The following is a 57671-nucleotide window of genomic DNA, read 5'->3' as shown; positions in this document are numbered from 1 at the left end:
TAATGTTTGTAGTAATAGGAGCCGCCGCAACGTTAGATGCGGTAATAAAATTCTCGGATGCTATGATTTTGGCATTGGTGTTCCCTAACATGATAGGTCTGCTCATACTTTTTCCTAAAGTAAAAAAGAGTTTTGAGCGATATTTAACGGCAATTAAAAAAGTATATTAATTACCGTACCTTTTGAAAAAATTAAAATCCCACTTTAAGTTCACTAAACAAGAACGTAGTGGGATTTTCTTTTTGCTGTTGTTCCTTGTGTTGGTTGAAATCTTTTTTTATGTAAACCACAATTATATTAGGGATGGTTATCCCTTAAAAAGCAATTTTACCGAGCAGCAGCGCATAGATTCGCTTAAACAGGTATTGGCGGAAAAGAAAGACAAAATTATCTATAAGTTCAATCCAAATTTTATTTCGGACTATAAAGGATATAGTTTGGGCATGTCCGTTGAGGAAATAGATAGGTTACATGAATTTAGGAACACGGGTAAATTTGTGAATTCTGCAGAAGAGTTCCAAAAAGTCACGTTAATATCAGATTCACTCTTAAAAGCTATTTCGCCAAATTTTAATTTTCCAGAATGGGTGGCCAAGTCTAAGATCGGTGCTGTTGAAAGTAATCAATTTGGTAACGAACATAAAAACTATTCAAAATCAATTCCTGTTCTAGATATTAATGAAGTTACGGCAGAACAATTGCAAACAATAAACGGAGTTGGGGAAAAATTGTCTACTAGAATTATAAAATTCAGGGATAGACTGGGAGGTTTTTTAGTTGATGAACAATTGTTTGATGTATATGGACTTGAAGATGAGGTTGTGGAGAAAACGCTTAAGCGGTTCAAGGTCCTATCCAAGCCAAAAGTTGAAAAAATTAATGTAAATACGGCCACGGTTGAAGAACTATCAAAATTGATATATATTCAAAAAGTGGTGGCCCAGCGTATTGTAAATTATCGTAATCTCAACGGAAGTATTAATTCTTTGAACGAATTGTTAAAAATTGAAGGATTTCCATCGGAACGAATTGAGAGAATTGGTTTATATTTGTCGCTCTAAAAAAAACGCTATGCAAAGTATGTACTTCACGGAAGAGCATCAACTTTTTCGGGAAAGCTTAAAAGAATTTTTACAGAAAGAAGTTGTTCCGCATATAGATAAATGGGAGGCCAATGGAACTATTGAAAGGTTCATTTGGAAGAAATTTGGTGATATGGGATATTTTGGACTTGCCACACCGGAGGAAGATGGTGGTCTGGGTCTTGATTTGTTCTATACCGTAATTTTATTGGAAGAATTGCAAAAGGTGAATTCCGGAGGTTTTGCTGCGGCAATTTGGGCCCATGCATATTTGGCAATGACCCATTTAAACAAGGAAGGCGATTCTTTTGTTAAGGAAAAGTATCTACGACCTAGTGTGGATGGTGATAAGGTTGGGTGTCTTTGTGTTTCTGAGCCTTTTGGTGGAAGTGATGTTGCAGGAATGCGTACCACGGCAGTTCGTAAAGGGGACCATTATATATTAAATGGTTCAAAAACCTTTATAACCAATGGCGTGTATGCGGATTATATGATCGTTGCCGCCAAGACGGCACCTGAGTTGGGTAATAAGGGCATAAGTATTTTTGTGGTAGACCGGCAGAGTAAAGGGGTAACGGCCAACAAGTTGAATAAATTGGGTTGGAGAGCATCGGATACGGCAGAACTGGCGTTCGATAATGTCATGATACCTGTGGAGAATCTTATGGGTGAAGAAAATATGGGCTTTTCCTATATCATGGAGCATTTTTCCCTTGAGCGGTTGATCATGGGCGTCAATGCACATGCCAGATCGGAATATTTTTTGGAATATGCACTACAATATATGTCGGAGCGAGAGGCTTTTGGCAAGACGATCGACCAATTTCAAGCATTAAGGCACAGGGTTGCGGATATGTATGCGGATATAGATATGTGCAAGGAGTATAATTATTCTGTAGCTTATCGCTTGGACAAAGGACAGTATGTGGTAAAGGAAGCCACCATTTCAAAATTAAAATCAACGAAGGTAGCAGATGAGGTGGCGTATGAATGTTTGCAGTTTTTGGGTGGATATGGGTATATAGAGGATTATCCTATGGCCAGAAACTTTAGGGATAGCAGGTTGGGTCCAATTGGAGGTGGAACCTCTGAAATACTTAGGGAGATAATTGCCAAGATGGTTATTGATAAAAAGGAGTACAGACCTGCTACTGTTCAGCAATAGATAAATAATTTTTAAAAATTTGATAATAGGTTGCTAAAATGAATTTAGTTCTTATATTTGCACCCTTAATCATAAAGAGAGGAGGTTTAGCCCATGTTAATAATACCAGTAAAAGAAGGAGAAAACATAGATAGAGCTTTAAAGCGCTTTAAGCGAAAGTTCGATAAAACAGGTACAATGAGACAGTTACGTAAGCGTCAACAGTTCAATAAGCCATCTGTAGTTCGTAGAGCTCAAATCCAAAAAGCAGAATATATTCAAGGTCTTAGAGATCAAGAAGAAATCTAAACTTTGTTTTTATAATATAGAAAATCCCGCTTTATGCGGGATTTTTTTTGCGCAAATCTTAACTAACTTAATTCTTTTGATACCTTTAAGTAATGTTTATAGCTGAATTTACTTCATATCTATTATTGGAAAAGAATTATTCCGATCATACCGTAAAGGCTTATGAAAGTGATATAATGTCGTTCTGTGAGTTTGTTACGGCGGCGTTTGGGGTTGAGGACATAGATCATATTGAATATGCTCTTGTGCGAAGTTGGATAGTTAGGTTATCTGAGCTAAAGATCAACAATAGGTCCATTAACAGAAAAATTTCATCGCTAAGGGCGTATTATAAATTTTTGCAAAAAACAGAGGTCATTAATATTAGTCCTTTAATAAAGCATAGGGCATTGAAAACATCCAAGAAAATAGAGGTGCCGTTTTCTGAACTGGAGATGAGGGATGTACTTACCGCCATTGAATTTACTGATACTTTTGAAGGGTGTAGAGATCAATTGTTAATACATATTCTGTATACGACCGGTATGCGTAGGGCGGAACTTATTGGGTTAAAAGTATCGGATATTGATTTTGATGCCAAAACCATTAAGGTATTGGGAAAAAGAAACAAGGAAAGATTGATCCCAATGCTGCAGGAAACTGAGGAAATGATTATAGGCTATTTAAATAAGCGCCTAGGGCTTGAACAGATAAATGATTCCAATTTTATCTTTCTGACGGCATCTGGCAATAAATTATATGAAACACTTGTTTATAGAGTAATAAACAAGTATTTTAGAATGGTGTCAAGCAAGGTGAAGACCAGCCCGCATATTTTAAGGCACACCTTTGCCACCCATCTTTTGAATAAAGGTGCGGATTTAAATTCGGTCAAAGAATTGTTGGGGCACACTAGCTTGGCGTCTACCCAGGTATACACACATAATAGTATTGCAGAATTAAAAAAAGTTCATGCAAAAGCGCACCCAAGGGGTAACAAGTAATAATCGTCTAATCAGGCCAACATTTTTCTTGGCCATAAATTTTCTGAGTATGAAAGTAAATACACAATCGGTAAATTTTAATGCAGATCGTAAGTTGATAGATTTTTTGCAGAACAGGCTTAACAAGGTAGAAACCTTTTATTCAAAGGTCATTAGTTCGGACGTCTACATGAAGGTAGAAAATACGAGTTCTAAAATAAATAAGATAGTCGAGATAAAAATAAACGTACCTAAGGATAAATTCGTTGTAAAAAAGCAATGTAAATCATTTGAGGAGGCTGTAGACTCTGCGTGTAATTCGTTGGAAAGAAGGCTAATAAAACAAAAGGAAAAATTAAGAGTGCAGGCATGATAAAAATTTTTTAAAATTTGTTTTGAATAAACAAAAAATACTATACATTTGCAGTCCGTTAGAAATAGCGGGCTTTTTTATGGCGATAAAAGTCGTAAATAAGCCGATGTAGCTCAGCTGGCTAGAGCAGCTGATTTGTAATCAGCAGGTCGTGGGTTCGAGTCCCTCCATCGGCTCTGAAGTTCTTTAAAATATTAGTTTGAGGGGAGATACTCAAGCGGCCAACGAGGGCAGACTGTAAATCTGCTGACTACGTCTTCGCAGGTTCGAATCCTGCTCTCCCCACAAAACTATTTTTAAAGTAATTTTATTGAAATATTGTAATGTTATAAGCGGGAGTAGCTCAGTTGGTAGAGCGTCAGCCTTCCAAGCTGAATGTCGCCGGTTCGAACCCGGTCTCCCGCTCAATAATTAGACAGAAATGTCGTCCCTGCGAAGGCAGGAGTCTGTTTTGTAAATAGATTCGACACTTTACGCCGGTGTAGCTCAGGGGTAGAGCGTTTCCTTGGTAAGGAAGAGGTCACGAGTTCAATTCTCGTCATTGGCTCAATTAAGGTATAAATTTGTACACTAATATAAACTAAGATTAAAATTCATTAAACATGGCAAAGGAAACTTTCGATCGTTCCAAACCGCACTTAAATATAGGTACTATTGGACACGTGGATCACGGTAAAACTACATTAACTGCTGCTATTACTACTGTATTGGCAAACGCAGGTCTTTCTGAACTGAGAAGTTTCGATTCTATCGATAACGCTCCTGAAGAAAAAGAAAGAGGTATTACTATTAACACTTCACACGTAGAGTATTCTACAGCTAACCGTCACTACGCTCACGTTGACTGTCCTGGTCACGCGGATTACGTAAAGAACATGGTTACCGGTGCTGCTCAAATGGATGGTGCTATTTTAGTTGTTGCCGCTACAGATGGTCCAATGCCACAAACTCGTGAGCACATCCTTTTAGGTCGCCAGGTTGGTATTCCTAGAATCGTTGTTTTCATGAACAAAGTGGATATGGTCGATGATGAGGAGTTGATCGAGCTTGTTGAAATGGAAGTAAGGGAATTGCTTTCTTTCTATGAGTATGATGGTGATAATGGACCTGTAATCGCTGGATCTGCATTAGGTGCATTGAACGGTGAGCAAAAATGGGTTGATACGGTAATGGAATTGATGGATGCTGTTGATAGCTGGATCGAGCTTCCTGCTAGGGATGTTGATAAGGATTTCTTAATGCCTGTTGAAGATGTATTTACGATTACTGGTCGTGGTACTGTTGCAACTGGTCGTATAGAAACTGGTATTGCAAACACTGGTGATCCAGTTGAGATCATTGGTATGGGTGCGGAGAAATTGAACTCTACTATTACTGGGGTTGAGATGTTCCGTAAAATATTGGATAGAGGTGAAGCTGGTGATAACGTAGGTATCTTGTTGAGAGGTATTGAAAAATCTCAAATTAGCCGTGGTATGGTAATCTGTAAGCCAGGTTCTGTTAAGCCACATGCTAAGTTTGAAGCTGAGGTCTATGTATTGAAAAAAGAAGAAGGTGGTCGTCATACGCCATTCCATAATAACTACCGTCCACAGTTTTATGTAAGGACAACAGACGTTACTGGTAACATTGCACTTCCTGCAGGAGTAGAAATGGTAATGCCTGGTGATAACCTTACTATTACTGTTGAGTTGATTCAGCCAATCGCATTGAGCGTAGGTCTACGTTTCGCTATCCGTGAAGGTGGTAGAACTGTAGGTGCTGGTCAGGTAACTAAGATTATAGATTAATTCAATCTAAAGAGTATTGTATATAAGGGTGTCCTGCTCATGCGGGACACCTTTACATGCAAATAAAAGAATAGGTGAGTTATTTGATTCACCATTTTTTACGGGTGTAGCTCAGTTGGTAGAGCACTGGTCTCCAAAACCAGGTGTCGGGAGTTCGAGTCTCTCCTCCCGTGCGCAAGAGTATAGAGGTTGAAATCTCATTAGTTGAAATTGTAAAACAGAATTAGATGTTCACATATATAAAAGAATCCGTTGAAGAGTTAAGGAATAATGTTACTCTTCCCTCACGTGCAGAATCATCAAATTTAATGGTTGTTGTAGCGGTGTTTTCTATCCTATTTGCTTTGGCTACTTGGGGTGTAGATACGGTCTTCAGTAAGGTGATCAAGTTATATTTCAACACTGTTTTAAACTAAGAGGACCTATGTCAGAAGTATTGGAAAAGAAATGGTACGTTGTAAGGGCGGTCAGTGGTCAAGAGAATAAAATCAAAGGCTATATTGAAAGCGAAGTTGAACGTCACGGTTTTTCTGATTATTTAGAGGATGTACTTGTTCCTACAGAGAAAGTAGTTCAAATCAGGAACGGTAAAAAAATTAATAAGGAACGTGTTTATTTCCCTGGTTATATTATGATTAAAGCCAATTTGGGAGGAGAAATGGTTCATATTATTCGTTCTATCACTAATGTTATTGGATTTTTAGGGGAAACAAAAGGCGGAGATCCTGTTCCTTTAAGAAAGAATGAAGTTAATAGAATGCTTGGTAAGGTAGATGAGCTGGCGGTTAATACCGATAGTGTTGCCATACCATTTGTATTTGGGGAGACCGTAAAGGTAATAGATGGTCCGTTCAATGGATTCAACGGTACGGTCGAAAAGATAAACGAAGAAAAACGCAAGCTTGAGGTAATGGTTAAGATTTTCGGAAGAAAAACACCATTAGAGTTAAGTTATATGCAAGTTGAAAAAGTATAATATTAAGTGTTACATACATAATTAAAGTTGTGTTGCTTCCGTAAACACACTTTCAATTTAATTTTAAACAATGGCAAAAGAAGTAGGTAAAGTAGTTAAACTACAAGTTAGGGGAGGTGCAGCGAATCCATCGCCACCGGTTGGACCCGCCTTAGGTGCTGCCGGTGTTAACATTATGGAATTCTGTAAGCAGTTCAACGCTCGTACGCAGGATAAACCAGGTAAGGTATTACCAGTTGTTATCACCGTTTACAAGGATAAGTCTTTCGACTTTGTTGTAAAAACACCACCAGCGGCAGTTCAGCTATTGGAAGCGGCTAAGATTAAAAAAGGATCTGGCGAACCTAACAGAGTAAAATTAGGGAGTGTAACTTGGGACCAAATCAAGGCAATAGCCGATGATAAAATGGTTGACCTTAACGCATTTACCGTGGAATCGGCTATGAGTATGATAGCTGGTACTGCTAGGTCTATGGGTATGAAGGTATCAGGTAAAAAACCTTTTTAAAATCTTAAAAGCAATTAAATGGCAAAGTTAACTAAGAAGCAAAAAGAAGCGCACTCTAAGATAGAAAAGGATAAATTATATTCTTTGGTAGAGGCTTCTGCTTTAATTAAAGAGATAACCAATACAAAATTTGATGCCTCAGTTGATTTGGCGGTTCGTTTGGGTGTTGATCCAAGGAAAGCTAATCAGATGGTACGTGGTGTGGTAACATTGCCACATGGAACCGGGAAGGACGTTAAGGTTTTGGCTTTGGTAACGCCGGACAAGGAAGCTGAAGCTCAAGAAGCAGGCGCTGATTATGTTGGGTTAGATGAGTATTTGGAAAAAATAAAAGGCGGTTGGACAGATGTCGATGTTATCATCACAATGCCAAGCGTTATGGGTAAATTAGGTCCTTTAGGTCGTGTTTTAGGACCAAGAGGTTTAATGCCGAATCCAAAGACGGGTACCGTAACAATGGATGTGGCCAAGGCTGTATCTGAAGTAAAAGCGGGTAAAATCGATTTTAAGGTCGATAAAACAGGTATTGTACATGCTGCGATAGGTAAAGCGTCTTTCTCAGCGGATAAATTGGTGGATAATGCAAAAGAGTTGTTGGATACATTGAATAAGATGAAACCAACTGCTGCAAAGGGTGTATATATGAAAACTGTTTTCATGTCAAGTACAATGAGCCCAAGTTTGCAATTAGACCCAAAGTCAGTATAACGAACTGCTAGTTAAAAATTAATAGTATGACAAGAGAAGAAAAAGCAACGGTTATAGAAGATTTGACTGCGCAGTTGGCTAATAGTTCCAGTATTTATTTAGCAGATATATCCGGTTTAAATGCCGGTGTAACTTCAGATTTAAGAAGAGCTGCTTTTAAGGCGAACATTAAACTGGCAGTTGTTAAAAATACCTTGCTTGCAAAAGCAATGGAAGCTTCAGACAAAGAATTTGGCGAATTGCCGGAAGTATTAAAGGGAAATACCTCTTTGATGTTTTCTGATGTAGCCAATGCTCCAGCTAAATTGATAAAGAACTTCAGAAAAAAATCTGAAAAGCCTTTATTAAAAGGAGCTTTTGTTGAAGAAGCAATATATATAGGTGATGAAAACTTAGATGCTTTGGTTAGCATTAAGTCTAAGGAAGAAATGATTGGTGAAATAATCGGATTGTTACAATCTCCGGCCAAGAATGTTATTTCTGGACTTAAATCTGGCGGTGGTAAACTTGCCGGTATTCTTAAGACATTATCTGAAAAATAAGTACGCACTATAAACTAAGTATATTTTAAAATTTTATTAAACGATAGAAAATGGCAGATTTAAAAGATTTCGCAGAACAATTGGTTAACCTTACGGTAAAAGAAGTAAACGAGTTAGCTGATATATTAAAAGAAGAATACGGTATTGAGCCTGCAGCTGCAGCTGTAGCGGTTGCCGCTGGTGGTGGTGCTGCTGAAGGTAGTGATGCTGGTGAAGCTCAAACAGAATTCGATGTTATCTTGAAAGCACCAGGTGCTTCTAAGTTAGCAGTAGTTAAATTGGTTAAGGAATTGACTGGTTTAGGTTTGAAAGATGCTAAGGATATTGTTGACAGCGCACCAAAAGCTGTTAAGGAAGCTGTTTCTAAAGATGAAGCAGAAGGTATCAAAAAATCATTGGAAGAAGCTGGAGCAGAAGTTGAGCTTAAATAATAGCAACAACCATATTACTTTTGGTTTAGGTCTTTTCGCTTTTTGCGGTTAGACCTAAGCCATTTTATAGATTTAGGTATATTAAGAAGTATACTACCCCTTTAGTACTCACGATCAAAACACTGTCCGTAGATGTTCACAAATCAGACTGAAAGAATAAGCTTTGCTTCCGCAAGAAATACACCGGATTATCCGGATTTCTTGGATATTCAGATTAAATCTTTTCAAGACTTTTTTCAACTTGAGACTAAATCAGATGAAAGAGGTAATGAAGGTTTATACAATACCTTCATGGAGAATTTTCCAATAACTGATACTAGAAATCAGTTTGTATTGGAGTTTTTAGATTATTTTATTGATCCACCCCGATATTCTATTCAAGAATGTATTGAGAGAGGTCTTACATATAGCGTTCCCTTAAAGGCACGTTTAAAATTGTATTGTACCGATCCGGAACATGAAGACTTTGAGACTATCGTACAAGATGTGTATTTGGGTACTATACCTTATATGACACCAAGTGGAACTTTTGTTATCAATGGCGCAGAGAGAGTTGTGGTTTCTCAGTTACATAGATCACCAGGGGTTTTCTTTGGCCAGTCTTTTCATGCAAATGGAACTAAATTATATTCTGCCAGGGTAATTCCTTTTAAAGGGTCATGGATAGAATTTGCTACCGATATCAATGGCGTAATGTATGCTTATATCGATAGAAAGAAAAAATTACCGGTTACTACCTTGTTCAGGGCTATTGGTTTTGAACGTGATAAGGATATTTTAGAAATTTTTGACCTTTCAGAAGAAGTAAAGGTCTCTAATGCCGGGCTTAAAAAAGTATTGGGACGTAAATTGGCGGCTAGGGTATTGAATACCTGGCATGAAGATTTTGTTGATGAGGATACAGGTGAAGTTGTCTCAATAGAACGTAATGAAATAGTATTGGACCGTGATACTATTTTGGAAAAAGAGCATATTGCAGAAATAATCGATGCAGATGTTAAGACTATTTTGTTACATAAGGAGAATAATGCGCAATCTGATTACGCCATTATCCATAATACGTTACAAAAGGATCCAACAAATTCTGAAAAGGAAGCTGTTGAGCACATCTATCGTCAATTACGTAATGCAGAACCGCCAGATGAGGAAACTGCACGTGGTATAATTGATAAATTGTTCTTTTCTGACCAACGCTATAACCTAGGTGAGGTTGGTCGTTACAGAATGAACAAGAAGTTACAGTTGGATATTGGAATGGACAAGCAGGTCTTGACAAAGGAAGATATCATAACAATCATTAAATATTTAATTGAGTTAATTAACTCAAAAGCAGAGATCGATGATATTGACCACCTTTCTAACCGTCGTGTAAGAACTGTAGGGGAGCAATTGTCATCTCAGTTCGGTGTTGGTCTTGCCCGTATGGCCAGAACAATACGTGAGCGTATGAACGTTCGTGATAATGAAGTGTTTACACCTATAGATTTGATTAATGCCAAGACACTGTCTTCGGTTATCAATTCATTCTTTGGTACTAACCAGTTATCGCAGTTTATGGATCAAACAAATCCACTTGCTGAGATTACGCACAAGAGAAGATTATCGGCTTTAGGTCCAGGCGGTCTTTCAAGAGAACGTGCAGGATTTGAGGTTCGTGATGTTCACTATACACACTATGGTCGTCTTTGTCCTATAGAAACTCCAGAAGGTCCAAACATTGGACTTATATCTTCACTTTCTGTTTTTGCGAAAGTGAATCCTATGGGCTTCTTGGAAACGCCTTATAGAAAGGTGACGGACGCTGTGGTGGATTATAAAAACTTTGCATATTTAAGTGCAGAGGAAGAAGAAGGAATGAAAATTGCTCAGGCAAACATTCCTATGGATGATGACGGTAAGATAAGTGTGGATAAGGTGATTGCAAGGGAAGAAGGAGATTTCCCTGTAGTAGATCCATCTGATATTCAATATACGGATGTTGCACCAAACCAAATTGCTTCTATTTCTGCTTCATTGATTCCATTTTTGGAACATGATGATGCGAACAGGGCATTGATGGGCTCTAACATGATGCGCCAGGCGGTACCATTGTTGAAGCCACAGTCTCCAATTGTGGGAACAGGTCTTGAAAGACAGGTAGCGTCAGATTCTAGGGTGTTGATCAATGCGGAAGGCGATGGTGTTATTGAATATGTTGATTCTCAGAAAATTACCATCAAATACGATAGGACTGATAACGAAAGATTAATAAGTTTCGACGAAGACGAGAAAACCTATTTCTTGGTGAAGTTTAGAAAAACCAACCAAGGAACCAATATTAACCTAAAGCCAATTGTTCAAAAAGGGGATAGGGTTAAAAAAGGACAGGTATTATGTGAGGGTTATGCAACCGAAAAAGGTGAGTTGGCCTTGGGAAGAAACTTGACCGTGGCATTTATGCCTTGGAAAGGATATAACTTTGAGGATGCGATCGTTATTTCGGAGAAGGTTGTACGTGAAGATATTTTTACCTCTATCCATGTTGATGAATATTCTTTGGAAGTTAGGGATACCAAATTAGGGGCAGAAGAGCTTACACATGATATTCCTAATGTATCTGAAGAGGCTACCAAAGACTTGGATGAGAATGGTATGATTAGAATAGGTGCTGAAGTTAAGCCCGGTGATATTCTAATTGGTAAGATTACTCCTAAAGGGGAGTCTGATCCTACACCTGAAGAAAAATTGTTACGTGCCATTTTTGGAGACAAGGCTGGTGATGTAAAAGATGCTTCTTTAAAAGCGTCGCCTTCATTAAGAGGGGTCGTAATTGAAAAGAAATTGTTCTCTAGATCCGTAAAGGATAAGAGAAAACGTTCAGAAGATAAGGAAGAGCTTTCTAAATTGGAATTGGAATATGAAGTAAAGTTCCAAGAATTAAAAGATGTTCTTGTTGAGAAATTGTTTACGATAGTAAATGGTAAAACTTCACAAGGAGTACTTAATGATTTAGGGGAAGAAGTTTTGCCTAAGGGTAAGAAGTATACCATGAAAATGTTAAATTCTGTGGATGATTTTGCTCATTTAGTGGGTGGAAGTTGGACTACGGATAATGAAACAAATGCATTGGTAGCAGATTTGCTTCATAATTATAAGATTAAGCTTAACGACTTACAAGGTAACTTGAGAAGGGATAAGTTTACCATTTCTGTTGGGGATGAATTACCAGCGGGTATTATGAAGCTTGCCAAGGTTTATGTAGCTAAAAAACGTAAACTAAAAGTTGGTGATAAAATGGCGGGTAGACACGGTAACAAAGGTATTGTTTCCAGGATTGTACGTCATGAGGATATGCCGTTCTTAGAAGATGGAACTCCCGTAGATATCGTATTGAACCCATTAGGTGTACCATCGCGTATGAACATTGGGCAGATTTATGAAACTGTATTGGGATGGGCTGGCCTTAAATTAGGTAAGAAATTTGCCACTCCAATTTTTGACGGTGCCACATTGGACGAAATCAATGCTTATACGGATGAAGCGGGAATTCCAAGATTTGGACATACATATTTGTATGATGGAGGAACTGGTCAACGTTTTGATCAACCGGCCACCGTGGGTGTTATCTATATGTTGAAACTAGGACATATGGTAGATGATAAGATGCACGCTAGATCTATTGGACCATACTCTTTGATTACGCAACAGCCATTGGGTGGTAAAGCTCAATTTGGTGGTCAGCGTTTTGGTGAGATGGAAGTTTGGGCACTTGAGGCCTACGGTGCATCCGCAACCTTACGTGAGATTTTAACGGTTAAGTCCGATGATGTAATCGGAAGAGCTAAGACCTATGAATCTATTGTTAAGGGCGAAACAATGCCTGAACCTGGTTTACCAGAATCTTTCAACGTTTTAATGCACGAACTTAAGGGATTAGGTTTGGATATTAGACTTGAGGAGTAGTTCAATAGTTACTATTGAAGACTATAAGTAAAAAAAATTAAAACATTATCAGCACGCTATTATGGCAAGAATAAAAGATAATAACCCAGTAAAAAGGTTCGATAAAATTTCAATAGGTTTAGCATCGCCAGAATCAATTTTGGCAGAATCTAGAGGTGAGGTTTTAAAGCCTGAAACAATTAATTATAGAACGCACAAACCAGAACGTGATGGTTTGTTTTGTGAGCGTATTTTTGGCCCTGTAAAGGATTATGAATGTGCTTGTGGAAAATATAAGCGTATTCGCTACCGCGGTATTGTATGTGATCGTTGTGGTGTGGAGGTAACGGAAAAAAAGGTTCGTAGGGATCGTGTAGGTCATATTAACTTAGTAGTTCCTGTAGCACATATTTGGTACTTTCGTTCCTTACCCAACAAAATAGGATACCTTTTAGGTTTGCCGTCCAAGAAATTGGATATGATTATTTACTACGAACGTTATGTAGTAATACAGCCAGGTATTGCCAAAGGTCCTGAAGGTGAGGAAATTCAGAAAATGGATTTCTTGACAGAAGAGGAATACTTGAACATTTTGGATACCATTCCTCAAGAAAATCAATATTTAGAAGATTCTGACCCTAATAAATTCATCGCTAAGATGGGGGCGGAATGTTTAATTGATCTATTGGGAAGGATTAATTTAAAGGAACTTTCTTTTGAGTTAAGACATAAGGCAAATACGGAAACCTCTAAACAACGTAAAACAGAGGCCTTAAAGCGTCTACAGGTTGTAGAGGCATTAAGAGAATCCCAAGAAAATAGAGAGAACGAGCCAGAGTGGATGATTATGAAGGTAATTCCGGTAATACCACCAGAATTACGTCCATTGGTTCCATTGGATGGTGGCCGTTTTGCAACATCAGATTTAAATGATCTTTATAGAAGGGTAATTATCCGTAACAACCGTCTGAAAAGATTGGTTGAAATAAAGGCTCCAGAAGTAATTTTACGTAATGAAAAACGTATGCTTCAGGAAGCGGTGGATTCTTTGTTCGATAACACAAGAAAAGCTTCTGCTGTTAAAACAGAATCAAATAGACCTTTAAAATCACTTTCAGATTCATTGAAAGGAAAACAAGGTCGTTTCCGTCAAAACCTTTTAGGTAAACGTGTTGATTACTCTGCGCGTTCGGTAATTGTTGTAGGTCCGGAAATGAAGTTGTTTGAATGTGGTCTACCTAAAGATATGGCTGCGGAACTTTACAAACCTTTTGTTATCAGAAAACTGATTGAAAGAGGTATTGTAAAAACAGTAAAATCTGCTAAAAAAATTATAGATAAAAAAGAGCCTGTAGTTTGGGATATCTTAGAAAATGTACTGAAAGGGCATCCTGTAATGTTAAACAGGGCTCCTACATTGCACCGTTTAGGTATTCAAGCTTTTCAGCCAAAATTAATTGAAGGTAAGGCAATACGTCTGCACCCATTGGTTTGTACTGCGTTTAACGCGGATTTTGATGGGGATCAAATGGCGGTTCACCTTCCTTTAGGGCCAGAGGCTATTCTAGAATGTCAATTATTGATGTTGGCTTCGCATAATATTTTGAACCCTGCCAACGGTTCTCCTATTACGGTACCATCACAGGATATGGTCTTGGGTCTATATTATATGACCAAAGAAAGAAAATCTACGCCTGAGTTGATTGTAAAAGGTGAAGGAATTACTTTTTACTCGTTTGAAGAAGTTGAAATTGCCTTTAATGAAGGTAAGGTAGATTTGAATGCCGGTATCAAGGTAAGGGCCAAGGATTTTAATGAAGAAGGAGAGTTGGTATATAAGATAATACCAACAACGGTAGGTAGAGTATTGTTCAACATGGAAGTTCCTGAAGAGGCAGGTTATATCAATGATGTCTTGAACAAGAAATCCCTTAGGGATATTATCGGTGGAATTTTAGCCGTAACTGATGTGCCAACAACGGCAGATTTCTTGGATAGAATTAAGAATTTAGGGTATGATTTTGCCTTTAGAGGAGGATTATCTTTTAGTTTAGGGGATATTATTATACCAAAAGAGAAACATGAAATGATTGCAGATGCCAATGGTCAAGTTGACGGCATTATGGCAAACTATAACATGGGTCTAATAACAAACAACGAACGCTACAATCAGGTAATTGATGTTTGGACATCTACCAATGCTCAGTTAACTGAGTTGGCAATGAAACGTATTCGTGAGGATCAACAAGGGTTTAACTCTGTGTATATGATGCTTGATTCTGGTGCAAGGGGTTCTAAGGAGCAAATTCGCCAGTTAACGGGTATGCGTGGTCTTATGGCTAAGCCTAAAAAATCTACTGCCGGTGGTGGTGAGATTATTGAAAACCCAATTTTATCTAACTTTAAGGAAGGTCTTTCCATTCTTGAATACTTTATATCAACACACGGTGCTCGTAAAGGACTTGCGGATACGGCCCTTAAAACGGCTGATGCTGGTTACTTAACAAGAAGGCTGGTAGATGTTTCTCAAGATGTAATTATTAATACTGAAGATTGTGAGACCTTAAGAGGTGTAGAAGTACAGGCGCTTAAGAAAAATGAAGAGGTAGTAGAAAGTCTTGGGGAAAGAATCTTGGGTCGTGTATCATTACATGATGTTTACAATCCAATGACGGAAGAGTTGATCTTAAAGGCTGGTCAGCATATCATGGAGAGCGATGTTAAGAAAATAGAGAATTCTCCTATAGAAAAAGTTCAGGTAAGGTCGGCATTGACATGTGAGGCTGAAAAAGGAATTTGTGCACAATGTTACGGAAGAAACCTATCTACCAATAAAATGGTACAAAGGGGCGAAGCTGTAGGTGTTGTTGCAGCACAATCCATTGGTGAGCCAGGAACACAGCTTACACTAAGAACGTTCCACGTAGGTGGTATTGCAGGTAACATTTCAGAGGACAATAAATTAGAGGTAAGATTCTCGGGTATTGCTGAAATTGAGGATTTAAGAACGGTAACCGGTGAAGGTTCGGATGGTAGTCCAGCTGAAATCGTAATATCAAGAACAACGGAAATTAAAGTTGTTGATGCAAAAACTGGTATAACCTTAAGTACAAGCAATATTCCTTATGGTTCACAATTATTTGTGGAAAATGGTGCAAAGGTTGAAAAAGGAGATGTTATTTGTTCTTGGGATCCATATAACGGTGTAATCGTTTCTGAATTCCCAGGTAAGATCGCCTATGAGAATATTGAACAAGGTGTTACATATCAAGTAGAAATAGATGAACAAACTGGTTTCCAGGAGAAAGTTATTTCTGAATCTCGAAACAAAAAGTTGATTCCAACTTTATTGATTCAAGATAATAAAGGAGAAACCTTGCGTTCATATAACCTACCTGTAGGTTCCCACATTATGGTAGATGATGGTGATAAGATCAAGGAAGGTAAGATTTTGGTTAAAATACCACGTAAATCTGCAAAGGCAGGTGATATTACCGGTGGTCTACCAAGGGTAACTGAATTGTTCGAGGCACGAAATCCTTCTAACCCAGCGGTGGTGTCCGAAATTGATGGTGTTGTTTCTTTTGGTAAGATCAAGAGAGGTAACCGTGAGATAATCATTGAATCCAAATTGGGAGAAGTAAAGAAATATTTGGTGAAGCTATCTAATCAAATCCTTGTACAGGAAAATGATTATGTCAGGGCAGGTATGCCGTTATCGGATGGTTCTATTACTCCTGAGGATATATTGGCAATAAAAGGACCATCTGCCGTACAACAGTACTTGGTGAACGAAGTGCAAGAGGTGTATAGGTTACAAGGTGTAAAGATCAATGACAAGCACTTTGAGGTAGTCGTTAGGCAAATGATGAGAAAGGTAAGAATCGTTGATCCGGGAGATACAATTTTCTTGGAAAACCAATTAATTCATAAAGATGACTTTATTAAGGAAAATGATAATATTTTCGGTAAAAAAGTTGTCATGGATGCCGGTGATTCGGAAAACTTGAAACCTGGTCAAATAGTTACACCAAGGGAATTGAGGGACGAGAATTCATTGCTTAAACGTAGTGATAAAGCCATTGTAGAGGCAAGGGATGCCGTATCGGCAACAGCCACCCCAATATTGCAGGGTATTACAAGGGCTTCCTTACAGACGAAGTCATTTATCTCTGCTGCATCGTTCCAAGAAACGACAAAAGTTCTGAACGAGGCTGCAGTAAGTGGTAAGATAGATACGTTAGAGGGTCTTAAAGAAAATGTAATCGTAGGTCATAAGATTCCGGCAGGTACAGGAATGAGGGACTATGATAGCATAATCGTAGGATCTAAGGAAGAGTATGATGAGATAATGGCCAGAAAAGAGGCCTTAAGATTTTAATATCAAAGACCCTCAAATTTAATTTGAGGGTCTTTTTTTTATAATTAAAAACTATGAGTGAGAATAAAAATCCGAATCAAAAACAAATCAATATAGAGTTGGATGAAAAGATGGCCGAAGGAATCTATTCCAATTTAGCCATTATAAATCATTCGGTTTCAGAATTTGTAGTGGATTTTATCAGTATGATGCCTGGTGCGCCAAAAGCAAAGGTTAAAAGTAGAATAATTTTGACCCCCCAACATGCAAAGAAGTTTTTAAAGGCTTTAAACGAAAATGTGCAACGTTTTGAAAAGGCACATGGAACGATAAAAGATTATGAACAACCTTCCATACCTCTAAATTTTGGACCTACGGGAGAAGCATAAAAAAAAGCCCAATGTTTAGATTGGGCTTTTTTTATTTAATCAAATTCCGAAACAAAGTGTAGCTTCACAGAAGGATATTTCTGTTGCGTCATTTGCAACGAAAATTGTGAATCTGCTAAAAAGACCAACTGGCCCCTTTTATCTTTTGCTAAAAATTTTTGCTTTACACGTTCAAATTCTTTGAATTCCTCTGATTTTCTATTTTCGGTTCCTACCCAACAAGCTTTGTAAACATTGAAATTTTCATAGCTACATTTGGCACCATATTCGTGTTCTAATCTATATTGTATTACTTCAAATTGTAGGGCGCCAACGGTACCAATTACCTTTCGGCCATTTAATTCTAGGGTAAAAAGCTGTGCCACACCTTCGTCCATCAATTGGTCAATACCTTTGTACAATTGCTTGGATTTCATTGGGTCGGCATTATTGATGTACCTAAAGTGTTCTGGAGAAAAACTGGGTATCCCTTTATAATGCAAAATTTCGCCTTCGGTCAAAGTGTCCCCAATTTTAAAGTTACCTGTGTCGTGCAGGCCAACAATATCTCCAGGATAGGAAATGTCCACAATTTCTTTCTTTTCCGCAAAGAAAGCATTGGGGCTTGAAAACTTTAATTTTTTTCCTTGTCTTACATGTAGATATGGCTTATTTCGTTCAAATGTTCCAGAAACTATTTTAATAAAAGCCAAACGGTCCCTGTGTTTTGGATCCATATTGGCATGAATCTTAAAAACAAATCCGGTCATATCCTTTTCGCTGGCTTCTACCATACGCTCCTCGGCATTCTTTGAACGTGGTGTAGGGGCTATTTGAATAAAACAGTCCAAAAGTTCCCTAACACCAAAATTGTTAAGAGCTGAACCAAAAAAAACAGGTTGCTGATCACCCTTTAAATATAATTCCTTGTTGAACTTTGGGTAAACGCCCCATACCAAATCTAGATTATCCCTAAGTTCTTCAGCGGCATTGGAACCTATTATCTTTTCCAATTCTGGGTTGTTGACATCATCAAAGGCAATGGTCTGCTCAATATTTTTTTTGCTATCCCCGCTAAATAGGTTAATATTTTTTTCGTAAATATTGTAAATCCCTTTAAAATCATATCCCATACCAATAGGAAAACTTAATGGTGTAACGGATAACCCTAGTTTTTGCTCTAATTCATCCAATAGGTCAAAGGCATCTTGTCCTTCACGGTCCATTTTATTTATGAAAACCAGCATGGGTATCTTCCTCATTCGGCAGACTTCAACCAATTTTACCGTTTGTTCTTCCACACCTTTGGCAACATCAATAACTACGATTACACTATCAACTGCTGTTAATGTTCTAAAAGTGTCTTCTGCAAAATCCTTATGGCCAGGTGTGTCAAGGATATTTATTTTTTTGTCCTTGTATAGAAAAGCTAGAACAGAGGTTGCAACTGAGATACCTCTTTGTCGCTCTATCTCCATAAAATCACTGGTAGCGGTCTTTTTTATTTTATTGTTTTTTACCGCTCCTGCTTCTTGTATGGCGCCCCCAAAGAGTAGCAATTTTTCGGTCAATGTGGTTTTACCGGCATCGGGATGTGAAATTATGCCAAAAGTCCTTCTTCGTTCTATTTCTTGCTTAAAACTCATGTAAAATATTTGTGCAAAAATAAGCTAATTTGTATTCTCCATCTTCCTGTAATTTGAAGCAAAAATCAAAATTAAAAAGTATAGCTAAAGCGGGTGAAAAGAATTTTTGTAAAAAGTAAGGGTGGTGAAAAGAATTTTCGCATTACATAGTCTTTTTCTTAACTTATACCGTACTTAATTGTATCGACAGGATATTAATGTAACTTTCAACAAATTAATAAGTAGTTCATCTTTTGTATTTGATGGATAAAGGAAAAACTATTTGTGTTGAAATAATTATACTATATCTTAGCATAGTTTTTATTAAGTAAGCCCCACTTTCTTATACGAAACGCAACACTACATTGCCATGGTGATTAGTAAAACACTAAACACTTATGGGTAAAACTACATTATTGAAGATTGATGGATTTAGGTTTAAACTTTCAAACTTATTTCTAATATGTTTTTCTTTTTTTATAATCGGAATCCAATTTAGCAAGGCTAATCAGGAGGGTTCTTTGATGTATAAAAATAACGATACCACTACCAACAATGATACGGATATTGATGAGGATGATGATGGCATTTTGGATACTGTGGAAGACCAAAATGAGGATGGGGACAATAATTACCTGACTAATCCGTCTGACCAAGATGGAGATGGAATTCCTAATTATTTGGATATTGATTCGGATAATGACGGTATTTTGGATACTATTGAAGCCCAGGGCAATGGAACCATTATTGTTAGATGGAACAGGGATGATAATGATAATGGTTTGGATGATGCTTTTGAGCAATCTGGCATGTTGGGCTTAACTCCGGTAAATACAGATGGTATAAGAGGAAGTTGTAAACCTATTCCTGATTATTTGGATATAGATTCTGATATTGATGGTATTAGGGATAATGTTGAGGCACAATCCTTTTTAGGCTATGTAGCACCCTTAAATGTAGACAGTAACGCTAACGGTTTGGATGATGCGTACGAAGGCAGTTACGGTTTTGGGATAATCCCTATAAATTCTGATAATGATGAATTTCCGGATTATCGTGATTTTGATTCTGATGCAGATGGTATTAAGGATAAAGTAGAGGCTCAGACGTCCGCCGGTTATCTTAGACCGCTAGGTGATACCAATTGCAATGACATTGATGATGCTTATGAAGACGGTTTAAGTACTATTGATACTGATGGTGATGGTATGCCGGATTATCGGGATATAGATTCTGATAATGATGGTATTTTAGATAATAATGAAAGCCAGACAATTGATGGTTATTTGGCCCCCGGGGGTGTTGATAATAACCGAAACGGTATGGATGATGTTTATACCCCTAGTGGTATAACGCCAATAAATTCAGACAACGATAGTCAGCCAGATTTTAGGGACATAGACAGCGATAACGACGGCATACCTGACAACGTAGAGGCACAGACCACATCGGGCTACATAGCGCCCAATGCGGACGATTCGGCCACATATGCGTCCAACGACGGGGTCAACAGCGCGTACATAGGGGGCCTTGACCCCGTGAACACGGACGGCACGGACAATGTCGATTATCTTGATGACGATAGCGACAACGATTCGGTGCCCGACAACAACGAGGGCAACGATTTTAATTATGATGGCATCCCCGACCAGTCCTATACCGGTACCGATACCGATGGTGACGGACTTGACGATGGCTATGAAGGTTCTGACGTGAACGACGGATTCGATGTGAACGACGAGATAGACGACCCTGCGACGGACCTTCCCGATACGGACGGCACCGAGGACGTGAACTACCGCGACCTTGACGACGATGGCGACGGTATCGATACACCCGACGAGGATGCCGATGGCGACGGTGACCCTACGGACGACGATACGGACGGTGACGGCACCCCTGACTACCTGGACCCTGATCAGGGTACGGATACCGATGGGGACGGGGTACCGGACAGTGTAGACCTTGACGATGACAACGATGGGATATTGGATACGGTGGAGGACCCTAACATCGATGGGGACAACGACCCGTTGACGGACCCTGCCGATACGGACAATGACGGCAGGCCCAACCACTTGGACATAGACAGCGATAACGACGGCATACCTGACAACGTAGAGGCACAGACCACATCGGGCTACATAGCGCCCAATGCGGACGATTCGTCCACGTATGCATCCAACGACGGGGTCAACAGCGCGTACATAGGGGGCCTTGACCCCGTGAACACGGACGGCACGGACAATGTCGATTATCTTGATGACGATAGCGATAACGATTCGGTGCCCGACAACAACGAGGGCAACGATTTTAATTATGATGGCATTCCCGACCAGTCCTATACCGGTACCGATACCGATGGTGACGGACTTGACGATGGCTATGAAGGTTCTGACGTGAACGACGGTTTCGATGTTAACGACGAGATAGACGACCCTGCGACGGACCTTCCCGATACGGACGGCACCGAGGACGTGAACTACCGCGACCTTGACGACGACGGCGACGGTATCGATACGCCCGACGAGGATGCCGATGGTGACGGTGACCCTACGGACGACGATACGGACGGTGACGGCACCCCTGACTACCTGGACCCGGATCAGGGTACGGATACCGATGGGGACGGGGTACCGGACAGTGTAGACCTTGACGATGACAACGATGGGATATTGGATACGGTGGAGGACCCTAACATCGATGGGGACAACGACCCGTTGACGGACCCTGCCGATACGGACAATGACGGCAGGCCCAACCACTTGGACATAGACAGCGATAACGACGGCATACCTGACAACGTAGAGGCACAGACCACATCGGGCTACATAGCGCCCAATGCGGACGATTCGTCCACGTATGCATCCAACGACGGGGTCAACAGCGCGTACATAGGGGGCCTTGACCCCGTGAACACGGACGGCACGGACAATGTCGATTATCTTGATGACGATAGCGATAACGATTCGGTGCCCGACAACAACGAGGGCAACGATTTTAATTATGATGGCATTCCCGACCAGTCCTATACCGGTACCGATACCGATGGTGACGGACTTGACGATGGCTATGAAGGTTCTGACGTGAACGACGGATTCGATGTGAACGACGAGATAGACGACCCTGCGACGGACCTTCCCGATACGGACGGCACCGAGGACGTGAACTACCGCGACCTTGACGACGATGGCGACGGTATCGATACGCCCGACGAGGATGCCGATGGCGACGGTGACCCTACGGACGACGATACGGACGGTGACGGCACCCCTGACTACCTGGACCCGGATGAAATTAATAATGAGGAATTGGATGCAGTTGACGATGTTGCAAGTACGCCATTGGATACGGCGGTTGAAATCGCCATATTGCAAAACGACCTGGGCATACCGTCCGATGGAACGATAACCACTACGGAGCCGTCCAATGGTACGGTATCCATAAATGATGGTGGAACGCCAGACGATATCAGCGATGATACCCTGATATATACCCCTGACGATGGTTTTGAAGGTACGGACAGTCTGGAGTATACGGTATGCGATACGTTGGACAACTGCGATACCGCAACCATAACGATTACGGTAGGCGAACCAGAAGAATTGGATGCTGTGGACGATGTTGCAAGTACGCCATTGGATACGGCGGTTGAAATCGCCATATTGGAAAACGACCTGGGCATACCGTCCGATGGAACGATAAGCACTACGGAGCCGTCCAATGGTACGGTAGCCATAAATGATGGTGGAACGCCAGACGATATCAGCGATGATACCCTGATCTATACCCCTAACGATGGTTTTGAAGGTACGGACAGTCTGGAGTATACGGTATGCGATACGTTGGGCAACTGCGATACCGCAACCATAACGATTACGGTAGGCGAACCAGAGGAATTGGATGCTGTGGATGATGTTGCAAGTACACCTTTGGATACGGCGGTTGAAATCGCCATATTGGAAAACGACCTGGGCATACCGTCCGATGGAACGATAAGCACTACGGAGCCGTCCAATGGTACGGTAGCCATAAATGATGGTGGAACGCCAGACGATATCAGCGATGATACCCTTATCTATACCCCTGACAATGGTTTTGAAGGTACGGACAGTCTGGAGTATACGGTATGTGATACGTTGGACAACTGCGATACCGCAACCATAACGATTACGGTAGGCGAACCAGAAGAATTGGATGCTGTGGACGATGTTGCAAGTACGCCATTGGATACGGCGGTTGAAATCGCCATATTGGAAAACGACCTGGGCATACCGTCCGATGGAACGATAAGCATTACGGAGCCGTCCAATGGTACGGTAGCCATAAATGATGGTGGAACGCCAGACGATATCAGCGATGATACCCTTATCTATACCCCTGACAATGGTTTTGAAGGTACGGACAGTCTGGAGTATACGGTATGTGATACGTTGGACAACTGCGATACCGCAACCATAACGATTACGGTAGGCGAACCAGAAGAATTGGATGCTGTGGACGATGTTGCAAGTACGCCATTGGATACGGCGGTTGAAATCGCCATATTGGAAAACGACCTGGGCATACCGTCCGATGGAACGATAAGCATTACGGAGCCGTCCAATGGTACGGTAGCCATAAATGATGGTGGAACGCCAGACGATATTAGCGATGATACCCTTATCTATACCCCTGACGATGGTTTTGAAGGTACGGACAGTCTGGAGTATACGTTATGCGATACGTTGGGCAACTGCGATACCGCAACCATAACGATTACGGTAGGCGAACCAGAGGAATTGGATGCTGTGGATGATGTGGCCACGACTACAATGGATACAGAAGTTGAAATATTAATTTTGGAAAATGACTTAGGTGTTCCTGAAGTTGGTACAATTACAGTAACGGAACCATCAAACGGAGTAATAGAAATCAATGATGGTGGTACTCCAAATGATGTTTCTGATGATACAATACTTTACTTTCCAAATGAGGGTTTTGAGGGTGCTGATAGTTTTGAGTATACGCTTTGTGATAGTATAGGAAATTGTGATACTGCCGTAGTTGATATTACGGTAACAAACGATAACCCTACAACACCACCGGAAGAATTTAAGATAGAGGTCAATCAAATGGTGACTCCAAATGGTGATGGCAGAAATGAGTTCTTATTTATTAGGGGTGTAGATCAAATTCGTAATAGTACTTTAAAAATCTTCAATAGATGGGGAGTGGCAGTGTATGAAGGAGAGAATTATAATAACCAGAATAATGTATTCGACGGTAGGTCAAGAGGAAGGTCTACGTTAAGTGTAGATGAGTATCTTCCTGCCGGTATATATTATTATATCTTTGAATATACCACATTGGACGGAGTAAATAATGTAGATAGTGAATATCTATATATAAGTAGATAATAGTTTTAAATATGAATATTAAAAATAAATTATTAGTTGTACTAAGTGGGTTCTTGTTTTACTGTGGAACGGTAATGGCACAACAGGATGCTCAGTACACTCAATATATGTTTAATACCATGAGTGTCAATCCGGCCTATGCAGGGTCAAGGGGGCAACTTAGTATAACAGGTTTGTATAGATCACAATGGGTAGGTTTGGAAGGAGCTCCAAAAACACAGACGTTGAACATACAATCCCCTATCAGAAATAGCAAACTGGGCTACGGTGTATCTATAGTTAATGATGAAATAGGAGACGGGGTAGTTCAAGAGACATATTTTGATGCTGTGGTATCGTATACAGTTGATGTTTCTGCAGAAGGTAAATTATCATTTGGTCTTAAGGCCGGTGGAAATTTATTGAATTTGGACTTTAATAAGTTGCGCAATTTTGATGAGGAACCTGTAAATGCGGATAATATTGAAAATAGGTTTTCACCTAATATAGGGGTGGGACTTTATTATCATTCCAATGAGTTTTATGCAGGATTATCTGCTCCAAACTTATTTCAAACAGAGCATTTCGATAACTCGCAAAGAGATGCGGGAAGTGTTCAATTTTTGTCAAAGGAAAGAATTAATTTTTATTTAATTACTGGGTATGTGTTTGACTTAAACGGTAATTTAAAATTTAAACCGGCCTTATTGACAAAAGTAGTAGGTGGTGCTCCTTTACAAGTAGACATGTCCGCCAATTTTATGTTCAATGATAAATTCACTTTTGGTGCGGCTTATAGATGGGATGCTGCACTAAGTGCCATGGCAGGTTTTCAGATATCCGATCAATTTATGATAGGTTTGGCTTACGATAAGGAAACAACAGATTTGGGAGGCACACAGTTTAACGATGGTTCATTTGAAGTATTGTTAAGATATGAATTGGTGAAATCCTTTCAAAGACTGGTATCACCTCGTTTTTTCTAAATGGAAAATATTACTATGGGACAAAGAGTACTATTAATACTTGCGCTACTATTATTTGGTCATGATTTTATCCATGCTCAAGAACGATTAATTGAAAAGGGCAATGAAAAATTTGAAGCTTATTCATTTAGTCCGGCAATCGATATTTACAAAAAGGTTTTGGATAAAGGCTATGTTTCTGCAGATTTGCTTAGGAAATTAGGTAATTCATATTATTATAATGCTGATTACAAAGATGCGGCCGATATCTATAAAAAACTTGTAGCGGATTATTCTGCGGAAGCCACGCCAGAGGACTACTTTAAGTATGCCCAAACGCTAAAATCGTTAGGGGATTATGAAACTTCAAATTCAATAATGAAAAAATTCATTGAAGTTACAAAAGGAGAAGGCCGCGCAACTGCTTTTACGGAAGACCGTGATTTCATGCAGGAAATAAAGGACAATTCAGGAAGGTATAATATAGGACCTTTTGAATTTAATTCACCCTATTCAGAATTTGCACCTTCTTTTTATAAGGAAGGGTTAATATTTTCTTCTGACCGTGATACCGGAAATTTTGCTCGATATCGTCATACTTGGAATGCCAAGGACTTTTTGGACCTCTATGTGGTTAATGCGGATAGTGCTTCTATCAACAAAGTAAAAAAGTTGGGTGAGAATGTAAATACACGATTACATGAATCCACTTCTGTTGTGACAAAAAACGGTCAAACATTATATTTTACAAGAAATAATATTGTAGACGGTAAGTATGTAAAGGACGAACAGGGAATCATTCGTTTAAAAATTTTCCGGGCTGCCATGATGGATGATGGTACTTGGGGAGAAATAGAAGAACTTCCTTTTAACAGTGATGCATATTCTATAGCAAACCCTGCATTAAGTCCAGATGAAAAGACACTTTATTTTGTTTCGGATATGCCTGGTACATTTGGAGAATCGGACCTGTATATGGTTACGATAAATCAAGATCGTACATTTGGAATACCACAGAATTTAGGTCCAAATATAAATACAGAGGCACGTGAAACTTTTCCTTATATAACAGCTGGGGAAATTTTGTATTTTTCTTCTGATGGACATCCCGGTCTAGGAGGGTTGGATGTTTTTGCAACCAAAATATTACGTCAGGATTTTACGGGTAAAGTTTTAAATGTTGGGGAACCGGTAAATAGTAAAGGAGATGATTTTACATTTATCTTCAATGAAGAACTGCGTACCGGCTACATGGCCTCTAACAGGGAGGGCGGTCTTGGATATGACGATATATATAGCTTTACGGAAACAAAACCATTAGTGTTTGACTGTATACAACAGGTTACGGGTACGGTTAGGGATAAAATAACCAATGAAGTATTGGTCGGTGCAACGGTAAAGGTTATAGATGAGGAAAACAATGAACTATTTTCTACAATTACGGATTCTAAAGGTACGTATAGTTTAGAACTGGATTGCAACAAAGGCAATTTTGTGAGAGCGCTTATGGAAGGATATATTCCTTTTGAAGAGTATATTGGAATATCGGACGGTAAGCCCAAGATTATTGATTTTTATTTGGAAAGAGATAGGATTACCGCCGGTTTTGGTGATGATTTGGCCAAGTTGCTACAGTTGAGCACCATATATTTTGATTTTGATAAATATAATATTAGAAAAGATTCTGAAGTGGAAATTGAAAAAGTTATCGCCGCCATGGAAAAGTATCCAAGTTTAAAATTAAAGGTAAATTCGCATACGGACAGTAGGGGAGCGGCATCTTATAACCTATGGCTTTCACAGAAAAGGGCAGAATCTACCATAAACTATATGATCAAGAAAGGTATAACCAATGATAGATTGGTAAGTGAAGGATATGGAGAGACCAAATTGTTAAATGAATGTGCAGATGGTGTAAAGTGTAGCGCTTCTAAACATGATATTAATAGAAGATCGGAATTTATAATATTAGAGTAATTTTTACGTATAATTTTTGGTATAAAAGCAACCATATAATGGTTGCTTTTATCATTAATATCTATACTTATCTATATTTTATGTAGTATTAAGTCAACTTATAAAAGCTATTGTAGCTAGTGCTTAATCGATAAATAACCAAGTTACAAAGTGTTTATTTAAGATTTTTTTTTGAGCAAACAGCAACATTCTATTCGTTCACTTGCTAATACACTTACTTCACAACAAAATTTAGTACTGGCCTTTCTCTATATTTATTTTAGCAAGTGATTTACTCTTTTAAGATCATACTGATATAATGGGTTTGTCGCACACATTTAAATACATGGGGTTAAGGAAATTTTTTTCAGCACTATTTTTATTGATGGCTTCTACTGTTATTTACAGTCAAGAAACGTTTAGGGATAATTTTACTTTTAGTAATTATGGCAATAATAATGGTAGTAGCAATTTTAGTGGAAATTGGATAGAAGCTAATGATGATAATAGCCCTAATGGAGGTAGAATTACAATAAATACTCCTTTTTTAGGGAATGGAAGACTTCGCTTTCAAAATCTGGACAATTCTCAAATTTCTAGAAATCTTAATCTTGCAGGAGCAACAAGTGTAAATTTAACGTTCAACTTTGAAAGAACAAATGGAAATGAAGCAATTGCAGTACAATTATGGAACGGGTCTAATTATAATACTGTAGGATTTCTAAATGGAAGTGGTACGTTTAACTATAACCTTAGTCCAAATGAAATTTCAGGAAATTCCTCTATAAGATTCTTATCCGCATCTGGTGGATGGAGTGGGAGTGAAACAATTTTTGTTGATAATGTATTATTTACAGCTACTTTTCCTACAATGGTAACCATTGAAGATGTTACTGTAAATGAAGATGCCGGAACGGCAACTTTTACGGCAACGGTTGGGGGTGTAAACGCTTTAGGTCCTTTTACGGTTAATTACCAAACTGTAAATATTTCTGCAACCGCTGGAGCCGATTATACGGCAACTAGTGGGACATTGACTTTTACAGGTACAGTTGGCAATTCGGCTACTTTTGATGTTCCCATTTTAGATGATGGCTTGCTGGAAGGAGCCGAAACCTTTAGGGTTCAAATGTCTAATCCATCAAATACTAGTGTAGTTGTTTCAGATACTGCTATTGGCACTATAGAGGATGATGAGGGTATAATTATGACCAATGGCTCAACATCAACACAATGTAGCGGTGTATTTTTAGATCCGGGAGGTTTAGGAAATTATGGCAATAATTTAAATGTAACACACACGCTTTGTCCAGAACCAGGGTTTGATTATGTTGCGGTAGATTTTACTAGTTTCGATATGGAAGCTGGTAATGATTTTTTGTTCGTATATGATGGTAACTCTACAGGAGCAACACTTATAGGAGTTTATGACAATGATAATATACCATCTTATATATCAGGTTCAGCCGCCGGAGGAGGATGTTTAACATTTAGATTCACCTCGGACAATAACGGTTCTGGAACAGGCTTTCAAGCTGATATTGGATGTTATGTAGAAGGTCCCGAAATTATAATAACAGATATCTCTTTTGATGAAGATGTAGGTAATGCTATTTTTACTGTTGAATCAACAAGGGCTCCACACGGTATAAATACGATATTTGGCTTTATTGAAACAGATTTTACAGTCGATTATACTACGGTAGATGGTTCGGCATTAGCAGGTAGTGATTATACCGCCGTTACCGGAACACTGACATTTAGCGGTGAAGTTGGTGACATTAGAACTATTTCGGTACCTATCGCCAATGATGGAGTACCTGAATTCGATGAGGACTTTACTATTATGTTTACGGGGGCAAATGCACCCAACAATGGCGATGTAAACTTTAGTGATACCGGTAGAGGTACAATTAATTCTCAAATTTTAGCCAATGTACCATTAAATTTATTTAGACAATTTGATGGTAAATATGATTACGTGACTACTGGCGGCACTATGCGTACACAAAGTAATAATGGAAATGCATGTGCCATTCAGGCCACATCTACAAATCAATTAGTTTCGGATATTCCTGCGACTGGTACGATTGCCGCAGCTTATTTATACTGGGCGCATTCAAGTTATGTTAGGGATGAGCAGGTAACCTTTGAAGGTCAGACTGTAAATGCGGGTTTTGTATATCAAACCACCTTTAATGCCAACGGAACAAATTTAAATTTTTATGGGTATGTTAGTGATGTAACGGCATTGGTACAAGGTATCACGGATATAAATACCAATAGTTTTGATTTTTCTGGGCTGACCATAGATACCTCTAATAATTTTTGTAATACACAAACGGTACTAGGCGGTTGGTCTTTAATGGTTTATTATGAAGAACCTTCTTTACCAGCTGTAAATATAAATATATACCAAGGTTTTGACGGACTTCAAAACAACTCACCAGGTACTCCATTTACGTTAGATTCATTTTATGCCATTGCCGGTTCCGGAGCAAAAGCAACTTTTTTATCTTGGGAAGGTGATGATACCTTAGGTTCAAGTGGTGCTAACCCTGAACGGTTAACGGTTACCAATCAAGCGAATACCACCTTTACGTTAACAGGAGATGGTGGTCAAACAGGAAATAATTCATACAATGGAACCATTTATGACAATACGGTGACTCCTACCAATTACAACCAAACAAATGTATATGGGGTTGATTTGGATACTTATGATATATCAACCTTTATTGCTCCTGGAGATTCACAAGTTACCGCCACTGTAAATGTTGGTCAAGATTACGTTATAAATATGGCGGTTGTAATGAAAGTGCCATCTAATTTAATAACAGGTACCGTATTTGAAGATGTAAATTACCCAGGTGGTGAAGGTAGAAACCAGGTAAATGCCGCTGGTTTAGGAGTGTCAGGAGCAATTGTTGAATTATTTGAAAGTAATGGAACTTTTCGTGAAAGAAAGAATACGGATATAAATGGAGATTACTCATTTGCTGGTATGGAAGATGGGGACTATTTAATTAAGGTAGTAAACTCTACTGTACGTTCAAATAGAACAGGTGGGCTAAATTGTACGGAATGTTTTCCAGTTCAAACCTATCGATCATTTGGTGATGCTGCAACGATTAACGAGGTTACTACCGAGATTGGAGGAGCCAACCCAAGTGCAACTTTAGATGCTGCATTAGGGGTTTTGAATAATGCACAATCAGTTTCAAGCGTAACCGTTGCAAGTAATGGTGTAACGGATATAAATTTTGGATTTAACTTTAATACAATCGTAAATACAAATGAGGATGGGCAAGGTTCCTTAGAGCAGTTTGTGGTTAATTCTAATAATTTAGATCAGAACAATTTGGATATTGAAGCGAATTCAATTTTTGATCCAGCTGCAGGGGAAGATGTTTCTATTTTCATGATTCCACCTACTGGTGATTCTTTTGGTAGAACGGCCGATGCAAATTTCGCGAACGGGTATTTTGATATACTGTTTTCTAACGGAAGTCCTCTATCTATTATTACAGATAATAATACTGCCATAGATGGGCGAACGCAAACAGCATATTCAGGAAATACGAATACTGGAACGTTAGGTTCGGGTGGTAGTTCCGTGGGTGTATCAAATATGATACTACCTAATTATGAACGACCTGAAATACAGGTACATAGAGATAATGGAGATGTATTTAGAACAGAAGGTACCGATGTTAGTATTAGAAATCTTTCAATCTTTGCAAATAATAATTCGGGAATTAGGGTAGATGCAGGTTCGTTAACGGCCACTGCAAACATTATAGGAATGGATGCAACTGGTGTTACCGCTAATGATTTAAACGTAGGTATTGAGAATACGGCAGGGAATTTAATTGCCGACGGTAATTATATTGCAAATACAGATAATTATGCCATCGAGATTGATGGTGGCACTTCTAATATTATTATAAATAACCATTTGGCCAATAATGGTAATGCTGCTTGTGATGATGCTATTTTGATAACTGCGGGTTCAGGTATTCAGATATTACAGAACTTAATTGAATTTTCTGCTTCTACTGCTATAGATGGCGAAGCGGGTTCTGGTAATATTATAATATCAGAGAATTCATTGACGACTTCAGGGGAAAATGGAGGTAACTGTAGTGGTAGTCCTCAGCAAATGGCAATAAAACTTGCTGGAAATAATTCAGAAATCACGAGCAATAAAATCTATACTAACGGTGGCGCTGGTATCAGTATAGTAGGTGGAGCATCTAATTTAATTAGTCAGAATTCAATGTATGCCAATGGTACTGCTACTCCTGCTTTAGGAATTGATTTAAATGATGATGGCGTTACATTAAATGACAATGCGGATGGTGATATTGGTCCTAACGGGTTAGAAAACTTTCCTGTAATTTCAGGAGCATATTTGGCGGGAACAAATCTTGTGGTAACCGGTTGGGCAAGCCCAGGAACCATTGTAGAAGTATTTTTTACCGACGTAAATGAAGGTACAGCTGCAAGTGGAGATAATCAATTAGGGTTAACGCAAGACTATGGTGAAGGACAAATTTATATAGGTACAGGAATAGAAGGTAGTACTAACGATCAAGATAGTGCAACATCCGCATATACAGATGCAGATGGTAATACGGATAATACCAATAAATATAAGTTTGTGTTTCCTCTACCCCCAGGTACCGTTTTAGGGGAATCAGTAACAGCTACAGGCACACGGTCTAATTCAACCTCTGAATTTTCACCTATTGTTGAAATAAGTGCGTATACGGTTATTACCAATAGCAGAATAACGTACAGGGTAAAAACGAATTAATATTTTCTAAATGATGCATTCTTTTTAACAAACTTGATTATACAAGTTTGTTAAAAAGAATGCATCTGTTTTAAATGCTTTTGATAAAATTTACTACCCCTGAAAAAGAATAATTTTTAAACACTTTTTCTCTGGATTCTATAATCCAATTCTACAGTTCTACAATTTTATTGACTCCTGTAACCTACTGAAATTAGGGTGCGTCCTCGATAAACAACCACCAATGACTAATGCGTAATTGGAATTCGCTAACCTCATGTTTGCCTATCTATACTGTGCAAATATCAGTGTACACAACATTTATTTTAAGGAGCACTTGTTATAATCAATATTTGTGTTAAGTGAAAACTGGTGATCCGTTTAATCGAGAAATAAACGGATGAATCTAAGAAGCACTTATAGAATAACCTATATGACCAACGATTTTTTGAAAGTGGAATTGAATATAAAAAGTATGAAAAGTCAGACTACCACAACCTTGAATTTTGCCATTAAAACAGTTATGGTGATGATTGCATTGATGTTGTCGGGGATTACTGTGGCACAAACAACGGTAACCTTAGAAGACCAATGTAATTGTGAAGTACTTCAAGGTACAGATGTTTCTACCCCTGGGTCCATAACTCCTGCTGGTGCAGATTTGGGAGACTTGTATGTAAATACGGATACAGGAACTATTTACTATTGGAATGGAACATCATGGGAATTGACTTCTACGGATGACCAAAATCTTCAAAATTTTAGTTTTGATCCTTTGACCAATATTCTTTCCCTTGAAATTGAAAACGGAAATACCGTTACTGCGGATTTGTCAACTCTGGACAGAACGGCATCAGAGATTATATATGATAACTCAACCTCATTATTATCGGCGACAAATGTAAGGGATGCTATTGATGAAATTAATGCAGTGGCAGGAACCGTTGCTTTGGTTGATAATGGCGACGGCACCTATGATTTTACAAGTGCGGATGGTAATATTACCACTATTGGTGACACTTCTATATCCACACTTAACGATAATGGTGATGGTACATATACTTATACGGATGAATCGGGTCTTGAACAAACTATTGATACCAATTCGCTATCCATTTCCAATACCATTTCTGGTAGTAGAATTGGGACGATAACAATGGCAGATGGTACAACCGAAGACATCAACGAGACGATAACCGATATCAGTGGCACCTTGACCACGGGCAACGAGATCGGTGTCTATGAAAAGGAGGACGGTACCACGGTATCGATCCAGGAGACGATTACGAGTATAGTGGACAACAACGACGGTAACGTGACCTTGGTGAACGAGGCCGGTGCCAGTGTGACCATTGCAAAATCTGATATAACGGCGAACCCTGACGGTACGTATACCTTCACGAACAATGACGGTAGCGATGTGATCATCGATACGAACGGACTGGTGATCAGCAACCTTGTAGCGGGTAACCGTATTGCAACGTTAACCGAGGCCGACGGAACCACGGCTGACATCAACGAGACGATAACAAGCATAGTGGACAACAACGACGGTAACGTGACCTTGGTGAACGAGGCCGGTGCCAGTGTGACCATAGCAAAATCTGATATAACGGCGAACCCTGACGGTACCTATACCTTCACGAACAATGACGGTAGCGATGTAATCATCGATACGAACGGACTGGTGATCAGCAACCTTGTAGCGGGTAACCGTATAGCAACGGTAACGGAGGCCGACGGAACCACGGCTGACATCAACGAGACGATAACCGATATCAGTGGCACCTTGACCACGGGCAACGAGATCGGTGTCTATGAAAAGGAGGACGGTACCACGGTATCGATCCAGGAGACGATAACAAGTATAGTGGACAACAACGACGGTAACGTGACCTTGGTGAACGAGGCCGGTGCCAGTGTGACCATTGCAAAATCTGATATAACGGCGAACCCTGACGGTACGTATACCTTTACGAACAATGACGGCAGCGATGTGATCATCGATACGAACGGACTGGTGATCACTAACCTTGTAGCGGGTAACCGTATTGCAACGGTAACGGAGGCCGACGGAACCACGGCTGACATCAACGAGACGATAACAAGTATAGTGGACAACAACGACGGTAACGTGACCTTGGTGAACGAGGCCGGTGCCAGTGTAACGATTGCGAAATCTGACATAACGGCGAACCCTGACGGTACGTATACCTTTACGAACAATGACGGCAGCGATGTGATCATTGATACTAACGGACTGGTGATCACTAACCTTGTAGCGGGTAACCGCATCGCAACGGTGACCGAGGCCGACGGAACCACGGCTGACATCAACGAGACCATTACAAGTATAGTGGACAACAATGACGGTAACGTGACCTTGGTGAACGAGGCCGGTGCCAGTGTGACCATAGCAAAATCTGACATAACGGCGAACCCTGACGGTACCTATACCTTCACGAACAATGACGGTAGCGATGTGATCATCGATACGAACGGACTGGTGATCAGCAACCTTGTAGCGGGTAACCGCATCGCAACGGTAACGGAGGCCGATGGTACCACTGCGGACATCAACGAGACGATAACGGATATCACCGGCACCTTGACTTCGGGCAACGAGATCGGTGTTTACGAAAAGGAGGACGGAACCACGGTATCCATCCAGGAGACGATTACAAGTATCGTTGATAATAATGATGGTAACGTGACCTTGGTGAACGAGGCGGGTGCCAGCGTAACGATTGCAAAATCTGACATAACGGCGAACCCTGACGGTACCTATACCTTCACGAACAATGACGGTAGCGATGTGATCATCGATACGAACGGACTGGTGATCAGCAACCTTGTAGCGGGTAACCGTATTGCAACGGTAACGGAGGCCGATGGTACCACTGCGGACATCAACGAGACGATTACGAGCATAGTGGACAACAATGATGGTAACGTGACCTTGGTGAACGAGGCCGGTGCCAGCGTAACGATTGCAAAATCTGACATTACTGCGAACCCTGACGGTACCTATACCTTCACGAACAATGACGGCAGCGATGTGATAATCGATACGAACGGACTGGTGATCAGCAACCTTGTAGCGGGTAACCGCATCGCAACGGTAACGGAGGCCGACGGAACCACGGCTGACATCAACGAGACGATAACCGATATCAGTGGCACCTTGACCACGGGCAACGAGATCGGTGTCTATGAAAAGGAGGACGGTACAACGGTATCGATCCAGGAGACGATTACAAGTATAGTGGACAACAACGACGGTAACGTGACCTTGGTGAACGAGGCGGGTGCCAGTGTGACCATAGCAAAATCTGACATAACGGCGAACCCTGACGGTACCTATACCTTCACGAACAATGACGGCAGCGATGTGATCATCGATACGAACGGACTGGTGATAAGCAACCTTGTGGCGGGTAACCGCATCGCAACGGTAACCGAGGCCGACGGAACCACGGCTGACATCAACGAGACCATTACAAGTATCGTTGATAATAATGACGGTACCTTGACTTTTACCCGTGAGGATAATAGCACACAAACAATTACTAAATCTCAATTAACTGATAACGGTAACGGAACATTTACATTCAACAATGGTGATGGTACTCCAATTTCCTTTGACGGAACTGATGACCAAGATGCATCACAGGTAAATTTATTGACTCCTATTGATGTAGATGGCGACTCGGTGAATGAAACAACGGTAGAAGATGCTATCGCAGATTTAGCGAACAATAGCAGTGACAATCAAAACCTTACGGGAGCCACATTAAATGGAGCCAACCAACTTCAAATAGATATTGAAAGAGGTACGTCGACAAATGTAGATTTATCTTCATTAAGTGAAACGGTAACTGCCGGCACTGGAGCTATTACGGTAGATGATGACGGAAATGGTATTTATACGATTAACTCTATAGATTCAGATGAAGATGAAACCAACGAGTTAGCTGTCTTGGATTCTGGTCCTCCAATTGCAAATGGAACAAATTCAGGTGATACTTATGTAGATACTGATAATGGTCAATTATACGCTTGGGATGGTACAATTTGGCAACAAGTAGGAGGAAGTGCTGCGCCAGATGCGGATCCAGATCCAGAAAATGAGCTTTCAGATGTAGAATTAACAGGAACAACTTTAGAATTAACCAACCCTGCACCTGGTGCAACCGGAGTTGATTTAAATAATACGTTTGCTACGGACCAGGAATTGACTGATGCTATTACGGCGAGTGAATTGTTAGATGGCGATAAAGACGACCAGAACGAATTACAAGATTTAGAAGATGTTTTAACAAGAGATCCCAGTGCTGCTGGTAATGTTATTACAGACTTAGGTTCACCAGTTAATGCCAATGATGCTGTAAACAAAGCATATGTAGATAATCTTGCTGACGATGATGTAAGTGTTACCAATATTGTTGGCGGGAATAGAATTGCAACTATTTCTGAACCAGGAATTACGCCCGTTGATATAAATGAAACGATTACTAATGTAGTAGATAACGGGGATGGAAGTTTTACCTATACCAATGAAAATGGAGCACCGGTATCATTCCAGGCGTCCACGATCTCGGATAATGGCGATGGAACATCTACCATTGGTTTAGCCGATGGCGGAACCATTACGGTGGACAATGACGGAGTGGATAATGTGGACGATGCGGACAACGACCCAAGAAACGAGATTACAACTGTAGCCGATAACGGCGACGGAACTTCCACGATCGCGGATGTCGACGGCAATTCGGTAACGGTTGACAATGACGGAGTCGATAATGTGGATGATGCGGACAACGACCCAAGAAACGAGATTACAACGGTAGCGGATAACGGAGACGGAACATCCACGATTGCGGATGTCGACGGCAATTCGGTAACGGTTGACAATGACGGAGTGGATAACGTTGACGATGCGGACAACGACCCAAGAAACGAGATACAGACGGTAGCATCTGGTGATGGTTCCGTAGATGTAGTAAGGACCGGCGATAATTTTGATTTATCGGTAACCATCCCAGCGAACAATGATAATGATCCAAGGAATGAAATAACTACGGTAGCGGATAACGGCGACGGAACTTCTACTATCGCGGATGTCGATGGCAATTCGGTAACGGTCGATAATGATGGCTTAGATAACGTGGACGATGCGGATAATGTAATCGGAAACGAATACAATACAGGAAGTGGAATTACGAATGGAACTCTGGAAATCACGGATGGTGGTGGAACGGAGTCGGTAAACTTAATAAGTACAAACGCAGATAACGATATAACATTTGGAACGGACGGGGCATTATATTTAAATGTTGCTTCGGTTACAATTTCGGAAACGATTACCACTTTGGCGGATAACGGGGATGGAAGTTTTACCTATACCAATGAAAATGGAGCACCGGTATCATTCCAGGCATCCACGATCACGGATAATGGCAATGGAACATCTACCATTGGTTTAGCCGATGGCGGAACCATTACGGTTGACAATGACGGAGTCGATAATGTGGACGATGCGGACAACGATCCAAGAAACGAGATTACAACTGTAGCCGATAACGGAGACGGAACTTCCACGATCGCGGATGTCGACGGCAATTCGGTAACGGTGGACAATGATGGAGTCGATAATGTGGACGATGCGGACAACGACCCAAGGAATGAGATAACTACGGTAGCGGATAACGGAGACGGAACATCCACGATTGCGGATGTCGACGGCAATTCGGTAACGGTGGACAATGACGGAGTCGATAACGTTGACGATGCGGACAACGACCCAAGAAATGAGATTACAACTGTAGCCGATAACGGCGACGGAACTTCTACTATCGCGGATGTCGATGGAAACTCGGTAACGGTGGACAATGACGGAGTCGATAATGTGGACGATGCGGACAACGACCCAAGAAACGAGATTACTACGGTAGCCGATAACGGCGACGGAACTTCTACGATCGCGGATGTCGATGGCAATTCGGTAACGGTGGACAATGACGGAGTCGATAATGTGGACGATGCGGACAACGACCCAAGAAACGAGATTACTACGGTAGCCGATAACGGCGACGGAACTTCTACGATCGCGGATGTCGATGGCAATTCGGTAACGGTGGACAATGACGGAGTCGATAATGTGGACGATGCGGACAACGACCCAAGAAACGAGATTACAACTGTAGCCGATAACGGCGACGGAACATCCACTATCGCGGATGTCGATGGAAACTCGGTAACGGTGGACAATGATGGTGTCGATAATGTGGACGATGCGGATAATGTAATCGGAAACGAATACAATACAGGAAGTGGAATTACGAATGGAACTCTGGAAATCACGGATGGTGGTGGAACGGAGTCGGTAAACCTAATAAGTGCGAATGCAGATAACGATATAACATTTGGAACGGACGGGGCATTATATTTAAATGTTGCTTCGGTTACAATATCAGAAACGATTACTACTTTGGCGGATAACGGGGATGGAAGTTTTACCTATACCAATGAAAATGGAGCACCGGTATCATTCCAGGCGTCCACGATCACGGATAATGGCGATGGAACATCTACCATTGGTTTAGCCGATGGCGGAACCATTACGGTGGACAATGATGGAGTGGATAACGTTGATGATGCGGACAACGACCCAAGAAACGAGATTACAACGGTAGCGGATAACGGAAACGGAACATCCACTATCGCGGATGTCGATGGAAACTCGGTAACGGTTGACAATGACGGAGTGGATAATGTGGATGATGCGGACAACGACCCAAGGAATGAGATACAGACGGTAGCATCTGGTGATGGTTCCGTAGATGTGGTAAGGACCGGCGATAATTTTGATTTATCGGTAACCATCCCAGCGAACAATGATAATGATCCAAGAAACGAAATAACTACGGTAGCCGATAACGGCGACGGAACTTCTACTATTGCGGATGTCGATGGCAATTCGGTAACGGTTGACAATGATGGTGTCGATAATGTGGACGATGCGGACAACGACCCAAGGAATGAAATAACTACGGTAGCGGATAACGGCGACGGTACTTCCACGATCGCGGATGTCGATGGAAACTCGGTAACGGTAGACAATGACGGAGTCGATAATGTGGACGATGCGGACAACGACCCAAGAAACGAGATAACTACGGTAGCGGATAACGGCGACGGAACTTCTACTATCGCGGATGTCGATGGAAACTCGGTAACGGTGGACAATGATGGTGTGGATAATGTGGACGATGCGGATAATGTAATCGGAAACGAATACAATACAGGAAGTGGAATTACGAATGGAACTCTGGAAATCACGGATGGTGGTGGAACGGAGTCGGTAAACCTAATAAGTACAAACGCAGATAATGATCTTGCTTTTGGAACGGACGGGGCATTATATTTAAATGTTGCTTCTGTTACAATTTCAGAAACGATTACCACTTTGGCGGATAACGGGGATGGAAGTTTTACCTATACCAATGAGAATGGAGCACCGGTATCATTCCAGGCATCCACGATCACGGATAATGGTAATGGAACATCTACCATTGGTTTAGCGGATGGAGGAACCATTACGGTCGATAATGACGGAGTCGATAACGTTGACGATGCGGACAACGACCCAAGGAATGAGATACAGACGGTAGCATCTGGTGATGGTTCCGTAGATGTGGTAAGGACCGGCGATAATTTTGATTTATCGGTAACCATCCCAGCGAACAATGATAATGATCCAAGAAACGAGATTACAACGGTAGCGGATAACGGCGACGGAACTTCTACTATCGCGGATGTCGATGGCAATTCGGTAACGGTCGATAATGATGGCGTAGATAATGTGGACGATGCGGACAACGACCCAAGGAATGAAATAACTACGGTAGCGGATAACGGCGACGGTACTTCCACGATCGCGGATGTCGATGGAAACTCGGTAACGGTGGACAATGACGGAGTCGATAATGTGGACGATGCGGACAACGACCCAAGAAACGAGATTACCACGGTAGCGGATAACGGAGACGGAACATCCACGATCGCGGATGTCGATGGCAATTCGGTAACGGTGGACAATGACGGAGTGGATAATGTGGACGATGCGGATAATGTAATCGGAAACGAATACAATACAGGAAGTGGAATTACGAATGGAACTCTGGAAATCACGGATGGTGGTGGAACGGAGTCGGTAAACCTAATAAGTACAAACGCAGATAATGATCTTGCTTTTGGAACGGACGGGGCATTATATTTAAATGTTGCTTCGGTTACAATTTCGGAAACCATTACCACATTGGCGGATAACGGGGATGGAAGTTTTACCTATACCAATGAAAATGGAGCACCGGTATCATTCCAGGCATCCACGATCACGGATAATGGTAATGGAACATCTACCATTGGTTTAGCCGATGGCGGAACCATTACGGTGGACAATGACGGAGTGGATAACGTAGATGATGCGGATAACGACCCAAGAAATGAGATTACAACGGTAGCCGATAACGGAGACGGAACATCCACTATTGCGGATGTCGATGGAAACTCGGTAACGGTTGACAATGACGGAGTCGATAATGTGGACGATGCGGACAACGACCCAAGAAACGAGATTACTACGGTAGCCGATAACGGAGACGGAACATCCACTATTGCGGATGTCGATGGCAATTCGGTAACGGTTGACAATGACGGAGTGGATAACGTTGACGATGCGGACAACGACCCAAGAAACGAGATTACAACGGTAGCCGATAACGGCGACGGAACTTCCACGATTGCGGATGTCGATGGCAATTCGGTAACGGTTGACAATGACGGAGTCGATAACGTGGACGATGCGGACAACGATCCAAGAAATGAAATCACTACGGTAGCCGATAACGGCGACGGAACTTCTACGATTGCGGATGTCGACGGTAATTCGGTAACGGTTGACAATGACGGAGTGGATAATGTGGACGATGCGGACAACGACCCAAGAAACGAGATAACTACGGTAGCGGATAACGGCGACGGAACTTCTACTATCGCGGATGTCGATGGAAACTCGGTAACGGTGGACAATGATGGTGTGGATAATGTGGACGATGCGGATAATGTAATCGGAAACGAATACAATACAGGAAGTGGAATTACGAATGGAACTCTGGAAATCACGGATGGTGGTGGAACGGAGTCGGTAAACCTAATAAGTACAAACGCAGATAATGATCTTGCTTTTGGAACGGACGGGGCATTATATTTAAATGTTGCTTCTGTTACAATTTCAGAAACGATTACCACTTTGGCGGATAACGGGGATGGAAGTTTTACCTATACCAATGAGAATGGAGCACCGGTATCATTCCAGGCATCCACGATCACGGATAATGGTAATGGAACATCTACCATTGGTTTAGCGGATGGAGGAACCATTACGGTCGATAATGACGGAGTGGATAATGTGGACGATGCGGATAACGACCCTACTAATGAAAATCAAACAGTAAGTGCTGGTACGGGAATAGCTGTCAATCAAGTTGGTCAGAATTTCGAGGTGACCAATACGGCACCTGACCAAACAGTATCGATTGCCGATGGCGGCAACGGTAACGTAACGGTTGGCGGTACGTATCCAAATTTCACTATCGATGTACCTGACGCCACGGTAGATACTGACGACCAGGACCTGTCGAGTGCTGTGGTGACTGCTAATGAGAGTGTCGAGATACAGATCACGGACGGTAACAATACAACGATAGATATTAGGGATGCTGATAGCGATGCTACTAATGAATATAACACGGCCTTCGGGATATCAGGGAGTAACCTGAGGTTGACCGATGGCGGTGGCAACCTTGATGTACCGTTATCCTCACTTGGTACAGACGAGCAGGACCTGTCGAGTGCCGTGGTTACTGCCAATGAGAGTGTCGAGATCCAGATCACCAACGGTAACAATACGACGATAGATATCCGTGATGCGGATAGCGACCCAACCAACGAGAACCAGACGGTAAGTGCTGGTACGGGAATATCTGTCAATCAAGTCGGTCAGAATTTCGAGGTGACCAATACGGCACCTGACCAAACAGTATCGATTGCAGATGGTGGCAACGGTAACGTAACGGTTGGCGGTACGTATCCAAATTTCACTATCGATGTACCTGACGCTACGGTAGATACTGATGACCAGGACCTGTCGAGCGCTGTGGTCACTGCTAATGAGAGTGTCGAGATACAGATTACGGACGGTAACAATACAACGATAGATATTAGGGATGCGGATAGTGATGCTACCAATGAAATACAGGATCTTCAGTTCACCGGTGGGGTAATTAGTTTGACCGATGACCCCGGTGCAACCACAATAGACCTAAGCAACTACGATACGAACGCATCGGATGATTTTGACGGACAGTGGAGCAGCCTAACGGGAGTGCCTGCAGGTTTTGCGGACAACGTGGACAATGTGGACGATGCGGATAATGACGCTACGAATGAATACAACACTGCCTTTGGGATATCAGGGAGCAACCTGAGGTTGACCGATGGCGGTGGCAACCTTGATGTGCCTTTATCAGCATTGGGAACTGATGAGCAGGACCTGTCTAGTGCCGTGGTCACTGCGAACGAGAGTGTCGAGATACAAATCACCAATGGTAACAATACAACGATAGATATTAGGGATGCGGATTCAAGTACTACAAATGAAATTAATACGGCATTTAACGTTGCCAGTGGTAATTTAAATATTACGGATAGTAACGGTACATTATCAGTACCATTAAGCAGTATAGATACGGATGACCAAACCCTAACACTTACTGGTAATACTTTGGCTATTTCTGAAGGTAATTCTGTAAATCTTAGTGGATTTGCAAATACTGATAATCAAAATTTATCTAATACGGTTATTACCCCTAATGAGAGTGTAAGGGTTAATATTTCCGGAGGTACCAATACGACCATTGATATACGTGATGCGGATTCAGATGCAACCAATGAGTATAATACGGCCTTCGGGATATCAGGGAGCAACCTGAGATTGACCGATGGCGGTGGCAACCTTGATGTGCCGTTATCCGCATTGGGAACTGATGAGCAGGACCTGTCCAGTTCGGTTGTCACTGCAAATGAAAGTGTCGAAATCCAGATTACCAATGGTAACAATACTACGATAGATATTAGGGATGCGGATTCGGACCCTTTAAACGAAATTCAGGTCTTAGGTAGATCCGGTACCACGTTGTTATTATCTAATGGTGGAGGTTCGGTATCTATTGCGGATAACGATAATAATTCTAGCAATGAAATTCAAACCTTGACTTCAACGGATGGGTCAGTAACCATAACACCAAGCGGTATTAATTACAATTTATCCGTCCCTGCTGTGGAAGAAACAGTTGTAACTGCAGGAACAGATATAAGTGTTACGGGTGATGGTAGTGCGGCTACACCATATGTAATCAGTAATACCAGGCCAAATATTTTTTACCCACCATCTATTGCCGTAGATGTGGCAACGACCGGTACTGGTAGAACAATAGATTTACATGCAGAATACCTTGCACAATATGGTACACCATCAGTGGCAAGTGCAGGTGCGCCGGCAGCAATTCCTACATATGCCAATAATGAATTGTATTATTATGTTACGTACTATGATACTACGGTATTTGCCAATGTAAGTGTAAATGCACTTGGGATTATGTCCTATGATGTAATATCCACTCCAACAGATTACAATACATTGATAAACGTTGTATTTGTAGCCCAATAGATTGTTGGTTAAAGTATAGATCCCAAACGAATTTGAAAAAAATAGCTATATATAAGTTTATTGTTCTCAGCATTGTTACCACAGTGCTGGGAACATTAGCATCTCACGCTCAGTTTCTGTTGCAGGCACCTACGGATAGCGATCAGCATAATTTTCGTTGGTATGAAGCTTCCGACACCTCCACGATACTGGCAACGGATTCTTTTTATGAAGTAACTCGGCCCGGTATTTATTTTGCCACATATGATGGTACTTTGTGTGGTTCCAACGCCACAGGTTATTTTATCGTAACGGATTGTAATAATCCAGATAATGAGGTGACTATGGATATTACGTCAAATGTTTCGGCGGCCGCTACGGTAAGTTGGAATCCGCCATTAACAGGAGATCAATTAAGGCCAATGGTGATAGCCACGGATGCTGTAGTAAAATATACGGCTACGGTAACAAAAGCAGGTAATACGTTTAGTCTACCAAATTTCACGGTGGTATGTTTACCTGAAGCTGCGGATTTGGAAAATGATATCGTAACGACAGATGAGGAAATTCCTGTTAATATAGCTATTTATGATAATGATGCGGATTTGCCAGATGTAGGGTCGTTAACCACTACAGATCCTGCTAACGGTACGGTCACAATAGAAGATGGAGGAACACCTAATAATCCTTTGGATGATGTGGTCACCTATACCCCGGATGTGGATTTTAATGGAACCGACAGTTTTCAATATACCATATGTAATGCCTATGGTGATTGTAGCACGGCTACGGTTACCATAGACGTATTGCCTATTTTAGATACCAATGATGATTCTATAGCGATAAACATTAATGAAATAGATGTTATAGATACGTGGCCAGCAAATGATAATGATTTACCTGTTAGCGGTACGTTCAGTGTTACCCAGCCAAGTAATGGATCGGTTACCGTAGATGATAACGGAACACCTGATAATCCGTCAGATGATATACCTACATATTTTCCAAATAATAATTATTTGGGTACAGATGCTTTTGAATATACGGTATGTGATTTAAACGGGAATTGTGATACCGCTACCATTACAATTTTAATCAGTCCTTATGGTGTTGATTTGGATAGTGATGATGATGGTATTGTGGACAGTTTTGAAGACTTAAATCTTGATGGGGATAATGATCCATCTACTAATCCTACTGATAGTGATGGAGATGGTTTTCCAGATTATTTGGATATAGATAGTGATGGTGACGGTATACCTGATAACGTTGAAGCGCAGACTACTGCAGATTATATTCCGCCAACTGGCATGGATGTAAATGGTAATGGTATTGACGATGCTTATGAGGTAAATGGATTAACAGGTATATTCCCTATTGATACTGATGGTGATAACTTGCCCGATTATTTAGATGAGGATAGTGATAATGATAATGTGCCCGATATTATTGAAGGGCATGATTATAACCAGGATGGAATTGCCAATGTGGTTAGAATTGGTTCTGATAAGGACGATGATGGATTGGATGATGGATTTGAAGCATCTATTATAGTTGATGTGGATGTCAACGATGAAATTAATGACCCTTACAATGATTTGCCAAATACTGATGGCGATGAAGAATCTGACTACAGGGATACCGATGATGATGATGATGGTATTGCAACTATTGACGAAGATGTAAACCTTAATGGAAATTATTTGGATGATGATTCCGATGAAGATGGCATTCCTAACTATTTGGATTCAGATTTAGGTGAATTTGAAGAAGAAATTGAAGTTTTCAACGTTATTACACCTAATGGTGATGGTATCCATGATGTATTGCGTATATCTGGATTGCAAAATTACCCTAACAATACTTTAAAAATATATAACAGATGGGGTGTTGCCGTGTACATGACAAAAGCCTATAACACAGAAGGCAATGTATTTGATGGTACTTCGGAAGGTAGGGTTACAGTGGATGTAGACCGTAAATTACCGGTAGGTACATACTTCTACATTTTAGATTATGAATTGCCAAACGGTGAAATTAAAACACTTTCTGGATACATATATATAAATAGATAATAATGTTGATGAGGTATAAATTTTTGGAATACATGCATATTAAAAAAACAGTCCAGTTATTGGCTTTGTTATATGGTATGTTTTCCTTTGGGCAACAAGATGCGCAGTATACCCAATATATGTACAATACGGTAAGTGTAAATCCTGGTTATGCAGGTTCTAGGGGGCATATCAGTATTGCGGCATTACATAGATCACAATGGGTTGGCCTGGACGGAGCGCCAACGACCCAAACATTTAATATCCATTCGCCCATTGGTTACAGGGGAGTTGGTTTAGGTTTTTCCATAGTAAAGGATAAAATAGGCCCCACAACGGAAAATAATTTTGATATAGATTTTTCCTATACTATATGGACATCCGAAGTTGGTAGGGTCAGTTTTGGATTAAAGGCCAGTGCCCATTTATTGGATATCAGGTTTTCAGAGCTAAACCAATATAGTTCCGATCCCACATTACAACAGGATATAGATAATAGGTTGTCGCCTAATGTTGGTGCGGGTGTTTATTACCACACCAATAATTACTATTTAGGCCTATCGGTTCCACGATTATTGGAAACCACTCATTTTCAGGAAGAAAACCTATCTACCGCCAAGGAACAAATGAATCTTTATTTGATTACGGGATATGTATGGGATCTTAACGAGTTTTTAAAATTCAAACCTACAATATTGACCAAAATGGTTCGTGGAGCACCTTTACAGGTAGATTTGTCCGCCAACTTTATGCTGAACGAAAAATTTATTTTAGGAGCTGCCTATAGGTGGGATGCGGCATTCAGCGGCATGGTCGGATTTAATGTTTCAAATAAGTTTTTGATCGGTATTGCCTATGACAAGGAAACTACTGAATTGGGCAATGCATCGTTCAATGATGGTTCTTTTGAGTTGATATTCAGATATGATTTTATTTCTACTAAAAATAACTTGAAATCACCAAGATTCTTTTAAACGTTGGTTGCTATTAACGAATTATTATAGGCCTTCTCTTTCGTAAAATAAGTTAAACCCCTTATTTTTACTAAATGAAGGAAGAAGAAGTAATTCTTGTAAATAAGGAGAACGAACAAATTGGTACTATGCCCAAAATGGAGGCTCATGAAAAGGCGTTGTTGCATAGGGCGTTTTCAGTTTTCATTATCAATGATAAGGGGGAAATTATGTTGCAACAACGTGCGGCATCCAAATACCACTCTCCTTTATTATGGACCAATACATGTTGTAGTCATCAACGAGTAGGGGAAAGCAATATAGATGCCGGTAAAAGAAGGTTGCAGGAAGAAATGGGTTTTCAGGCAGAGCTGGAGGAACTTTTTTCATTTATTTATAAAGCCCCTTTTGATAATGGACTTACAGAGCATGAATTTGATCATGTTATGTTGGGAAATTATAATGAAGAGCCAGACATAAATCCGTTAGAGGTAGAGTCATGGAAATGGATGTCACCAGAACTTGTAAGGCAGGATATTGCCAAAAACCCTGAAGAATATACAGTATGGTTTAAAATTATATTCGAAAAATTTTACCAACACTTATTTAAGTTAAACTGAAAGGAATGAAGGTAAAAGTTAGTAGAAAGGCCCATTTTAACGCGGCACATAGACTGTATAGAAAGGATTGGGACGAAGAAAAAAATTCAGAGATTTTTGGTAAATGTAATAATCCAAATTTTCACGGTCACAACTATGAATTAATTGTAAGTGTAACCGGAGAAATCGATAAGGCAACTGGCTTTGTGATGGATATGAAGATTTTAAAGGATTTGATCAAGCTAGAAGTAGAAGATTATCTTGATCACAAAAATTTAAACATAGAAGTTCCGGAATTTAAAAGTTTAAATCCAACAGCAGAGAATATTGTCGTAGTAATATGGAATAGGTTGAGGCCACATATTATAGACACCCATGAACTGGAGGTTGTACTTTATGAGACTCCTAGAAATTTTGTTACATTTTCAGGGTAATTCTTCTAGCCGTTATATGATAGGGAAACTTTCTACGTTGTAACAAAGATCGTATCAATTAAAATTTAAATCTATGAATATCTATCCTTTAAAATTTAAGCCCATTTTGAAAGAAAGGCTATGGGGAGGTACTAAATTAAAAGAGGTTTTAGGTAAACCAATAGAAAGTGATATTACCGGTGAAAGCTGGGAATTATCTACGGTAAAGGGTGATGTTTCGGTAATTGCCAATGGGGAATTACAAGGCACATCCTTACAGGAATTAATAGAAACCCATGCAGAGGCATTGCTTGGTAAAAATGTAGTAGATCGTTTTGGGACGGAATTTCCAATTTTAATAAAGTTTATTGATGCCAAGCAAGATTTGTCCATACAATTACATCCTAACGATGAATTGGCCAAGGAAAGACATAATTCTTTTGGTAAAACAGAAATGTGGTATATCATGGATGCGGACCCAAATGCAGAATTGATCGTAGGTTTCAATAGAAATGTATCAAAAAAGGAATATGCGGAAAGTATTGAAAATGATACGTTGTTAGACTTGTTGAACTATGAACAGGTTAAGGAAGGGGATACATTTTTTATTAATACGGGAAAAATTCATGCTATAGGGGCAGGGGTAATGTTGGCAGAGATACAACAGACCTCAGATGTTACCTATAGGGTGTTCGATTTTAATAGAAAGGATAAGGAAGGCAATCTTAGGGAGTTGCATACGGAATTGGCTTTGGATGCGGTAGATTATGAAAAGAAAGATGATTTTAAGGTATCATATTCTAAGGAATTAAATAAGATGCAATCTATGGTTGATTGCCCTTATTTTAAAACCAATTTTATAGAACTTGCCCAAGATGTAGTCTTGAATACCAAAGAAAGGGATTCTTTTACCATTTTTATGTGCGTTGGAGGTAAGGCAGTCGTTAAAACGGCGGAAGGGGAAGTCCAGATAGTAAAAGGGGAGACAGTACTTTTACCGGCAATGACAGATAAAATAGAATTGTTGTCTTCAGGAGCAAAATTATTGGAAGTCACTATTTAACGGTAAAAAAGCTTACAGCAATTCTAAAATTGTATTTTTGCAAAAAATAAATAGTAATGGCAAGTATTAAAAATTTAAAAAAAGATATTAATAATGTTCTTGGCGACATTATAGAAGGTGTTTATATAGTCGATGCGGCTAATGGCAATAGTACTTCTAAAGAAGGAGCGGCTATCATTGACAATGCAATTGATGCTTTTGATGAGCTTATTGCAGAAGTGAACAAGCCAAATGTGGAAAATAAAAAAGCCCATTTTCAATCCGTACGAAAGGATTTGGAAGTAAAAGCTTCTAAATTGGTAGAGGACTTAAACAAATTGTCTTAATCAAGATTAAAATAGTTGAACCAAAAAAAGCATCCCTTTATACGAGGATGCTTTTTTTATTTTAGATTATTCTATTTGTTCAAGAGTTGCGCAAGCTCTTTACCATATTTGGAATTGGCAACTTCTTCAGACAATGATCCATAAATAGAATCTAAATATTTTTTATTGGCATCTGGAATTTCCTTCACCGCAATATAGGGAGCAATAAAAGATGTTTTATTGTTCAATGCAAAATTGATAGAATATGCATATCCCCTTTGTGTATTTCTATTGCTAATATTCTGTAAGGAATCTATACTTATTTGTGCCAATTCATTCTCCGGCCTTGCGGCGGCCATCATGATTTCAACATTCTTCTTGTTAATATTGGACATTGTTTTTCTGTATTCCTCCAATTTTTCATGACTTTCTGACCCGGTTATTTTGGCTGTGGTATCAAAAGTATTCCAATCTGTCTGTACGGTAACGGTCCCCGGTTCGGCAAAAAGGGTTATCCTGTCGTTAATATCGTTGTTATCTTTTTTATCCAGGTATAAATAGAAGATTTCAGGACTTTTAAGTTCTGTTTGCAATGTAAATTTACCATCACCTTTTATAGTAACAGAATCTACGGAAACCAAGATAGAGTCAGGAATATGCTGTAAATAAACGGTACCTTTTTTAAGTCCCTTGATATTACCGGTTACGGTTAATGTATCCTTTTGGTTATCGCCACAAGAATTGAGTGCAAATAGGGCGATTAAAGCATAAATGTAATTTTTCATTGGATAAATTTAGGGCGCAAATATCTGTAAATTTTAGTAGATATGGGAGCCATGAAAGTATTTTGTTCGTAAAATAGGGATTATAATGCAGATGCAATTTCCATTAAATAGGCACATAGCAAGGCCCCACCGGTACCTGCTACATAACCCAATACGGCCAACAGTACCCCAACTGAAGTAAGCGATGGGTGAAACTCGGCTGCCACTACGGGTGCAGAGGCCGCCCCACCAACATTTGCCTGACTACCGACTGCCAAAAAGAAATAAGGGGCTCTGATCAGTTTTGCCATAAGAATCATTAGTCCGGCATGAATGGTAATCCAAATAAATCCTATAGCGATTAGTCCGGGGTTTTCAAGCACCTTTCCAAGGTCCATTTTCATTCCTATTGTGGCCACTAGGATATAAATAAACATGCCCCCGATCTTGCTTGCACCGGCTCCTTCATAATTTTTGGCTTTGGTAAAGGATAAGGCTATTCCAATGGTAGTGGTAATAACCACCATCCAAAAGAAACTTGAACCCAAGAACGATAAAAAACCCTTCTGGTCTTTTACAGCTTCTACGTTCTCATTTAAAAAAGTACTGATATGGTCGCCAAAAAAATGCGCGGCCCCAACAGCGGCAAAGGCCAATGATAATAATATCATGTAATCTTGCAATGTAGGTACTCTGGTGATTTTTTCCGTAAACGTAGAGACTTTTATCTTTAACGTCTCGATGGCAGAAGTATCCGCTTTCAACCAAGTATCTATTTGTTTGGTCTTGCCAACGCCCAAAAGTACGATAGCCATCCAAACATTGGCTACCACAATATCTATTAGGACCATACCTCCATATTTTTCAGGATTATACTGAAAAATTTCTAGCATGGCGGCTTGGTTGGCCCCTCCACCGATCCAGCTACCGGCTATAGTGGACAGGCCTCTCCATATGGCATCAAAATCATTACCGCCTACGGTTTCCGGTGAAAATACGGAGACGATCAAAATTGCTAGTGGCCCACCAATAATAATTCCTACACTACCGGTCAAGAACATAATGATTGCTTTTGAGCCCAGATTTGATATGGCCTTTAGGTCAATGCTCAGGGTCATTAATACCAAGGCCGCAGGCAATAGGTATCTACTGGCCATAAAATACAAATTGGATAATTCGTCTGAGATAATTCCCGTACTTGTTAGTATGGCCGGTAGTAAATAGCACATTAGTACCGCGGGTACTACGCTATAAAATTTCCCCCAAAATCCATTTTTTAAACTTGATGTATAAAAGATAAAACCAAGACAAAGTGCAAGTAGACCAAAAACTACGGTATCATTGGTAATAATTGGGTGGGTAGAAAGTAGGTACATAGTTAAGTTGGTAAGTTTTGTATTCAAATATACTTAAAATACCAGGTGATTCTTTATAAAATGGGCTACACCGTCCTCAGTGTTTTTTAAGGTTATGTGGTTGGCAATGGCCTTAACTTCCTCTCTACCGTTAGCTACGGCCACACCGCATCCTACATGTTTTAGCATTTCTATGTCGTTATAATTGTCGCCAAAGGCGATTACATCATCCAATTCTTCTCCCTTGTTTAAAAGTGAACGTATTGCGGTCAATTTGGAAACTGATTTAGGCGCTATTTCTATTAAGGTGTCATTAGAACGGTAGAGATTTAGTTCATTGCCAAAGGTATGGGCCAATTGTGGCATTAACCGATCTGCACTTTCTAGTGTACACATCAGCATTATTTTATGTGCACCTAATTGTCTTTGCTCCCAATTGGATAATGTGGTTGTTGTTTCTTGAAAGACAGGTGTAGTCTTGGTATATTTTATTTCTTTTTCTACCCTTTCCGAAATGTTGGGCACATACCATTCATTGTTATAATATAATCCCATATCGGCATTGAGCTCAAAAGTAAGTTCATATATTTTTTGAAGTACGTGTACTGGGATAAAAACAGATAAGATTTCTTGATTTCCATAACGTATTAAAGCGCCATTATAGCAAATAATAGGTTGGTCCGTAATACCTAGGTTTTCTTGTATATAATACATACCGTTTGGCATTCTCGCCGAAACCAATATAATCCTTGTGGTGTCCTTGATTCGCTTTATTTGGGATATTGTAAAGCTGGAAACATTGCTCTTGGTAGACAATAGGGTGCCGTCCAGGTCAGAACATAATATTTTATAATTCATTTTAAATATTTAACCAATAGGTAAGTTTAAGATTGATCGACCTGAATTTTGGTTCAAAAACGTTGACAAAATAATTATCATTGTATACGATAAATAAATCTGATAAAGGAGCAAAGCGCCATTGTAACCTAGAGTTAAAACCTAGGTTATCACGTTGATTGCTATATTGGACCAAGGTTGACCAAAATATAGATTTACTTAATGTTACATCTATTTTAGGACTTATAAGCCATATATCTGCACTAGAATAGGGTGCAGGCAGGGTAATCTTATCGTAATTGGCCTTCATGATCAAAAATACCTTTGGCTGAAATCTTAGATACATTTCTCCCTGAACGGAAAATCTATCGCCGTTAAAAAAACTACCATAGGAAGGTTCAACCTTAAATCCAAATCTTTTTCTTCCATCAGATTGGTATTCTATGGAAACGTTATTGTAATGATAGCCTACTTCACTGGGTAGTGCTACGGCGCCGTCTGTATTGGTTGGGTCAAATTCATCCAGTAGATAGGTATAGGAATGGCTATAGCCAATATTTATTTCAGATTGGTCTTTAAACTTGGATTCCCAAGCTCCCATAAGATCATAATCTGTTTTGGTGAAGTTGGTATCAGGACTCCAGGTAATTACGGGAAAAAATTGAAAGCTATGGGTTTGCAGTGCACTGTTCTCTGGCCAGAATATACGTTCGATCATTGTGGCACTTTTAAAAATATCCGTTCTACGGATAAATCCAAGATCGGATCTAAAATCGTTGCCCAAATAGACTAGGTCTTCAAAAAAGTTCCAATTTCTGGAATTGTACTGTAAAAACGCTCCAGTTGACAAATCCTTGGAACCGGCATTATGGGCAAAGGATTTATGCACGTAGAATTTGCCGTTCCACACATTATTGTCAGATATAAGATTGTAATCTACACCCGCTACACGGTTGTACCGGTCTTCCGGGGCCTGAAAATCATAATCCTTAAACGTTTCCCTATTTATAAAGAACATACCAATGTTGGAGCGGCCAAACACCGTTTGCTGCAGGGCAAACATGGTATTGTTGTTAGAGGCAATGTTCATCTCCAGGTCTTCTTCTGTCTGTAGGTTTAAAAAGCCCAACCTTAGGGATTTATTTACTTTGCCGCTTAAGCGTACTCCGCCTATAATTTTATTTTCTATGGAATTGTCCGCCGTATCCTTGGCAATCCCTATTCTTCTTGAGAAAAATGGATTGGCATCCCTACCGCCACCAAAGCTCCCAAAAAGGTCACTGTTATCAATAAAGAATTGTCTTTTTTCAGGAAGCGATACCTCAAAGCGGGTCAGGTTGGTTACTTGGTCATCAACTTCTACTTGGGAAAAATCTGGATTTACGGTTATATCAAGATTCATACTGTTGCCAATAGGGATTTTGACATCACCTCCTACCTTAATGGTGGTATTGGTCTCATTAAGTTCAAAATCTTCTTGGGCAATGGTATTGATATAAGGGATAAAGGCAAGGGGCGTTCTATAGTTTCCCAAAGGGTTTTCAAAAATCATATCGCCCATGAAAGTAAGGCCATAGATATTTTGGTTTTGGGGAATATTCATCCAAGTACTGTTTTCGTTGGATTGGGTGTCAAAACGATAACTGTTGAACCTCCACTTGGTCTCACCTTCCTTAAATTTAAAAGCGGTTAGGGGTATGACCATTTCTGAAGTATAGTAACCATCATAGATTTTTGAATCTCCTTTCCACTTTACGTCCCATGAAATTGTGAATCCGTTTAAATTTAGTCCGCCACCGGAAACCAAACCCTCTCTACGTACCCCATACGGGTTAATACCAAAAAGAAAAGCATTGTTGCCGTCATTGAAGGTATCGAACAAAAGGGTGATATTGTCGCTATTGCCGGCCCTAAAATCTCTCTTTAAGGATTGTATGGCGTAATCGTTCCCAGCTGTATAAACGGTAATGCCTACATAAAGGTTGTCATTGTCATAAAGCATTTTAATTTCGGTCTGCTTAGTGGCCTGTATGGAATCTAATGGGAAATATTGCCAAAAATTAGTTGCAGGTACTGCAGTGTTCCACTGGGGCTCGTCAAGGATACCATCCGGTTCTATTTGTGTATTGACTTGTTTGACAACAAATGATTTATTGATGTCTTGAGCCTGAATTTGAAAGAAAATAAGTAATAGCACAATAGTGCTTATATACCTGGTCATTTAAATGGTGGTTAGATGGTAGACCAAATTTAAGTTTTTGTTTCGTTAAATAAATGCTAAACTTAATCGGGTTTCTTGTCCTTGGGCTCCCGTTTGGCCTCTTTTAGGCATTTCATCAACATCCATTCAATCTGGCCATTAGTGCTACGGAATTCATCTGCCGCCCATTTTTCAATGGATTTCAACATATTTTCATTAATACGTAATGCAAATGGCTTTTTTTTACTCATACAACAAGAAAGCTGATACTATTTTCAATGTGTTTTTTTTTATTTCAATGTGCATGTTAATGGTTCAACGTACCGGTGTTCACTATTGGCGCAACATCCTTGTCAGAACAAAGCACGACCATTAGGTTGCTTACCATAGCAGATTTACGTTCATCGTCCAAAGCTACCAAATCTTTTTTACTCAACTCTTCCAATGCCATTTCCACCATGCTTACCGCACCTTCTACAATTTTATGCCTTGCTGCAACAATTGCAGTTGCCTGCTGACGTTTAAGCATTGCATTGGCAATTTCCTGTGCATAGGCCAAATAGCCTATCCTTGCTTCTAAAACTTCTATACCTGCCATTGAAAGTCGTTCTTGGACTTCTTGTTCCAAGGCTTCGCTCACTTCATTTACACTAGATCTTAAGGTGATATCCTCATCAAGACCTTCATCTGCAAAGTTATCATAAGGATACATGCTTGCCAATTTGCGTACCGCGGCATCTGTCTGTACGCGTACAAAATTTTGATAATCATCAACATCAAAAGCCGCCTTATACGTATTGGTAACCCGCCATACAAGTATAGTACTTATCATAATAGGGTTTCCCAATTTATCATTGACCTTTAACCGCTCACTATCAAAATTACTGGCACGTAAGGATATTCTTTTTTTGGTAAACAAGGGATTAGCCCAAAAAAGGCCATTCTCCTTGATGGTACCAATATATTTACCAAACAACAACAGCACCCTTGAACTATTTGGATTGACTAAAACGAAACCTGTACACATGATCAAAGCCGCAACAATCATTAGAACGCCTACGTAAATTTTAAGAAGTGCAATTCCGCCAAATAACAATACAAATACTACGGCTAACATAACATAACCATTTTGGGCCTTATGGGTTTTTTCTACTTTCATAGGATATGATATTAAAATGATATCATAAATATATCAAATTAATTTCAATAAATGGTTGCTGTAGCATTATTTATGTCTTTAGGATTAACCGTTGAATTTTTTGGTCTTCTTTTTATTGGGATTCTTAAACAATCGTTTAAAAAAACCATCTTTTTTAATCGGGTCGCAATCCAATGCGTTCAATACCTCTTGTGAAGGGTTGGGGAACTTACTTTTTGTATAAGGGTCAAAATCTTTTTTCTTATTCAATTGTTGCATCCAAAGTCCAAACAAAGGCAGTGCGGCATTTGCTCCTTGACCTATACCTGTATTGCTAAAGCCTATTTCATGCTGGTCAAGGCCAACCCAAGTTATATGTACCAATTTTGGCATTAAGGCTACGAACCAAGCATCCTTATTGTTTTGTGTTGTACCCGTCTTGCCCGCAATATCGTTTTTGAGTCCGTAAGTAGTTCTCAATCTGCTTGCAGTTCCTGAATTAATGGTAGACTTCATCATTTCTATCATGGTTTGTCCCGTTTCTTTTGAAAAGGCGGCCTTTTCCTCAATAGTAGAATTAAAATCAGCCAAAATGGAATCTTTTTGATTGGTAATTCTTTTGATCAGCAATGGTTTGGTTGATTTGCCATTATTGACAAAACTCGTATAGGCCTGTGCAAGTTCTAGAATATTGATTTCCCCGGTTCCTAAGGCAATGGATGCTTCATTGGGCAATTTTTCTGAAATACCCATGGATTTTGCCATTTGTATGACGTTGCCAATACCTGCTTTTTCCAAGACTTTAACGGCAACAGTGTTTACGGAATTACTAAGTCCTTCTTCCATGGAATAATTAAGGTAAGCTTCATCTTTATTGCCAGAATTGCTTGGTGACCAACCTTTTAAGTTATCATATTGGACTTCTTCCGCAGAAAAATAAGTACAAGGTGTTATACCTTGTTCCAAAGCTGTCGAGTAGACAATAGGTTTGAACGTGGAGCCAACCTGTCGCTTACTTTGAGAAATATGGTCAAATTTATACTGTTTAAAATTTATACCGCCAATCCATACCAAAACCTCACCATTAGTTGGGTCTACGGCCAAAGAACCTGTATTTAGAAATTTTGTGTAATGACTAATACTGTCCATGGTGGACGCTTTTACATCCTTGTCACCTTGCCAACTGCCCAAGGTGCGTATTCTGTGGTCATTGGATAGGCTATCAATTATTTGTCCATGTGATAAACCATTCTTTTGTAATCTTTTATAGGTATTGGTTCGTTTTGCAATTTTTTCCATCAGTCCCTTATCCTTTAACCATGGAGCACGGTTGCCGTAACTTTTTTCAAAATCGGCTTGTAATTTGCCCATATGACCAACCAAAACATCTTCGGCAATTTGTTGCATCTTATAGTTAAGGGTGGTATAAATCTTTAAACCTGAAGTATAAATGTTGTAGTCTAAACCATTGGTTTTTTGATCGGAAATCCATTGCAACATTTCTTTTCTAACCTCTTCCCTAAAATAAGGAGCCGTACCAGCATTGTAATCAAATTCGCGATAATCTAACTGCAAATCTTCTTTTAGAAACTTTGTTTTAGCCTCTTCTGAAAGATAGTTGTTGGTATACATTGCCGTTAAAACTAAATTTCTTCTATTAATGCTTTTTTCGGGAAATAACCTTGGGTTATAGCCGTAGGTGGCTTTTAACATCCCCACCAAGGTGGCAGCTTGTGGAACAGTTAGGTCTTTGGTTCTGGTATTGTAAAATTTTAGTGCGGCGCTTTCAATACCAAAGGTATTATCACCAAAAGATACGGTATTTAGGTAATGGGTCAGAATTTCATCTTTGTTAAAAATACCTTCAAGTCTTTTGGCAATGATCATTTCCTTGACCTTATCTACGACTAAATTGGTGTGGTTGCGTTCTTTTCTAGGGTAAAGGTTTTTTGCCAATTGTTGAGATATGGTACTACCGCCCCCGGATGCATTGTCCCCCATTAGTACCGTTTTGAACGCTACCC

General features: G+C 40.0%; 35 protein-coding genes and 5 tRNA genes (2 of these 40 running past the window's edge). 32 read left to right on the top strand and 8 right to left on the bottom strand.

The window, feature by feature from the left end; translation table 11 throughout:
• From JM81_RS06640 to JM81_RS06540, 21 genes are all read left to right on the top strand, one after another.
• Nucleotides 1-170 carry the end of an alanine/glycine:cation symporter family protein gene (locus JM81_RS06640; protein WP_089262976.1) on the top strand. 1441 nt of this gene lie to the left of the window's left edge, so only the last 170 of its 1611 coding nucleotides appear in the window; its start codon lies off the left edge, out of view; the stop codon is at nt 168-170.
• Nucleotides 171-182: 12 nt separating this feature from the next.
• Complete coding sequence (locus tag JM81_RS06635) at nt 183-1061, top strand: ComEA family DNA-binding protein (protein WP_144801563.1); 879 nt, start codon at nt 183-185, stop codon at nt 1059-1061.
• A 10-nt stretch (nt 1062-1071) separates the two neighbouring features.
• Nucleotides 1072-2247 (top strand): acyl-CoA dehydrogenase family protein, encoded by a 1176-nt coding sequence (locus JM81_RS06630; RefSeq protein WP_089262972.1) that lies wholly within the window; start codon nt 1072-1074, stop codon nt 2245-2247.
• Between the two features lie 93 nt (nt 2248-2340).
• A complete protein-coding gene (gene rpsU, locus JM81_RS06625; RefSeq protein WP_027067859.1) occupies nt 2341-2535 on the top strand; it encodes a 30S ribosomal protein S21 in 195 nt (64 codons plus the stop codon).
• Nucleotides 2536-2627: 92 nt separating this feature from the next.
• Nucleotides 2628-3518 (top strand): tyrosine-type recombinase/integrase, encoded by an 891-nt coding sequence (locus JM81_RS06620; protein WP_144801561.1) that lies wholly within the window; start codon nt 2628-2630, stop codon nt 3516-3518.
• Nucleotides 3519-3567: 49 nt separating this feature from the next.
• The gene (gene hpf / locus JM81_RS06615) at nt 3568-3870 is read left to right on the top strand and encodes a ribosome hibernation-promoting factor, HPF/YfiA family (RefSeq protein ID WP_144801558.1); all 303 of its coding nucleotides are present in this window, start codon (nt 3568-3570) and stop codon (nt 3868-3870) included.
• A gap of 102 nt (nt 3871-3972) precedes the next feature.
• Nucleotides 3973-4046: transfer RNA gene (locus tag JM81_RS06610), tRNA-Thr, on the top strand.
• Nucleotides 4047-4073: 27 nt separating this feature from the next.
• A tRNA-Tyr gene (locus tag JM81_RS06605) sits at nt 4074-4155 on the top strand.
• A gap of 47 nt (nt 4156-4202) precedes the next feature.
• A tRNA-Gly gene (locus JM81_RS06600) sits at nt 4203-4275 on the top strand.
• Nucleotides 4276-4345: 70 nt separating this feature from the next.
• Nucleotides 4346-4417, top strand: a tRNA-Thr gene (locus JM81_RS06595).
• A 55-nt stretch (nt 4418-4472) separates the two neighbouring features.
• Nucleotides 4473-5660 (top strand): elongation factor Tu, encoded by a 1188-nt coding sequence (gene tuf, locus JM81_RS06590; RefSeq protein WP_089262966.1) that lies wholly within the window; start codon nt 4473-4475, stop codon nt 5658-5660.
• Between the two features lie 100 nt (nt 5661-5760).
• Nucleotides 5761-5833: transfer RNA gene (locus JM81_RS06585), tRNA-Trp, on the top strand.
• A gap of 54 nt (nt 5834-5887) precedes the next feature.
• Complete coding sequence (secE, locus tag JM81_RS06580) at nt 5888-6076, top strand: preprotein translocase subunit SecE (protein ID WP_068484277.1); 189 nt, start codon at nt 5888-5890, stop codon at nt 6074-6076.
• 8 nt (nt 6077-6084) lie between these two features.
• Nucleotides 6085-6636 (top strand): transcription termination/antitermination protein NusG, encoded by a 552-nt coding sequence (gene nusG, locus JM81_RS06575; RefSeq protein ID WP_089262964.1) that lies wholly within the window; start codon nt 6085-6087, stop codon nt 6634-6636.
• 70 nt (nt 6637-6706) lie between these two features.
• The gene (rplK, locus tag JM81_RS06570; protein WP_144801555.1) at nt 6707-7144 is read left to right on the top strand and encodes a 50S ribosomal protein L11; all 438 of its coding nucleotides are present in this window, start codon (nt 6707-6709) and stop codon (nt 7142-7144) included.
• An 18-nt stretch (nt 7145-7162) separates the two neighbouring features.
• Nucleotides 7163-7852, top strand: a complete 690-nt coding sequence (rplA, locus tag JM81_RS06565; protein WP_089262959.1) for a 50S ribosomal protein L1 — start codon at nt 7163-7165, stop codon at nt 7850-7852.
• A 26-nt stretch (nt 7853-7878) separates the two neighbouring features.
• Complete coding sequence (rplJ, locus tag JM81_RS06560; protein ID WP_089262957.1) at nt 7879-8394, top strand: 50S ribosomal protein L10; 516 nt, start codon at nt 7879-7881, stop codon at nt 8392-8394.
• Nucleotides 8395-8444: 50 nt separating this feature from the next.
• A complete protein-coding gene (gene rplL / locus JM81_RS06555) occupies nt 8445-8825 on the top strand; it encodes a 50S ribosomal protein L7/L12 (protein WP_144801552.1) in 381 nt (126 codons plus the stop codon).
• 132 nt (nt 8826-8957) lie between these two features.
• Nucleotides 8958-12767, top strand: a complete 3810-nt coding sequence (rpoB, locus tag JM81_RS06550) for a DNA-directed RNA polymerase subunit beta (RefSeq protein ID WP_144801550.1) — start codon at nt 8958-8960, stop codon at nt 12765-12767.
• Nucleotides 12768-12828: 61 nt separating this feature from the next.
• Nucleotides 12829-17127: a DNA-directed RNA polymerase subunit beta' gene (gene rpoC, locus JM81_RS06545; RefSeq protein WP_089262951.1), complete on the top strand. Its 4299-nt coding sequence runs from the start codon at nt 12829-12831 to the stop codon at nt 17125-17127.
• Between the two features lie 53 nt (nt 17128-17180).
• Complete coding sequence (locus JM81_RS06540) at nt 17181-17495, top strand: DUF3467 domain-containing protein (RefSeq protein WP_089262949.1); 315 nt, start codon at nt 17181-17183, stop codon at nt 17493-17495.
• Nucleotides 17496-17530: 35 nt separating this feature from the next.
• On the opposite strand, the gene JM81_RS06535 is transcribed toward JM81_RS06540, so the two are convergent.
• A complete protein-coding gene (locus JM81_RS06535; protein WP_144801547.1) occupies nt 17531-19120 on the bottom strand; it encodes a peptide chain release factor 3 in 1590 nt (529 codons plus the stop codon).
• A 503-nt stretch (nt 19121-19623) separates the two neighbouring features.
• Here JM81_RS06535 and JM81_RS06530 point away from each other — a divergent pair.
• The 11 genes from JM81_RS06530 to JM81_RS06480 all read left to right on the top strand — a co-directional run bounded on the left by JM81_RS06530 (nt 19624) and on the right by JM81_RS06480 (nt 49374).
• Nucleotides 19624-24498, top strand: a complete 4875-nt coding sequence (locus JM81_RS06530; protein WP_186435542.1) for an Ig-like domain-containing protein — start codon at nt 19624-19626, stop codon at nt 24496-24498.
• Nucleotides 24499-24509: 11 nt separating this feature from the next.
• A complete protein-coding gene (locus JM81_RS06525) occupies nt 24510-25463 on the top strand; it encodes a type IX secretion system membrane protein PorP/SprF (protein WP_144801541.1) in 954 nt (317 codons plus the stop codon).
• A 15-nt stretch (nt 25464-25478) separates the two neighbouring features.
• Complete coding sequence (locus JM81_RS06520) at nt 25479-27419, top strand: OmpA family protein (RefSeq protein WP_144801539.1); 1941 nt, start codon at nt 25479-25481, stop codon at nt 27417-27419.
• A 364-nt stretch (nt 27420-27783) separates the two neighbouring features.
• Nucleotides 27784-32217 (top strand): beta strand repeat-containing protein, encoded by a 4434-nt coding sequence (locus tag JM81_RS06515; RefSeq protein WP_261374982.1) that lies wholly within the window; start codon nt 27784-27786, stop codon nt 32215-32217.
• A gap of 412 nt (nt 32218-32629) precedes the next feature.
• A complete protein-coding gene (locus JM81_RS06510; protein WP_144801534.1) occupies nt 32630-43987 on the top strand; it encodes a beta strand repeat-containing protein in 11358 nt (3785 codons plus the stop codon).
• A gap of 32 nt (nt 43988-44019) precedes the next feature.
• A complete protein-coding gene (locus JM81_RS06505; RefSeq protein WP_315897745.1) occupies nt 44020-46041 on the top strand; it encodes a gliding motility-associated C-terminal domain-containing protein in 2022 nt (673 codons plus the stop codon).
• 32 nt (nt 46042-46073) lie between these two features.
• Nucleotides 46074-46994 carry a type IX secretion system membrane protein PorP/SprF gene (locus JM81_RS06500; protein WP_144805598.1) on the top strand — a complete coding sequence of 307 codons (921 nt, stop codon included), beginning with the start codon at nt 46074-46076 and terminating at the stop codon, nt 46992-46994.
• A 74-nt stretch (nt 46995-47068) separates the two neighbouring features.
• Entirely contained in the window at nt 47069-47593 is a 525-nt protein-coding gene (idi, locus tag JM81_RS06495; protein WP_089262747.1) for an isopentenyl-diphosphate Delta-isomerase, read from the top strand.
• A 5-nt stretch (nt 47594-47598) separates the two neighbouring features.
• Nucleotides 47599-48006, top strand: coding sequence for a 6-pyruvoyl trahydropterin synthase family protein (locus JM81_RS06490; protein ID WP_144801531.1), 408 nt, complete (start codon nt 47599-47601; stop codon nt 48004-48006).
• 79 nt (nt 48007-48085) lie between these two features.
• Nucleotides 48086-49048, top strand: a complete 963-nt coding sequence (locus tag JM81_RS06485; protein WP_144805597.1) for a type I phosphomannose isomerase catalytic subunit — start codon at nt 48086-48088, stop codon at nt 49046-49048.
• Nucleotides 49049-49104: 56 nt separating this feature from the next.
• A complete protein-coding gene (locus tag JM81_RS06480) occupies nt 49105-49374 on the top strand; it encodes a hypothetical protein (protein WP_089262751.1) in 270 nt (89 codons plus the stop codon).
• A gap of 71 nt (nt 49375-49445) precedes the next feature.
• Here the strand turns inward: JM81_RS06480 and JM81_RS06475 are convergent, their stop codons facing one another.
• The 7 genes from JM81_RS06475 to JM81_RS06445 all read right to left on the bottom strand — a co-directional run.
• A complete protein-coding gene (locus tag JM81_RS06475) occupies nt 49446-50138 on the bottom strand; it encodes a DUF4369 domain-containing protein (RefSeq protein WP_144801529.1) in 693 nt (230 codons plus the stop codon).
• 80 nt (nt 50139-50218) lie between these two features.
• Nucleotides 50219-51493: a DUF819 domain-containing protein gene (locus JM81_RS06470; protein ID WP_144801526.1), complete on the bottom strand. Its 1275-nt coding sequence runs from the start codon at nt 51491-51493 to the stop codon at nt 50219-50221.
• A 33-nt stretch (nt 51494-51526) separates the two neighbouring features.
• The gene (locus JM81_RS06465; protein WP_144801523.1) at nt 51527-52330 is read right to left on the bottom strand and encodes a Cof-type HAD-IIB family hydrolase; all 804 of its coding nucleotides are present in this window, start codon (nt 52328-52330) and stop codon (nt 51527-51529) included.
• Nucleotide 52331: 1 nt separating this feature from the next.
• On the bottom strand, nt 52332-54530 hold the full coding sequence (locus JM81_RS06460; RefSeq protein ID WP_144801520.1) for a DUF5916 domain-containing protein: 2199 nt from the start codon (nt 54528-54530) through the stop codon (nt 52332-52334).
• A 62-nt stretch (nt 54531-54592) separates the two neighbouring features.
• Nucleotides 54593-54760, bottom strand: coding sequence for an Arc family DNA binding domain-containing protein (locus JM81_RS06455; RefSeq protein WP_089262761.1), 168 nt, complete (start codon nt 54758-54760; stop codon nt 54593-54595).
• A 56-nt stretch (nt 54761-54816) separates the two neighbouring features.
• Nucleotides 54817-55668, bottom strand: a complete 852-nt coding sequence (locus JM81_RS06450) for an SPFH domain-containing protein (RefSeq protein ID WP_089262763.1) — start codon at nt 55666-55668, stop codon at nt 54817-54819.
• 84 nt (nt 55669-55752) lie between these two features.
• Nucleotides 55753-57671, bottom strand: partial view of a transglycosylase domain-containing protein gene (locus tag JM81_RS06445; protein ID WP_144801517.1) — the 3' portion only. The gene runs 343 nt beyond the window's last position; 1919 of the gene's 2262 nt are visible here — the last part of the coding sequence; its start codon lies off the right edge, out of view; it ends in the stop codon at nt 55753-55755.

The sequence above is a fragment of the Maribacter sp. MAR_2009_72 genome (assembly GCF_007827235.1).
In the GTDB taxonomy this organism is placed as follows: domain Bacteria; phylum Bacteroidota; class Bacteroidia; order Flavobacteriales; family Flavobacteriaceae; genus Maribacter; species Maribacter sedimenticola.
Note: the sequence above shows the minus strand (reverse complement) of the source record. Positions and strands in the feature narration are given on the sequence as shown.

What these genes read in the sequence shown, in the direction of transcription:
- rplK (WP_144801555.1), top strand. Translation starts at nt 6,707, where the DNA reads ATGGCAAAAGAAGTAGGTAAAGTAGTTAAACTACAAGTTAGGGGAGGT.
- JM81_RS06480 (WP_089262751.1), top strand. Translation starts at nt 49,105, where the DNA reads ATGGCAAGTATTAAAAATTTAAAAAAAGATATTAATAATGTTCTTGGC.
- JM81_RS06455 (WP_089262761.1), bottom strand. Translation starts at nt 54,760, where the DNA reads ATGAGTAAAAAAAAGCCATTTGCATTACGTATTAATGAAAATATGTTG.
- rpsU (WP_027067859.1), top strand. Translation starts at nt 2,341, where the DNA reads ATGTTAATAATACCAGTAAAAGAAGGAGAAAACATAGATAGAGCTTTA.
- JM81_RS06470 (WP_144801526.1), bottom strand. Translation starts at nt 51,493, where the DNA reads ATGTACCTACTTTCTACCCACCCAATTATTACCAATGATACCGTAGTT.
- JM81_RS06490 (WP_144801531.1), top strand. Translation starts at nt 47,599, where the DNA reads ATGAAGGTAAAAGTTAGTAGAAAGGCCCATTTTAACGCGGCACATAGA.
- secE (WP_068484277.1), top strand. Translation starts at nt 5,888, where the DNA reads ATGTTCACATATATAAAAGAATCCGTTGAAGAGTTAAGGAATAATGTT.
- JM81_RS06620 (WP_144801561.1), top strand. Translation starts at nt 2,628, where the DNA reads ATGTTTATAGCTGAATTTACTTCATATCTATTATTGGAAAAGAATTAT.
- JM81_RS06530 (WP_186435542.1), top strand. Translation starts at nt 19,624, where the DNA reads ATGTATAAAAATAACGATACCACTACCAACAATGATACGGATATTGAT.
- rplL (WP_144801552.1), top strand. Translation starts at nt 8,445, where the DNA reads ATGGCAGATTTAAAAGATTTCGCAGAACAATTGGTTAACCTTACGGTA.
- JM81_RS06500 (WP_144805598.1), top strand. Translation starts at nt 46,074, where the DNA reads ATGCATATTAAAAAAACAGTCCAGTTATTGGCTTTGTTATATGGTATG.
- JM81_RS06510 (WP_144801534.1), top strand. Translation starts at nt 32,630, where the DNA reads ATGACCAACGATTTTTTGAAAGTGGAATTGAATATAAAAAGTATGAAA.
- JM81_RS06475 (WP_144801529.1), bottom strand. Translation starts at nt 50,138, where the DNA reads ATGAAAAATTACATTTATGCTTTAATCGCCCTATTTGCACTCAATTCT.
- JM81_RS06450 (WP_089262763.1), bottom strand. Translation starts at nt 55,668, where the DNA reads ATGAAAGTAGAAAAAACCCATAAGGCCCAAAATGGTTATGTTATGTTA.
- JM81_RS06465 (WP_144801523.1), bottom strand. Translation starts at nt 52,330, where the DNA reads ATGAATTATAAAATATTATGTTCTGACCTGGACGGCACCCTATTGTCT.
- JM81_RS06540 (WP_089262949.1), top strand. Translation starts at nt 17,181, where the DNA reads ATGAGTGAGAATAAAAATCCGAATCAAAAACAAATCAATATAGAGTTG.
- rpoB (WP_144801550.1), top strand. Translation starts at nt 8,958, where the DNA reads ATGTTCACAAATCAGACTGAAAGAATAAGCTTTGCTTCCGCAAGAAAT.
- rpoC (WP_089262951.1), top strand. Translation starts at nt 12,829, where the DNA reads ATGGCAAGAATAAAAGATAATAACCCAGTAAAAAGGTTCGATAAAATT.
- JM81_RS06520 (WP_144801539.1), top strand. Translation starts at nt 25,479, where the DNA reads ATGGGACAAAGAGTACTATTAATACTTGCGCTACTATTATTTGGTCAT.
- idi (WP_089262747.1), top strand. Translation starts at nt 47,069, where the DNA reads ATGAAGGAAGAAGAAGTAATTCTTGTAAATAAGGAGAACGAACAAATT.
- JM81_RS06460 (WP_144801520.1), bottom strand. Translation starts at nt 54,530, where the DNA reads ATGACCAGGTATATAAGCACTATTGTGCTATTACTTATTTTCTTTCAA.
- tuf (WP_089262966.1), top strand. Translation starts at nt 4,473, where the DNA reads ATGGCAAAGGAAACTTTCGATCGTTCCAAACCGCACTTAAATATAGGT.
- nusG (WP_089262964.1), top strand. Translation starts at nt 6,085, where the DNA reads ATGTCAGAAGTATTGGAAAAGAAATGGTACGTTGTAAGGGCGGTCAGT.
- JM81_RS06515 (WP_261374982.1), top strand. Translation starts at nt 27,784, where the DNA reads ATGGCTTCTACTGTTATTTACAGTCAAGAAACGTTTAGGGATAATTTT.
- hpf (WP_144801558.1), top strand. Translation starts at nt 3,568, where the DNA reads ATGAAAGTAAATACACAATCGGTAAATTTTAATGCAGATCGTAAGTTG.
- JM81_RS06630 (WP_089262972.1), top strand. Translation starts at nt 1,072, where the DNA reads ATGCAAAGTATGTACTTCACGGAAGAGCATCAACTTTTTCGGGAAAGC.
- rplA (WP_089262959.1), top strand. Translation starts at nt 7,163, where the DNA reads ATGGCAAAGTTAACTAAGAAGCAAAAAGAAGCGCACTCTAAGATAGAA.
- JM81_RS06535 (WP_144801547.1), bottom strand. Translation starts at nt 19,120, where the DNA reads ATGAGTTTTAAGCAAGAAATAGAACGAAGAAGGACTTTTGGCATAATT.
- JM81_RS06525 (WP_144801541.1), top strand. Translation starts at nt 24,510, where the DNA reads ATGAATATTAAAAATAAATTATTAGTTGTACTAAGTGGGTTCTTGTTT.
- rplJ (WP_089262957.1), top strand. Translation starts at nt 7,879, where the DNA reads ATGACAAGAGAAGAAAAAGCAACGGTTATAGAAGATTTGACTGCGCAG.